Raw genomic sequence first — 55,186 nt, 5'->3', positions numbered from 1 at the left:
GGCGCATGGCCCGCTTTTTTCATCTGGCTGCCGCCGTTTGGCAGACGCCTACGCGAGCGCGCCCAGCTCGCGCAAACGCGCCTCGGTCGTGGCCGCGCTCGTGTGATGGATGCCGTGCCAGCCGAGCGCCGTCGCGGCCGCGGCATTCTTCGCGTTGTCGTCGATGAACACGAGCTCATCCGGCGCAATGCCCGGCAGATGCGGATCGATCCGCGCATGCATTTCGCGGTAGATCGCCGGATCGGGTTTCACGAGCTTCACGCGGCCGGACACGACGATGTCCTTGAAGCGCCGCAGCACCGGGAAGTTGTCCCACGCATACGGAAAGGTCTGCGCGGACCAGTTGGTCAGCCCGAAGAGCGGCATTCCCTGCGCATCGAGCCGGTCGACGAGCGCGGCGCCTTCGTCGAGCACGCCGCCGATCATCTCGTGCCAGCGCGCGTAGAACGCGCGGATCAGCGCCTCGTGCGCCGGAAACTTCGCGACGAGCTCGCTCGTGCCCTCGTCGATCGTCTGCCCGCCGTCCTGGCGGATCACCCAGTCCATCGCGCACACGTGCGTGAGGAACCAGCGGCGCTCGGCTTCGTCCGGAATCAGCTGCCGGTACAGGTACTCGGGGCTCCAGTCGATCAGCACGCCGCCGAAATCGAACACCACTGCCTTGATCGTCATGCGAACTCCGTCGCGAGCACGTCGGCGAGCGGACGCGGTGTCACCGCATTGCCCGACAGCGTATTGTTTTCCCACACGAAGTGATGATGTGCGACGATCTGCGCGGCCGACAGGTGCGTGCGCGCGTTCGTCGTGTGCAGGTCGGAGACGACGGTCGTCCGGTAGCCGAGCAGTGCCGCGCGGCGTGCGGCCGAATCGACGCAGAACTCGGTCGCATAGCCGCAGATCAGCACCGCACGGATGCCGTGGCCGTCAAGCTGCGCGGCGAGCGGCGTGCCGTGGAACGAATCGCTCATCTGCTTGCGGATGCGCCAGTCGGTGCGACCGACGATCAGTTCCTCGTGCAGTTCCCAACCGGGCGTGCCGGGCACGATGTCGTCGTCCGCATCGCCGTCGTGCTGCACGAAGCACACCGGCGCGTTCGCCGCACGGGCCGCCGCGGTCAGCCGGTTGATGCCCGACACGACGTCGTCGAGCCGGTACGCGGGCAGCGCCCGCTGCACCAGCCCGCGCTGCATGTCGATCACGATCACTGCGGTGTCTGCCATCGGTTGCCCTTTCGGTCATGATCCAGCCGTCGTGCGGCCGGTATCGCGCGTTGCGTCAGATCGGCTGCGTGCGTGCGTCGAGCCACGCCTTCGCGTCGCCGCTCACGTGCCGGCCGACGCGCTCGCGCACGGTCGCGTGATACGCGTTCAGCCACGCGCGCTCTTCTTCATGCAGCATCTCGACCAGCACGCAGCGCGTGTCGATCGGGCACAGCGTCAGCGTCTCGAACGCGAGGAAGTCACCGAACTCCGTCTGCCCGCCCGCGCGGTTCACAACCAGGTTCTCGATCCGGATACCCCACTTGCCGGGCCGGTACACGCCCGGCTCGATCGACGTGATCATCCCCTCTTCCATCGCCGTGTACGGCTCGGCCGGCGCGTAGTGCGAGATGACCTGCGGGCCCTCGTGCACGTTCAGGAAGTAGCCGACGCCGTGGCCGGTGCCGTGGCCGTAGTCGAGCCCGGCCGCCCACATCGGTGCGCGCGCGATCGCGTCGAGCATCGGCGAGCGGATGCCGCGCGGGAAGCGTGCGCGCGACAGCGCCATCATCGACTTCAGCACGATCGTGAAATCGCGGCGCTGCAGGTCGCTGACCGTGCCGACCGGCACGACGCGCGTGATGTCGGTGGTGCCGGTCGTGTACTGGCCGCCCGAATCGACGAGCAGCAGGCCGTCGCCGGCGATCGTCGCGTGCGACTCGGGCGTCGCGCGATAGTGCGGCATCGCGCCGTTCGCGTTGAAGCCGGCGATCGTCGCGAAGCTCGGCGACACGTAGCCGGGGCGCCGTGCGCGCGCGGCCGTGAGTCGCTCGTCGATCGTCAGCTCGGTGATCGTCTCGCGGTTCACCGCCTGCTCGAACCACGCGAAGAATTCGGCGAGCGCGGCGCCGTCGTGCTCCATCGTCACGCGCACGTGCTCGATCTCGGCGGACGTCTTGCGCGACTTCGCGAACGTCGACGGGTTCACGGCCTCGATCAGCTTCACGCCGGCCGGCACGGCCTCGAGCGTACCGAACGTCACGCGGCGCGGATCGATCAGCAGCGTCGCGCCGTCGGGCAGCGTCGCGAGCGACGCGCGCGCGGCGTCGTACGCGCGGACCTCGACGCCGTCCTGCGCGAGCGACGCGGCCAGCGCCGGCGACACCTTGCCGTCGGCGACGAACAGCGTCGCGCGATCGGCGCCGATCATCGCGTGCGCGACGAACACGGGGTTGAAGTTGACGTCGGCGCCGCGCAGGTTGAACAGCCACGCGAGATCGTCGAGCGTCGACACGAAATGCCATTGCGCGCCCTGCGCGTGCATCGCGCGGCGCACTTCGGCGAGCTTGCTTGCGCGCGCCGTGTCGGCCTGCGGCGCCACGTGCTCGAACACCGCGTCGTCCGGCAGCCCCGGGCGCTCCGGCCAGATCGCGTCGAGCAGGTCGAGATCCGTGCGCAGCGCGATGCCGCGCGCGCTCAGCGCAGCCGTCAGCGCGCGTGCCGCCGCGACGCCGAGCACGGCGCCGTCGACGCCGACCGTCGTACCGGCCGGCACGTTCTGCGCGAGCCAGTCGACGTGCGGCGCGCTCTGCTGCCCGCCCGTCATCTTCATCAGCTGGACGCCCGTGCCGGCGAGTTCCGCGTCGGCCTGCACCCAGTAACGGCTGTCGACCCACAAGCCCGCGAAATCCGCGGTTACGACCAGCGTGCCGACCGAGCCCGTGAAACCGGACAGCCAGCGGCGCGCCTGCCAGCGTTCGGGCAGGTACTCGGACAGGTGAGGATCGGCGGACGGCACCAGATAGGCGGCAAGATCCTCGCGGACCATCGCGCCGCGCAGCAGCGCGAGGCGGGCCGGCACCGACGAGACTTCGGGGAGACGGGCATTCATGATTTCACCTGAGGGCTTTCAGCGACGGGCCGACACGGCGACCGTCACGGCTACGGCGAGGAACGCGACGCCGGTGCACACCGGCCATTCGAGCGTTTCGCCATCGTAAAACAGTCCGGAGAGGTTGCCGGCCATGCGCGCGGCGGCGGCGCCTGCGATGCCGACCAGCACCACGATCCACCATGCCGGCCGGCCCGAGCGCCGCATCGGATGCAGCCACCGGCCGAACAGCCCGACGGCCGCTCCCAGGACAAGGATTCCAAACCAGTTCATTCGACGCCTTCTATAAATTCAGATTCGTCCCATAGGCGTGAACGTTGCCAGCGGCTAGCATCGATTCATCCATCGAACCCGAGACCAGCCGGGCGCCGCGAACATTCGAGTGTAGGGGCCGACCCGACGTTATGGCAAGCGCGCACTGGCAGCCGTATTGAAGAAATCCTCATGCGAATCGCCCTGATCGATCCGGAGGCACGTCATGCTGCGCTCCTGAACCGCCTGCTCTTCGCCGGCGGTCATGTGTGCCACGCGTTTCCGTCCAGCGCGGCGTTCTTCGAGTGGCTCGCCACCGATACCTGCGACATGCTGATCACCGGCAACTGGGCCGGCGACCAGCCGGCCGAGGAAGTCATTCCGCGGGCGCAGGCGATCCTGCCCGGGCTGCCGGCCATCGCCGTGATGCAGCTGCCGCGCGAAAGCGAAGTCGTGTCGTGCCTGCACGCCGGCGCCGACGACTGCCTCGTGCGCCCGGTGAGCGGGCCCGAGCTGCTCGCACGGGTCAATGCACTGAGCCGGCGCGCCGGTGTCCGGCGGCCGCCGAATCGCTCGCGCGAAATGTATGGAGAATACGCATTCGATGCGACCCACAGCCTCGTGCGCTTCGGCGACGCCGTCGTCGCACTCACGCCGAAGGAGTTCCGCTTCGCGCAGCTGCTGTTCGCGAACCTGTCCCGCCCCGTGTCGCGCGCCCATATCCTCGAAACGGTCTGGGCCCGCCGCCGCGACATGAAGTCGCGCACGCTCGACACCCATGCGTCCCGGCTGCGCAGCAAGCTGCAACTGCTTCCGGAGCACGGCTACCGGCTTCTGCCGCTCTACGGCTACGGCTATCAGCTCGACCGCGTGCCGATCGAGCCCCCAAATTCCAGGCCACGCCACGCCGATGCCCGGTATGCCGCGAGTGAGGAAATCGCTGAAACGCTATAATATGGGGCTAAACGATAGCCCTCGATATGCAACTCCTCACGATCGGAATCAATCACCACACTGCGCCTGTCGCCCTGCGCGAACGCGTGGCGTTTCCGCTCGAGCAAATCAAGCCGGCTCTCGTCACGTTCAAGAACGTGTTCCTCGGCCCCCAGGCGCCCAATGCGCCCGAAGCGGCGATCCTCTCCACCTGCAACCGCACCGAACTCTACTGCGCGACCGACGATCGGGCCGCACGCGAGGGAGCGATTCGCTGGCTGTCGGAGTACCACCAGATTTCGGTCGACGAACTCGCGCCGCACGTCTATGCGCTGCCGCAGTCGGAAGCAGTCCGGCACGCCTTCCGCGTCGCGTCGGGTCTCGACTCGATGGTGCTCGGTGAAACGCAGATCCTGGGCCAGATGAAGGACGCGGTGCGCACCGCGACGGAAGCCGGCGCGCTCGGCACCTATCTGAACCAGTTGTTCCAGCGCACGTTCGCCGTCGCGAAGGAAGTGCGCGGCACGACCGAGATCGGCGCGCAGTCGGTGTCGATGGCCGCCGCCGCGGTCCGCCTTGCGCAGCGCATCTTCGAAAAGGTGTCGGATCAGCGCGTGCTGTTCATCGGCGCCGGCGAGATGATCGAGCTGTGCGCGACGCACTTTGCCGCGCAAAGCCCGCGCGAACTCGTCGTCGCGAACCGCACGGCCGAACGCGGCCAGCGGCTCGCCGAACGCTTCAACGGCCGCGCGATGCCGCTGTCGGACCTGCCGGCCCGCATGCACGAATTCGACATCATCGTGTCGTGCACGGCGTCGACGCTGCCGATCATCGGCCTCGGCGCGGTCGAACGCGCGGTGAAGGCACGCCGCCACCGGCCGATCTTCATGGTCGACCTCGCGGTGCCGCGCGACATCGAGCCGGAAGTCGGCAAGCTGAAGGACGTATTCCTCTACACCGTCGACGATCTCGGCGCGATCGTGCGCGAAGGCAACGCATCGCGCCAGGCCGCGGTTGCGCAAGCCGAGACGATCATCGAGACGCGCGTGCAGAATTTCATGCAATGGCTCGACACGCGCAGCGTCGTGCCGGTGATCCGTCACATGCATACGCAGGCCGACGCGCTGCGCCGCGCGGAAGTCGAGAAGGCGCAGAAGCTGCTCGCGCGCGGCGACGATCCGGCCGCCGTCCTCGAAGCGCTGTCGCAGGCGCTCACCAACAAGCTGATCCACGGCCCGACGAGCGCGCTCAACCGCGTGAACGGCACCGACCGCGATTCGCTGATCGACCTGATGCGCAGCTTCTACCAGCACGCACCACGCTCGAACGACCAGTCCGGCCACTAGCGCCGGCCGGTTGCCCTGCCGCCGGCCAGTTATTGCCCTGCCGCCGGCCTATCCTTTCCGAATACCCTTGCCCGGGAGCGTCGCTCCACACCATGAAGACGAGCATGCAACGCAAGCTCGACCAGCTGTCTACCCGGCTGGCCGAACTGAACGACCTGCTGAGCCGCGAAAATGTCACGGCCGACCTCGACCAGTACCGCAAGCTGACGCGTGAACACGCGGAACTCGGCCCGGTCGTCGAGCAGTATGCGCTGTGGCGCCAGTCGCGCAGCGACGAGACGGCCGCGCAGGAATTGCTCGCCGATGCATCGATGCGCGATTTCGCCGAAGACGAGATTCGCGGCGCACGTGAGCGCATGGTCCGTCTCGAAGGCGAGTTGCAGAAGATGCTGCTGCCGAAGGACCCGAACGACGACCGCAACATCTTCCTCGAAATCCGCGCGGGCACCGGCGGCGACGAATCGGCGCTGTTCGCGGGCGACCTGCTGCGCATGTACCTGCGCTTCGCGGAACGCCAGCGCTGGCAGGTCGAGATGATGTCCGAGAGCGCGTCGGATCTCGGCGGCTACAAGGAAGTGATCGTGCGGATCGCCGGCCAGGGCGCGTACTCGCGGCTGAAGTTCGAATCGGGCGGCCATCGCGTGCAGCGCGTGCCGGCGACCGAGACGCAGGGGCGCATCCACACGTCCGCCTGCACGGTCGCGGTGATGCCGGAAGCCGACGAGATCGGCGAGGTCGAGATCAATCCGGCCGACCTGCGGATCGACACATTCCGCGCGTCGGGCGCGGGCGGCCAGCACATCAACAAGACCGATTCGGCGGTGCGCGTCACGCACATCCCGACCGGGATCGTCGTCGAGTGCCAGGACGACCGTTCGCAGCACAAGAACAAGGATCGCGCGCTGAAGGTGCTCGCCGCGCGGATCAAGGACAAGCAGTATCACGAGCAGCATGCGAAGGAAGCGGCGACGCGCAAGAGCCTGATCGGCTCCGGCGACCGCTCGGAACGGATCCGCACGTACAACTTCCCGCAAGGCCGGATGACCGACCACCGGATCAACCTGACGCTGTACCGGCTCGAGGCGCTGATGGACGGCGATCTCGACGAACTGATCGGCGCGCTCGTCACCGAACACCAGGCCGAACTGCTCGCGTCGCTCGGCGATACCGACTGAGGCCGCGATGCCCGACACCACCGCCGACGAACTGCTGCGCGCGTCGCCGCTCGACCCGGTCGATGCGCGCGTGCTGCTCGCGTACGCGCTCGGCTGGACCCGCACGCAGCTGATCACGCGCGGCGACGCCCCGCTCGAGCCCGCCGCGATCGCACGCTACCGCGCGCTCGAAGCGCGCCGCGTGGCGGGCGAGCCGGTCGCACAACTCGTCGGGATGCGCGAATTCTTCGGCCGGCCGTTCGACGTGACGCCCGACGTGCTGATCCCGCGCCCCGAAACCGAACTGCTCGTCGAAGCCGCACTCGACGCGATCGACGGACGGCCGCATCCGGCGGTGCTCGATCTGGGCACCGGCAGCGGCGCGATCGCCGTGTCGATCGCCGCCGAACGGCCCGACGCACGCGTATGGGCGCTCGACCGTTCATCGGCCGCGCTCGACGTCGCGCAGCGCAACGCGAACAAGCTGCTCGACGCGCGCCGCCCCGGCGGCCCGCTGCACTGGCTGCAGAGCGACTGGTACGCCGCGCTCGATCCGGCGCTCGCGTTCGACACGATCGTCAGCAACCCGCCGTACATCGCGCAGCACGATCCGCACCTCGCGCAAGGCGACCTGCGGTTCGAGCCGCGCGGCGCGCTCACCGACGATGCCGACGGCCTCAGCGCGATCCGGACGATCGTCGCAGGCGCCGGCGCCTATCTGAAACCGGGCGGCACGCTCTGGATCGAGCACGGCTACGACCAGGCCGAAGCCGTGCGCGCCTTGCTGGTGTCACGCGGCTTCGTCGCGGTCGAATCGCTCGCCGACCTGGCTGCGATCGAACGCACGACAGGCGGCCGCCGGCCCGGCTGATGGCCGGCCCGCCCGGTTGAAATCCGCTATCATTTCGTTCTAACGCCCCGAAAACGCAAGGTCAGTCATGGACACCCAACAACGTATCAAGCAAATCGTCGACGAAAACCAGGTCGTGCTCTTCATGAAGGGCAACGCGCAATTCCCGATGTGCGGCTTCTCGGGCCGCGCCGTGCAGGTGCTGAAGGCCTGCGGCGTCGACCAGTTCAAGACGGTCAACGTGCTCGAGGACGACGAGATCCGCCAGGGCATCAAGGCATTCTCGAACTGGCCGACCATCCCGCAGCTGTACGTGAAGGGCGAGTTCATCGGCGGCTCGGACATCATGATGGAGATGTACCAGTCGGGCGAACTGCAGCAACTGTTCGCCGCCGCGTAACCCCCCCTTCCCGATGGCCTCTCCCAGCGCGCCGCCACGCCGGCTGATCGTCGCGATCACCGGCGCCACCGGCGCGGTCTACGGCGTGCGGCTGCTCGAATTGCTGCGCGCCGCCGGCGGCGTCGAAACGCATCTGCTGGTTTCGAACGCCGGCTGGCTCAATATCCAGCATGAACTGAAGCTGTCGAAGGCCGAGGTCGAAAGCCGGGCGGATGTCGTGCATTCGGTGCGCGATGTCGGCGCGACGATCGCGTCGGGCTCGTTCGCGACCGACGGGATGGTGATCGCCCCGTGCTCGATGAAGACGCTCGCGAGCGTCGCGCACGGCCTGTCGGACAACCTGATCACGCGCGCGGCCGACGTCACGCTGAAGGAACGCCGCCGTCTCGTGCTGATGGTGCGCGAAACGCCGTTCAACCTCGCGCATCTGCGCAACATGACCGCCGTGACCGAAATGGGCGGCATCGTGTTCCCCCCGCTGCCCGCCTTCTATGCGATGCCGAAGACGATCGAGGAACTCGTGGACCAGACCGTCACGCGCGTGCTCGACCTGTTCGCGCTCAGCGCACCGATGACGACGCCGTGGGCCGGCATCCGGCCCGCGCAATAAGCCGCTCGACGCGGCGCTCAGGCGCCGTTCTTCACGCATCTTCGCCGATTCAGCCGCCTTCCGGCTCGATCCGACGGCACATCACGCCCCCGCCTGCCACCGCGCCCCTGAAGTCGGCTCGATTATCAACTGGTGAGATTCAATCAAATTCCACCAAGCCGATTTATCAATGCCCGGTGCGCGCCTATAGTCACAGGCAAACCCTTTTGCAGGCTCCCCACCATGAACCGCTTGCCCTCGCTTTATCTGTCCCACGGCGCCCCGACGCTGCCGATCGACCCGACGCTGCCGTCCGGCGCGTTCACGCATCTTGGTGCCGAATTGCCGCGCCCGCGCGCGGTGCTGATGCTGTCCGCGCATTGGGGCACGCAGCAGCCGGTCGCGAGCGTGGACGCGCATCCGGAAACCATCCACGACTTCTACGGCTTCCCGCGCGCACTGTACGAGATCCGCTACCCGGCGCCCGGCGCGCCCGACGTTGCCGAGCGGGCGGCCGCGCTGCTGAACGCGGCCGGCATCGCGACCGCGACGACCGAGCGCGGACTCGACCACGGTGCATGGGTGCCGATGCTGCTGATGTTCCCGGAGGCCGACGTGCCCGTCGCGCAGTTGTCGATCCAGCCACGTGCGGACGCGGCCCATCACTTCGCGCTCGGCCGCGCGCTGCGGCCGCTGCGCGACGAAGGCGTGATGGTGATCGGCTCGGGCCAGATCACGCACAACCTGCGCGCGGCCGATTTCAGCGCGGCGCCCGAGGACGCCGACCCGCGCGTCGCGGAATTCACCGACTGGTTCGAGGCGAGGCTCGCCGCGCGCGATGTCGACGCGCTGCTCGACTATCGCCGGCAGGCGCCGCATGCGGCGCTGATGCATCCGACCGACGAACACCTGCTGCCGGTGTTCACCGCGCTCGGCGCGGCCGACGACGACTACCAGCTCGGCATCCAGTCGCTCGGCACGTATCAACGCGTGCTTGCGATGACGAACTACGTATTCGCGAGCGCGACCGCCTGAATCTGGCGACACAACCGGCGACCGTAAACAAAAAGCCTGCCCGAGCATCGCTCGGGCAGGCTTTTTTTGCGCTTTCCGCCACCGCCGATTCCGGTGGCAGGTCAGGCGTCAGGCACCGACCCCTTCAAGGATCTCGTCGTGCGACTCGCGCTCGTCGAGATACTGGGTCCGGTAACCCGTGTTCACGCCCCAGAAGTAGAACACCAGCGAGATTGCCGCGACGATCAGCATGTCCCAGCCGTACGGCAGCACGCCGTGACCGCCGAATTCCTTGCTGCCGATCAGCGACAGCACGGCCATCGTCGGCAGGTACGCGACCAGCCACCATGCGGCCTTCAGGTCGGCGCCCCAGCCGGTCCAGCCCGACTTCGCCTGGAAGTAGAAATACACCGGCAGCGCGACGATCATCAGCAGGATGATCTCGCCCGTCAGCGGCCACCTCGCCCAGTACAGGATCAGCGACGCGCAGACGAACGCGAACGGTGCGATCAGCTTCATCAGCGGAATCGACAGCGGACGCTCGATGTCGGTCGCCGCACGGCGCAGTGCCATCAGGCTGATCGGGCCGGTCAGGTACGAGATCACCGTCGCGACCGAGATCACCGCCGCGAGCGAGCTCCAGCCGCGGAAGAAGAACAGGAAGATGAACGACACGAGCAGGTTGAACCACATCGCCTGGCGCGGCACGCCGTAGATCGGGTGCACGTTGCCGAACATCTTCGGCATCGTGTTGTTGCGCTCCATCGCGTAGATCATGCGGGTGGTCGTCGCCATGTAGGTCGTACCGGTGCCGCTCGGGCTGATGAACGCGTCGACATACAGCAGGATCGCGAGCCAGTTCAGGTTCAGCGCGAGCGCGAGTTCCGCGAACGGCGACGAGAAGTTGAAGTGTGCCCAGCCCTTCGCGACGTCGACCGGATTCACCGAACCGATGTACGCCATCTGCAGCAGCACGTAGATCACGAGTGCGAGCAGGATCGACGTGATCACTGCGAACGGCACGCTGCGCGACGGATTGCGCGCTTCGCCGGCCAGGTTCACCGGGCTCTGGAAACCGTTGAACGCGAACACGATGCCGCTCGTCGCAACCGCGGTCAGCACGGCCGACCAGCCATACGGCGCGAAGCTCGCGTTCGATGCGGTGCCGAGGTTTTCGGAGTGGAAGCTCGTCAGCATCAGGCCGAGGATCGTGAGGCCGGGGATCAGGAACTTGAAGATCGTGATCGCGGTGTTCGCACGCGCGAAGGCCTTCACGCCCCAATAGTTCAGCAAGAAGTAGATGACCACGAGCACGGCCGACAGCAGCAGGCCTGGCGTGGTCAACTCGCCGTTCACGAACAACGCATGCGCCCATGGATACTGCCACGTGCTCATGTACTGGATCGACGCTTCGGCCTCGATCGGGATCACGGATACGATCGCGATCCAGTTCGCCCACGCGCTGATGAAGCCCACCAGCGAACCGTGCGAGTAGCGCGCGTAGCGCACCATGCCGCCCGATTCGGGGAACATCGCACCCAGTTCGGCGTACGTCAGCGCAATCGCGAGAATCACGACCGCACCGATGATCCACGCACAAATCGCCGCCGGACCGGCGATCTTCGCGGCCTTCCAGGCACCGAACAGCCAGCCCGAGCCGATAATCGAACCCAGGCCCGTCAGCATCAGTGCAAACGGGCCGATGTTCCGTTGAATAGAACTCTTCACATCCTCTCCTGTGTCTCAAAAAGCATGGTCGGCCTGCAGTCCGGGATCGGCTCGGACAGCACCGCGCATGCAATTTTGGGGGGAAGGGTTACCCGATCGGGGCAACCCTTCCGCGCGGCGCGTAGTTTAACGGTTGCACCTTCAAGATGGCGCCAAAATCGTTCGACCCCTACAAAAAATTCGCATCGTTTGCAAGGTTTGTAAACGTGAACTCCGCAATAACCCTGAGTCCATGGAAATCCGGTTGACCGCGCGCCCGATTAGCCGTATAAACAACGTTGCAGGATTTCAAGCGGCGAGTGAATTGGTTCTTTCGTAGTTCGCCCATCAACGGTACTCCGGTTGGTCCTATTACCCCCTTCCTTGATTTTCCGCACCCATGGGCCTCGGCCCCGTTTTATCTTTTTAGGAACAAGTAACATGGCAACCGGTACCGTCAAGTGGTTCAATGACGCAAAGGGCTTCGGCTTCATCACCCCGGAAGGCGGCGGCGACGATCTGTTCGCGCACTTCTCGGAAATCCGCGTCGAAGGCTTCAAGACGCTGCAAGAAAACCAGAAGGTTGAATTCGAAGTGAAGACGGGCCCGAAGGGTCTGCAAGCTGCGAACATCCGTCCGGTCTAAGTTCGGCGCGATATTTCGTGTTAAAAAGCCCCGCTTCGGCGGGGCTTTTTGTTTTCCGGGGCGGGCGGCCAGGCGGCCGCCGCCGATCCGAATGGCCTTCGGTCAGCCGAACAGCCGCTGAGCGTGAATGCCGAGCCCGGTCGCGACACTCGCGAGACGGTCGCCGAACACCGGCTGCGCGTCCGGGAATGCGCCGGCGAGCGCCCCCGACAGGAACGCGAGCCCGGTCGAGCCGCCGGTGAAATACAGCGCGCCGACGTCGCGCGGCGCGACGCCCGCCAGCCGCACCGTTTCGCGCGCCGCCTCGACGATGCGCGCGGTGTCGTCGACGCTCGCATCGACGAGGCGTTCGGCGTCGAACGCGATCTGCAGATCCTCTTCCACGTCGTTCAGGTCGATCATCGTCTCCCCGCCCGCCGCCACGCCGATCTTCGCTTCTTCCGCGCGTGCCATCAGCGCATGCCCGAGCCGCTGCTCGACCACGCGCGTGAGCCGGTCGTACTGCCGGACGTCCTGGTACAGGTGCTTCATCAGCTTCAGCTCGCCCAGCCGCTTCGGGGTGTAGACCGTGTTGATCAGGTGCCAGGTCGCCAGGTCGAAGTAGATCCGGTTCGGCAACTCGCGCCCCTCCGGATCGAGCGAGCGGTAGCCGAACGCCGGCAGGATCGCCGCCAGCTCGACGCGCCGGTCGTAATCGGTGCCCGCGACGTGCACGCCGTGGTGCGCGAGCACGTCGTCCTTGCGCTCGAGGCGCGCCATCCGCTCCGGCCCGACCCGCACCAGCGAGAAGTCCGACGTACCGCCGCCGATGTCGGCGACCAGCACGAGCCGCTCGGCCTGCTGGCGCGACTCGTAGTCGAACGCGGCCGCGATCGGTTCGTACTGGAAATGGACGTCCGCGAACCCGACCGACTGCGCGGCCGCTTCGAGCTGGTCCTGCGCGAGGCGGTCGGCGCGCGGATCGTCGTCGACGAAGAACACCGGCCGGCCGAGCACCGCGCGGCCGATCGGCGCGCCGGCGCGCGCCTCGGCCTTGCGCTTCAGGTGCGTCAGGAAGCGCGCGATGATCTCCGTGTACGCCATCGCGCTGCCGTCACCGAGATCGGTCGTGGTTTCCGCGAGCGGCGAGCCGAGGATGCTCTTCATCGAGCGCATCAGGCGGCCGTCGAAACCGTCGATATAGGACGCGAGCGCCGCGCGGCCGTATTCGACCGTCTGCTCGTCGTTGTTGAAGAAGATCGCGGTGGGCAGCGTCAGGTGGTCGCCTTCGACGGGCGCGAGGCGCATGCCGTCGCCGTCGGGCAATGCCACGGCGGAATTGGAGGTGCCGAAATCGATCGCGCAGTAAGTCATGGGAAGGTGCCGCAGCATGGCCGGCGCGAAAACGGAAAGGACGGGCTTTTTAACATGAAGCCCGCCGGATCACAACCGGGGCGGCCACCGGTGCCGCGCAACCGGCCCGGGGCGGCGATCAGGCGCACCCGCGGCGTGCCGGCGACAGGTGCGAACAGCGGTGCCCGACACCTCCCCGCCGCCCGCCCGCGGCACGCCGGCAACAGATGCGACAGAGGCATGCCTGCCCGCTTGCGGAATCAGGCTGCGGCGTCGAAGCCCTTCTTCCACGCGCCCGCATACACGACTTCGCCGATCGCATGGCGCGTGCGCGGCGCCTTTTCGCGGTCGCGCAGCACCGGGTCGAGCTTGTCGACGCTGCCGTAGTGACCGAGCGAGATGATCGCCGGAATCGCGACGTCGGCCGGAATCGCGAACGCATCGCGGAACGCCTTCGCGTCGAAGCCGCTCATCTGGTGCGCGGCGAGACCCAGCGCGTGCGCCTGCAGCACCAGCGACATCGCGGCCGCGCCCGCATCGTACAGCGCGGTCGGCGCCGGCTCGCCCTTCGGCGTGAGCGTGTGCGCGGTCACGGCGATCAGCACCGGCGACGGCGCATTCCAGCCCTGGTTGAACGGCACCAGCGTCGCGAATGCGCGCTTGAACGCCGCTTCGTCCTGCGTGCGATCGAACACGATGAAGCGCCACGGTTGCGCGTTGTATGCGGACGGCGCCCAGCGCGCGGCCTCGAGCACCGTGTGCAGATCGGCGGCGCTGATCGACTCGTCCGAATACGCGCGCGGGCTCCAGCGGCCGGCGATCAGATCGTGAATCGAAACAGTGGTGGGAGCAGGTTTGACGGACATGCGGTTCCTCGCTGACATCGATGAAGGGGCGCGAACGCCCGGCGAACCGCAAGCATAACCGCTTGAGCAGTCACGCGCCCGGTCATCCCGCGCAATGCAAATCATCGATCCTGCATTGACCGGCCGCACCCGCGCACGGGCCGGCCGGCGCACCGCGCTCAGGCGGCCTGCGCGGCCGCGCGGGACGGGCCGCGGTTGATCCGCAGCACGATCAGCGCGCCGACGATGCAAAGCCCGCCCGAGATCATCGACGCGATCGTATAGGTGCCGAGGCTTGCACGCAGCAGCCCCGCGCCGAGCGCCGCGAACGCCGCGCCGAGCTGGTGACCGGCGACGATCCAGCCGAACACGACCGGCGCCGCGGCCTTGCCGAACACGTCGGTGGCGAGCCGCACGGTCGGCGGCACGGTCGCGATCCAGTCGAGCCCGTAGAACATCGCAAACAGCGGCAGCCCGAAGAAATCGATGCCGAACGCATGCGGCAGGTAGATCAGCGACAGCCCGCGCAGCCCGTAGTACCAGAACAGCAGCACGCGGTTGTCGTAGCGGTCGGACAGCCAGCCGGACAGCGTCGTGCCGAACAGGTCGAACACGCCCATCGCGGCGAGCAGCGAGGCGCCCTGCACTTCGGTCATCCCGTAGTCGCTGCACATCGCGATCAGGTGCGTGCCGACATAGCCGTTGGTGCTCGCGCCGCAGATGAAGAAGCTGAAGAACAGCAGCCAGAAGTCGCGCGAGCGGCTCGCCATCAGCAGCGTGCGGAACGCGACCGCGAGCGGGTTCTCCTTCGTCGCGGCGGGCGCGGCCGGCGCATCGGCCGGCTCGCCGTAAGGGCGCAGCTGCACGTCGGCCGGCTGCTCGGGCAGCAGGAACGCGACCAGCGGAATCACGATCGCGGCCGCGACCGCGACGACCAGCACGACCGGCCGCCAGCCGTGGCGCTGCGCGATCGCCGCGAGCATCGGCAGGAACACGAGCTGGCCGGTGGCCGTGCTCGCGGTCAGGATGCCCATCACGAAGCCGCGCCGTGCATGGAACCAGCGCGTGACGAAGGTTGCGGACAGCGTCAGCGCGACGACCCCGGTCGAGCAACCGACCATCAGCCCCCAGATCACGACCATCTGCCAGCTCTGCGTCATCATCGACGACAGCGCGACGCCCGCGCTCATCGTCACCAGCGCGGTCAGGATCGTCGGCCGCAGCCCGAAGCGCTGCATCGCCGCGGCCGCGAACGGGCCCGTCAGGCCGTACAGCGCGATGTTCACCGAAATCGCCAACGAAATCGCCGCGCGGCTCCAGCCGAGTTCGCGCTCGAGCGGCACCATCAGCACGCTCGGTGTCGCGCGCGTGCCGGCCGCCGCCAGCAGGATCAGGAAAACCACCGCCGCCGCGAGCCATCCGTAGTGGAAGCGCCCGCCGATTCGTGTCACTGCCCAGTTCATGTTGTCGCTCTCCAGTTGGCGGCCCGGCACCCGCGCGCCAGCCCCGCCTCACCACCAGGCCACCTCCGCCGCACGCTGCATCGGCTGACCCGGGCCGATACCTGGCATTTATCTGTCGATCCGACCGGTATTGTTACCGCTCGGTCACAAGTGTGTTGCGATCGTAGTGACCAGTCGGTAACATGTCAAGCAATTCCATCACGCAGTCGAGGGTCATCATGTCGGGCATCGAGGCCGCCAACAAGCCGCCGGCACGCCGCACGCGCCGGCCGATCGCCGCGGCCGCCGCGCAGGAACACCTGCTGCGCGCCGCGGAGGAGCTGTTTTACAAGGAAGGGGTGCGCGCGGTCGGCGTCGAGGCGGTCGTCGAGCTCGCGGGCGTCAACAAGATGAGCCTGTACCGTCAGTTCTCGTCGAAGGACGAGCTGATCCTCGCGTATCTGGAACGGATGGATGCGTGCTTCTTCGAGCGCCTCGATTCGAGCGTCGCGAAGCATCCGGGCCAGCCGAAAGCGCAGTTGATCCAGTATTTCGTCGATCTCGCGGAGCGCGCGACGCAGAAGGACTATCGCGGCTGCCCGTTCGTCAACGTCGCGGCCGAATTCCCGGATGCGTCGCATCCGGCGCGCGAGCGCGTCGCGCAGAACAAGGAGCAGCTGATGAAGCGCCTCCTCGCGTTGTGCGAAGGCGCCGGCGCCCGGCAGCCGAAAGCGCTCGCCGATGCGCTCGCGCTCATCGTCGAAGGCATCTACGCGGCCAGCCAGACCTACCGGCACAGCGAAACGCCGATCGGCACCGCGCCCGCGCTGGCCACGCAGCTGATCGAAGCCGCCTGCGCGTGACGGGCGGCGCACGCCCGAACCCGGCGTGCCCGCTCCAGCTACAATGCGGCCCTCGCTGCCGCTTTGCCCGACCGCCTTCGCCATGACCGATACCCGCCCCGACTCGCACGACGCCATCCTCGCCGCCACGCGGCACTGGCTCGCGCGCGCGGTGATCGGGCTCAATCTGTGCCCGTTCGCGAAGAGCGTCTATGTGAAGGAACAGGTGCGCTATGCGATCAGCGAAGCGGCGACGCTCGAGGACGCGCTCGCCGACCTCGAAACCGAGCTGCGCGCGCTCGAAGCGGCGGATCCGCGGCAAGTCGACACGACGCTCGTGATCTATCCGCGCGCGTTCGCGGATTTCGTCGACTACAACGACGCGCTGTTCTTCGCCGACCGGCTCGTGCGGCAACTGCGGCTCGACGGCGTGCTGCAGATCGCGAGCTTCCATCCCGCGTACCGGTTCGAAGGCAGCGAAGCCGACGACATCGAGAACTACACGAACCGCGCGCCGTATCCGATCCTGCACCTGCTGCGCGAGGACAGCATCGCGCGCGCGGTCGACGCGTTCCCGGATGCGTCCGCGATCTACGAGAAAAACCAGGAAACGCTGCGCCGCCTCGGCCACGACGGCTGGCGTGAATGGATGGGCCGGCCGGGCGACGACGTCTGACGCGTCGCGCGACGGCCGGCTAACGCGCGGCAGCCGGGCCGCGCGTCGGTCCGCCTCAGTCCGCGGCCGGCTCGACGGCCTCGCCGGCCGCCGCCGCGGGCGCGAAGAAGCGCTCGTTCAGTTCGGCGAGCCCGAACATGCCGAGGATCTCGTTCAGCCGCTCGCCAGGCTTCCGGCGCGGCAGGTTCTTGTACTGCGCGATGATCAGCTCGTTCTTCATCGAATGCTCCCAGCCGACCAGCTCGGTCACGCTCACCTGGTAGCCGTGCGCCTCGAGCTGCAGGCAGCGCAGCACGTTGGTGATCTGGCTGCCGAATTCGCGCGTATGCAGCGGATGCCGCCACACTTCCGTCAGCGCGCTCGCGAGCGACTTGCCCTTGTTCTTGCGCAGCACGCCCGCGACTTCCGCCTGGCAGCACGGCACCAGCACGATGTGCTGCGCGCGCTTCGCGAGCGCGAAACGGATCGCGTCGTCGGTCGCCGTGTCGCACGCATGCAGCGCGGTGACGACATCGACCGTTTCGGGCAGCTTCGGCGACGTGATCGACTCGGCGACCGACAGGTTCAGGAACGACATGCCGCCGAACCCGAGCCGCGCGGCGAGCTCGGTGGAGCGCGTGACGAGCTCCTCGCGCGTCTCGATCCCGTACACGTGCGACGCGAACGCCGGCGTGCCGTGCCCCGGCTGCTGCTTGAAGAACAGGTCGTACAGGATGAAGCCGAGATACGACTTGCCGGCGCCGTGATCGACGAGCGTCACGCCGCCCTTGTCGGCCTGCACGCTCGCGAGCAGCGGCTCGATGAACTGGAACAGGTGATACACCTGCTTCAGCTTGCGGCGGCTGTCCTGGTTCAGCTTGCCGTCGCGGGTCAGGATATGCAGTTCCTTCAGCAGCTCGACGGACTGCTCCGGACGGATTTCGTAGGTCTTGTTCGACATCGTGAAACGGCGCCGGGCCACGGTCGGTCGACCACGGCCCGGCGGCGGGAATTCGTGAGGAATGGCGACAGTTTACCGAAAATACGCGATCAGGCTCGCGCGCCGAGCCGCCAGAGCGACGTGACCTCGGCGCTACGTGCCGCGTGCAGCGGATCGTCCGCGTCGGCGGACTTCGGGTGCGCGGGGCGGATGTCCTCGCGGCCGAGCACGACGAGACCGGCTTCTTCGATCCATTGCAGCAGCGTGTCGCGCGGCCGCAGGCCCAGATGCTCGGCAAAATCGGACAGGATCAGCCAGCCTTCGCCGCCCGGTTCGAGATGGTCGGCAAGCCCCGAGAGGAAACCACGCAGCATGCGGCTGTCGGGATCGTAGACCGCGTATTCGATCGGTGCGCTCGGACGGGCCGGCACCCACGGCGGATTGCAGACGACGAGCGGCGCACGGCCGGCCGGAAACAGGTCGGCTTCGACGACGTCGACGCGCCCCGCATGACCGAGCCGCGCGACGTTCTCGCGGGCGCACGCGAGCGCGCGCGGATCCTGGTCGGTCGCGACGATGCGCTCGACGCCGCGCGACGCAAGCACGGCCGCGAGCACGCCGGTGCCCGTGCCGATGTCGAACGCGAGCGATGTCGCCGGCAGCGGCGTGCGCGCGACGAGTTCGACGTATTCGCCGCGCACCGGCGAGAACACGCCGTAATGCGGATGGATCGGCGCGCCGCCGAGCGCCGGAATCGGCACACCCTTCTTGCGCCATTCATGCGCGCCGACGAGGCCGAGCAGTTCGCGCAACGACACGACCGACGGCGCGCCGCCCGGGCCGTACGCTTCCTCGCATGCGGCGCGCACGTCGGGCGCGCGGCGCAGCGGGATCGTGTAGTCGGCGTCGAGCGGGATCAGCAGCATCCCGAGCGTGCGGGCGCGCTGCGATTGCGCGAGCCGATGCAGGTTGAAGGCATCGACGCCGGCCGCGGCCTTCGCCTTCTTCGGCTTGCGTTCGACGCGGCGCGCCATCGCCTGCACGAGCTGGCGCGCATTCTGGAAGTCGCCCTGCCAGACGAGCGCGGTGCCCTCGCACGCGAGGCGGTACGCCGCGTCGGCGGTGAGGCGATCGTCGGCGGGCACGGCGCGCTTCGGCGGCTGCACGCCGGCTTCGGAGCGCCAGCGCACGGCATGTTCGGCGCCGTCGGCGTCGGTCCAGTGGAAAACGGGGAAATCGGTCACGCGAGCTCGGCTACGGTTGGCTTCAGACAGGCGGCGCTCCAGGAGTGCGCCGCGCGGACCACACCATACCGCGCTTTGCCCGCGGGGCAAAGCGCGGGCGACCGCCCTGGCCGCCACCCGCGCGCTGCGCGCGGCGTGTCAGCTCTGGTCGTCGAGCGCCGCGTCCGGCGCGTTCTGCTTCACCGACGCGATGCCGTTCTCGCGACCGGCTTCGGCCTTGTACAGCTCGCTCGTGCCGATGACCTCGTGATTGCCGGCCTTCAGGTTGAACATGAACTGGCCGTTGCTCGCGGTCTTGCGCTCGTAGCGCGCGTCGTCCGGCGCGTTCTTGCGCACCGACGCGACGCCGTTTTCCGCCGACGCCTTGGTCTTGTACAGCTCGCTGCGCAGAATGATCTCGCCGTTGGCGGCCTTCAGGTGGAACAGGAACTGCCCGTCGCTCGCTTTCTTGATGACGAATTTCGCTGCCATGATGACCCTCTCGGAAAAGTCGTCCGGCCCTCCGGACTGAGGCAGTCTAAACGCGATTGCAACGCAAAACGTAAGACACGCGAAACTCGATCGTCAGAAATCGTCAGACGGCGCTGCGATTGCGCCGCTTCGTCCGGCCCGGCATCCCTCGCGTCGCGCAGGCATCGTCTAGCCGCCCCACCCCGGCGTCGCCGGCATGCGCAAGGTGCCCGCGTCGCTGAAATGCACGGTGCCGAGCACGCCGCCCGCGAGCCGGCCGCGCAGCGCGTACGGCAACTCGCCGCTGGCCGCCGCGCCGGGCAGGTTCCAGGCCTGCCGCGCGGCGGCGAACGCCGATACCGACACGGGCACCTCGATCACGGCCTCGCCAAAGCGCGGCACGACGCCCGAGCGATCGCTGACGCCGCTCGCGAACGGCGTGCCGTTCAGGTCGAGCGCGACCGAAATGCCGTCGTATTCGATCGGCGTGTCATTCGGGTTCTGTACGCGCAGCTTCAGGCTGAAGCGCATCTCGAGGCCCTGTCCCGCCAGCGGGTCGAGCCCGGCGACGGTCACGCTCACGGGCTCGCGCGTCAGGCCCGCGCAACCGCCGAGCACGACGACGGCAGCGAACAGCAGCAGCATGGCGCGCAGCGGCGCGATACGGAACAGGGCTCGTGGCATGGGCTGGCCTCCTTGCGGCAATCGATCGACGGGTCGTCGCTGCATTGTACCGAGCGCGTCACGCCGCACCCTGATTCGTAGTTTTCGCGCACCGCCGAGATAGTTAATAGATTAAAACTACGGAAACAAGTGGCGAAACGTAAAGCGAATTAATGCCGCTCAGAATTCAATTGCACGCGGAAAAATCAATCGAAGCACTTTCTAATTTTTTCGTTTCCTTTACCCAAAACCATCAAGTATATTTACGCATCCTTCGAGCAGGCCGACAAACCTTCAAGCCGCATGACGGCGATTTTACGGAACGGCGACACGCCGTCCTTCCGTCCTGCGGCCTGGTACGGCCAGCCCCGTGGGTCGTCGGTTCAAGGGGAATGCACGCCCGCGCAGGGCGGGCAGCCCCGTGTCGTGCGCGCGAAATCAATTCAGTACAACACGCGCCCGGCCATTTTGAACCGGCAAGTTAACCGATATCCGGAAACACAGAGGGGGCAGTAAACCATGATTACCTTCACGTAGTCGGCCGGCCGTCTTTTCGAATAATCCGTCATTGGCATTTCTCGTCGCTGTTGATTAACGGCGAGGGATTTCTTTTGCCGGCGTTTTCGCAGCACTGAACGATTCTTTCAACAATCGAGGTTTCAGTCATGTCGATCAACATTCACAAGATGCGTTATCTGCCGCTGGTTGCCGCACTCGCGCTCGCCGGGTGCGGCGGCGACGACAGCGGCGTCGGCTCGGCTTCCGCACTCAGTTCCGCCGGCGCGCCGCAGTCGAGCTCGTCGCCCGCCGCCAACACGCCGCCGAGCGCGTCCAACGTCGACAAGAGCGTGTCGCCTGTCGAGCTGCCGGACACCGTGGTACCGGTCAACTACCGCCTGTGGTTCCGCCCGAACGACGCGCTGAACGCGTTCGACGGGCGCGCCGACGTCGAGATCAAGGTGCTGAAGCCGGTCAACAACATCGTGATCGCCGGTCACCGGATCAAGTTCACGAACGGCCGCATCACGCTGCAGCCGGGCAACATCCAGCTGATCGCGACGCCGCAGGACAAGGGCGACTTCTACCAGTTGCGCCCCGTGAGCGGCACGATCTCGCCGGGCAACTATTCGCTGCACATGGAGTGGTCGGGCATCATCAACTTCAAGTCGTACGACGATCCGGCCACGCAGACGGGCGGCAGCTGCGGCGACGATCCGTATCCGGGCTGCTCGGCCGCCGAAGGCGTGTTCCGTGTCGACCTGAAGAGCACCGACGGCACGACGAGCGGCGCAATCCTCACGCAGGGCGAAACCAACCTGTCGCGCCAGTGGTTCCCGGGCTGGGACGAGCCCGCATTCCGGCCGACCTATGAAGTGACGGCCGAAGTGCCGCAGAACTGGCGTGTCGTGTCGAATGCGGCCGAGATACCGTCGACCAACGTCGGCGGTGGCTACAAGCTCGTGCAGTTCGAGAAGACCCCGCCGATGCCGTCGTACCTGCTGTTCTTCGGCGGCGGCATGTTCGACACCTACGAGGACGACTTCTCGAGCCCGCTGCCGGGCGGCAAGGGCGGCCTGCACCTGCGCGTGTTCACGCCGCCGGGCATGAGCGACTGGGCGAAGCCGGCGATGGACCGCACCAAGCAGGCGCTCGACTACTACTACCGCTACACCGGCATCCCGCTGCCGCTGACGAAGTTCGACACGGTGGCCGCGAACGACGCGTTCAAGGAGCAGAAGGACCTGAACTTCGGCGGGATGGAGAACTGGGGGTCGATCCTCGAGTTCGCCGACGACATCCTGCCGCAACCGGGCCAGCCGATGTCGCGCTACGGTAACGAGGTGCTGACGCACGAAGTCGCGCACCAGTGGTTCGGCGACCTCGTCACGGCCGACTGGTGGGACAACGTGTGGCTCAACGAGTCGTTCGCGACGTTCTTCGAGACGAAGACGACGATCCAGTTCTTCCCCGACGAGTTCAGCTGGCTCGACCAGGTAAAGAACAAGTATCGCGTGATCAATCGCGACATCGGCCCGAACGCGTTCCCGGTCGCGCCGAACTTCAACGACTGGGCGTCGAACGACTTCGTGCTGAGCGCGAGCGCGTTCACGTACGACAAGGGCGGCCACGTGCTGAAGACGCTCGAGAACTATCTAGGCGAGCAGACATTGCGCCACGGCCTGCAGCAGTACCTGGTCGACTACTCGTTCGGCAACGGCACGCCGAAGCGCCTGTGGGATGCGCTGTCGAAGGCGAGCGGCCAGCCGGTCGGCCCGATCGGCGACAGCTACGTGCGCCAGACGGGCGTGCCGCTGATCTCGCTCGACACGCAGTGCGACATGACGAAGAACCAGACGGTCGTCACGCTGAAACAGCAGCCGTTCCCGAACAAGAACGCGTATCCGGGCCTGCAGTGGACGGTACCGGTCACGCTCGCGTACGGCCAGGGTCTCGCGAAACACACGACGCTCGCGCTGAAGGATACGCAGACGCAGACGCGGATCGACGGCTGCACGGGCGTGGTCGCGGATCCGAGCGGTCTCGACTACTACGTCGTGAACTACAGCGACGCCGCGTGGAGCGGCCTGCTCACGCAGGTCAACAACTCGACCGATCCGGTGCTGCTCGCGAACCTGAAGAGCGAGGCCGCGCTGCTCGTCTCGAACAACCTCGCGCCGGCTTCGCGTTCGACGTCGATCGGCTCGGTCGCTTCGCCGGCCGCGATGAAGCTGCGCCAGACGCCGAGCTTCGGCGGTATCGCGCCGACGGTGAAGGAACGTCCGTCGCTGCGCTACCAGGGCATGTTCAAGCCGCGCAAGACGCTGGTGCAGTAACGTGGTTCGGCCGGCCGGTGCCGCGCGGTACTCGGCGCCGGCCGGCGTTCAAACCTTCATGTTGTTCGACAGGCCTCGCATGCGGGGCCTGTTTTTTTGTCGCTGCCGCTCACGCGGCACCGGCCGATGCCCGCTAGCGATCGCCGCGCCGGCGAAACGCCCACCACGCGGCCAGCGCGGTAAAGCCCGCGACCAGCAGCACCATCAGCCAGAAACCGTGCTTGTTCTCCGAGAACGGCACGCCGCCGACGTTCATCCCGAAGAAGCCCGCGACGATGTTGATCGGCAGCGCGATCACGGTCACCAGCGTCAGCGTGAACAGCGTCCGGTTGTTCTGTTCGTCGAGCCGCGAGCCGATCTCTTCCTGCAACAGCTTGATCCGCTCGTTGAGCCCCGACAGATCGGCGAGCACCAGCGAGAATTCTTCGGTCGACTCGCGCAGCTCCTGCACGTCTTCGGCATGCAGCCACGCGGGCGGTTTCGCGAGCAGCCGGAAGATCGAGCCGGGCTCGGGCGCCAGCATGCGCTGCAGCCGCGTCAGCGTGCGGCGCATCGCGCCGAGCTCGATGCGATTCGACGTGAGCCGTTGCGACAGGAAGCGATCCTCGATGCGGTCCACGTCGACGCTCGTGCGTCGCATGATCTGGATCAGCAGGTCGGCCTGGTCGTGCAGCAGGTGCACGAGCAGTTCGGCCGGCGACCGGAACCGCTCGCCGTCGCGCACGCAGGCGCGCAGCGTATCGACCGAGCGCAGCGGCTTGAGCCGCGCGGTGACCATGATGCGCCGCTCGACGTGGACGAACAGCGTCGCGATTTCCGACGGCGTCAGCTCGAGGTTGAACATCACGTCGTTGACGATCGCGCGCAGCGCGCCGTCCTCCTGCTCGATGCGCGTCGAGCGCGATCCTTCGTGAAGGAATTCGAAGAAGCTGTCGGGCAATCCGAGGTGCGTGCGCATCCAGCGCTCGCTCGCGCCGTGCGCGAGATTGAAGTGCAGCCAGACGAAATCGTCCGATGGGGACGCCTCGCGCTCGCGGCACGTGCGCAACCATGCGGCGGCCGCGTCGGCGTCGAGCATCGCGCCCGATCCGCCCGGGACGAAGCGGAATCCGCACACCATGCCGGACGTATCGGCGCCGTAAGTCTGTACGATCAGGTCCATCGTGTCGAAGGTCGTGCGGCGCGCGCCGCGCCGCGCATCGCGCATTGCGGCGCCACGCCGGGAAATGAAAGGAAATGTATGCCCGACGCATGCGGCATTTTGGTGACATTGTCACATACGGTCGTCCGGCATTAGCCGGCCCCAAAAACAACGCGCCGCCCGTTGGGCGGCGCATGTGCGATGAGCTGGCCGGCGTGACGCCGGTTACTGCCGCGTCTCCGACTGCGCGGCGGTCGGGCATGCCGGATCCTTGCCCCAGTGGCCGTCGCAGACGCGCCAGCGGCACAGCTGATCTTCGAAGAAGCCGCGCTCCGCGCAATCCTTCACGCGCGATGCGAGCGAACCGCCCGTCGCGGCGGCCGTCTTGGTCGGCACGACCTGCCCCTTCTGCGCGGCGGCCTTCTTGTCGGCCGGCTTCGTGCGAGCGACGAGCGCGGCGAGCAGATCCGCATCCGGGTCGTCCTTCCCGGACGCCTTCGCGCTCGCGGTACGGGGCGTCGCGTCGCGACGCTTCTTCGCCTGCGCGAGTTCCGCCTGCTGTTCCTTGTGATGCTTGCGGGCCTCCGCCTTTGCGTCGGCCTTTGCGGCGGCCTTCGCATCGGTCTTGCTACGCGCGGCGACCTTGTCGCTCTTCGCGACATCGGCCTTCGCTGATTTCGTCGTCTCCGCTGCGGCGGCGGCCGTCGCGGCGACGGCGCCGGCCGTGGCCGCGCCCGATGCATCGTCGGCACCGTTCGCGAGCGCGCGCGACAAGCGGCTGTTGTCCGCACCCGACGCGCCCGATGCGGACGCAACGGTCTGGGAAGCGGCATCTTCGTTGACGATCGTCGCCGGTTGCGCGGCGGGTACAGCCGACGCGGCATTCTGCGCGACCTGCACGGCGGCACCGCTGGCCGGCTCGGCCTTCGCCGCTGCCTGCACGGGCGCGGCGGCCACGACGGCCGGCTCGCCGGATTGCTGCTGCCAGCGCCATGCGCCCCAGCCGCCGACGGCGACCACGAGCGCGACGACGGCCGCGATCGGCCCCTTCAGCGAACGGCGCGGCGGTTCGGCCGGCGGCGTGACACGTCCTTCCAGATTCGCGAGAATGCGCGACTGCTGCGGTCCGCCCCCGCCTGCCGGTTTGGTATCGGACAGCAGGCTGGGCGGGGTTTTCGAATTTGAATTTTCCGGCGCACTCATTCAGCGTCTCATTGAATCCTGGTTTAATTCACCGCGATAATATAGCCCGGCCTCTCAAAGCAGCCTGATTCTAAGAGCAAGCATTGCAAAACACAATCAATTCCAATTTCCGGGGATTTCGTTGATTGCCGTCGCACTCGTCGCCTATTTCGCCCTTGCCGTCGCGGTTGCGGCACTGTTGCTTTTACCGGGTATCCGCGCGACCGTTTTCGAATCCGTCGCCCAGTTTCGCGGCCGCCTGACGCGCCGTGCGAACGATCGCGCCACACGCACGCGAAGTCAAATTGTTAAATCGGCAACCGTTACGCGCGGCGCATTAAGTGATGTGCAAAATTTACTGATTCGGCGGCGCTTGATGATTATGGTGTCGGCAGGTATTCTTGCGACGCCGCCATTGGTGGCCATTGCGTTACGCGGTCGGCAATTGTTTCAGTACGACGACACGGCGCGCGTGCCGGACGAGAAGATCGCCGCGCTGCTGCAGGGCGAACAACTCGTGCCGCCCCCGCCGTTGCCGCCGGAAGTCTTTGCCACGAAGGAAGTCGAACAGGTGCGGCCGGCGCTGAGAGATGCAAGCCGCGACTGGAACCTGCTGGATCCCGATTTCCGTACGCGTTTGCTGCTGGTCTACAAGATCATGCACGAACAATATGGTTACGAGATGGCGCTGCTGGAAGGTTATCGGAGTCCGGAACGACAGAACCGGCTCGCGCAGATGGGCACCAACGTGACCAATGCGGCGGCCTTCCAGAGTTATCACCAGTTCGGGCTCGCGGCCGACAACGCGTTTCTGCGCGACGGCAAGCTGGTCATTTCCGAGAAAGATCCCTGGGCGATGCGCGGCTACCAGTTGTACGGACAGGTTGCCGAGCAGGTCGGCCTGACCTGGGGAGGCCGATGGAAAATGATGGATCTCGGGCACGTGGAATACCATAAACCCGGTTTTAAACTGGGACGCGGCAGCTAGTCAGGGTTGCCGAACAAGAAATAATGAGGGCGGCATGGGGCTTTTTAATCACCCGGCAGGAAACGATTTGGGCGGTGCAATCGATCGGGCATTCCGTTGCACGATTTTTTCCGAGCGCCGCTTCCGTTTTAATTCTCACAGCGTCCTTTCATTATTGCGCGCGCCTTCTCCGATGCCGCGGGCGCATTGATGCCAGCCCCCTTCATCCCGTTTGACAGCATGGCGATACATCGCGGCGCCACGCTTGCCGCTCGGCGCGCCTGCGTCGCCTCACCGAATCGCACCGGAACCTGAACGTCCTATGCAACGCATCCTCAACGTGCTGACTCATCCGCGTACGCTCTCGATTGTCGGGATCGTCGCGCTAGCGGCGATTCTCTTCATCGTTACCGACATGCTGCAGCTGCCGCTTCTGTGGGCGGCGATCGCCTTCGCGGCGATCCTCGTGCTGTTGCTCGGCGTCGCGTTGTGGCGCCGCTGGCGCGTGAAGCGCGCGAACCAGCAGCTCGGCCAGGTGCTGGAAGAACAGGCGGAAACCGGCAAGATCGCCGCGCCGGCCGCGGCCGCGCTCGCGACCGACACGAAGACCGCCGACCTCGACGTGCTGCGCACGCGCCTGTCCGACGCCGTGAAGACGATCAAGACGTCGAAGATCGGCCAGGTGTCCGGCGGCTCCGCGCTGTACGAACTGCCGTGGTACATCGTGATCGGCAACCCCGCTGCCGGCAAAAGCAGCGCCGTGCTGAACTCCGGCCTCCAGTTTCCGTTCGCGGACAAGAACAGCGCCGTGATCCACGGCATCGGCGGCACGCGTAACTGCGACTGGTTCTTCACGACCGAAGGGATCCTGCTCGACACGGCCGGCCGCTACTCGGTGCACGAGGAAGACCGCAGCGAATGGCTCGGCTTTCTCGGCCTGCTGAAGCGCTACCGTCCGAAGGCGCCGATCAACGGCATCATCGTCACCGCCAGCATCGCCGAACTCACCGGCAACCGCCCCGAATTCGCGATCAACCTCGCGAAAAACCTTCGTCAGCGCGTTCAGGAACTGACGGAAAAGCTCGAGGTGTTCGCGCCGGTCTACGTGATGTTCACGAAGGCCGACCTGATCACCGGCTTCACCGAATTCTTCAGCAGCAGCGACAAGCACGAATACGACCGCGTGTGGGGCGCCACCCTGCCCTACGAGCCGGACGACAAGCGTGACGTCGTCGCGCAGTTCGACACGCACTTCGAGGAACTCTATGAAGGGCTGAAGGAGATCAGCGTCGCGCAGCTGTCGCTGTCGCGCGGCAACCAGCTGTCGCCGGGCCAGCTGAGCTTCCCGCTCGAATTCTCGACGATCAAGCCGTCGCTGCGCGCGTTCCTCGCGACGCTGTTTGAGAACAACCCGTTCCAGTACAAGCCGATCTTCCGCGGCTTCTACTTCACCAGCGCGCTGCAGGAAGGCGAAACCAACAGCGCCGCGGCGCAACGCATCGCGCACCGCTTCGGCCTCGACGCGAGCGCGCTGCCCAAGCCGCACAGTGCCTTCTCGAAGAACGGCTTCTTCCTGCGCGACCTGTTCTCGAAGGTGATCTTCGCCGACCGCCAGACCGTGCGCCAGTTCGCGAGCCCGACCAAGACCCGGCTGCGCTACGCGACCTTCTTCGGCTTCGTCGCGGCGCTCGCGCTCGCGCTCGGCGGCTGGACCTGGTCGACGATCGGCAACCAGCAGCTCGTCGCGAACGTGCAGGCCGACCTCGACAACGTCACGCGCCTGCAGCAGGGCCGCAACGACCTGCAGTCGCGCCTGCAGGCGATGGACATTCTGGAAGACCGGATCGAACAGCTCGAACAGTTCCGCCGCGACAAGCCGGTGTCGGTATCGCTCGGCCTGTACCAGGGCGACCGTCTCGAGCAGCACCTGCTGACCGAGTACTACAACGGCGTGCGCCAGATCCTGCTGGCGCCGGTCTCGCAGAACCTCGCGTCGTTCATGAAGGACGTGAACGCGCACCCCGAACAGCTCGTGCCGATGACCCGCCCGCCCGAATCGGGCGCCGTGCAGGGCGGCACGCTGCCGGTCTCGACGAACCCGCCGGGCGCCGCACCGCCGGCCGGCGCCGCGCAAGGCGCATCCGCCGCGACGGCCGCCGCGCCGCAACCGGCGGCGGCACCGCAGGGCGGGCTGTACAGCGACGCGTCGCCGACCAACGTGCAGGACGCGTACAACGCGCTGAAGACCTACCTGATGCTGTCCGACAAGCGTCACGTCGAACAGGCGCACCTGACCGACCAGCTCGCCCGCTTCTGGCGCGGCTGGCTCGAGACGAATCGCGGCAACATGCCGCGCGACGAGATGATCAAGAGCGCCGAGCGCATGATCTCGTTCTATCTCGCCCGCGTGAACGACGACGACTGGCCGATGATCGACGCGAACCTCGCGCTCGTCGACCAGACCCGCGAGAACCTGCGCCGCGTCGTGCGCGGCATGCCGGCCCGCCAGCGCGTCTATGAGGAAATCAAGGCGCGCGCGTCGACCCGCTTCGCGCCGATGACCATCGCGCGCATCGTCGGCGACGGCAACCAGTCGCTCGTGGCGGGCAGCTACGCGATTCCGGGCACGTTCACGCGCGAAGCGTGGTTCGACTACGTGCAGCCGGCGATCCGCGACGCGGCGACCAAGGAACTGCAGGCGAAGGACTGGGTGCTGAACACGTCGACGCAGGACGACCTGACGCTGGAAGGCAGCCCCGAGCAGATCCAGAAGACGCTCGTCGGGATGTACAAGACCGAGTACGCGCAGCACTGGCAGAAATTCATGCAGGGCATCGCGGTGCAAGGCTTCAGCAGCTTCGGCCAGGCCGTCGACGGGATGAACCGCCTCGGCGACCCGCAGGATTCGCCGATCCGCAAGATCCTCGAGACCGCGTACGACCAGACGTCGTGGGACAACCCGTCGCTGGCGAACGTCGCGATCAAGAAGGCGCAGACCGGCGTCGTGAACTGGGTCAAGCAACTGTTCACGCGCTCGCAGGCCGGCCAGGTGGCGGCCGCGAACATCGACATCAACGGCAATCCGGCCGAAGTGCCGATGGGTCCGATCGGCCAGGAGTTCATCGGGCTCGCGCGGATCGTCGCGACGCACGACGGCACGTCGATGCTCAAGGGCTACATGGACTCGCTGTCGAAGGTCCGTACGCGCTTCAACGTGATCAAGAACCAGGGCGACCCCGGCCCCGGCGCGCGCCAGCTGATGCAGCAGACGCTCGACGGCAACGGCTCGGAACTCGCCGATTCGCTGAAGTTCGTCGACGAGCAGATGCTGACCGGCCTCACCGATTCGCAACGCAAGTCGCTGCGTCCGCTGCTGGTGCGGCCGCTGATGCAGGCGTTCTCGGTGGTGATCCAGCCGGCCAGCGCGGAAGTCAACAAGGTATGGAACGCACAGGTCTACCAGCCGTTCCAGAGCTCGCTCGCGACCAAGTACCCGTTCGCGGCGAGCGCGAAGGTCGAGGCCGGCGCCGGTGAAATCGCGCAGGTGTTCGGTCCGGACGGTGCGATCGCGAAGTTCGTCGGCACGACGCTGGGCCCGCTCGCGGTGCGCCGCGGCGACACGCTCGCGGCCCGCACGTGGGGCGACATGGGCATCGGCCTCACGCCCGACTTCACGAACGGCTTCGCGCGCTGGGTCGCCCCGCTCGCCGGCGGCGCCGCGGGCGGCGCGGCCGCGGCGGCCGAACCGCAGACCGTGTTCCAGATCCTGCCGCAGCCGAGCACCGGCACGACGGAATACACGATCGCGATCGACGGCCAGCAACTGCGCTACCGCAACACGCCGCCGCAGTGGACCAACTTCGTGTGGCCGAACCCGCAGGGTTCGCCGGGCGCGACGCTGTCCGCGACGACCTTCGACGGCCGCACGGTGCAGCTCGTCAACGAGCCGGGCCGCTACGGTCTCGAGAAGCTGATCAACTCGGCGCAGCGCAAGCGTCGTCCGGACGGCACCTTCGACCTCACGTGGGTCCAGGGCAGCGTGAACGTGTCGGTGACGATGCGCATCATCAGCACGTCGCAGCCGACGAGCGGCGGCGGCGACCAGCCGCAGCAGCAGAGCCTGCGCGGCCTGCAGCTGCCGTCGTCGGTCGCCGACGCGAGCGCGGGCGCCGCGCAGAACGCGACGCAGGCCGGCACGGGCGCGCCGGCCGCGGCACCGGCCGTCGCGGCCGCCACCGCAACGAACGCACAGGGGGCGCAATGACGCAAACCGTTCAGGCGCAGATCGCCTACTTCGGCAAGATTCCGTCGCGCGGCGACTTCGTGAAGAGCCCGCACAATCCGCAGTTGCTGCAGACGCTCGATCGCTGGATCGCGCAGGCACTCGAACTGCTCGCGGAGGATCCGCGCTGGAAGATCGTCTACGAGGATGCGAAGCCGATGCATTTCGCGTTCCTCGGCTCGCGCAGCAAGCTCGCGATCGCCGGCCACATGGTCGCGAGCCACGACGTGTCGATGCGCCGCTTCCCGTTCCTCGGCGCGACCGCGCTCGAGGTCGACCGGCCGCTCGCGTTCCTCGCGCGCAGCCCGCTCGCGTTCGCGCGGCTGTGGTCGCGCGTCGCCGCGCAGATGCCGCCGCTGCTCGCCAAGGAGGAGCCGCCCGGCGCGCTGCAGGCGCTCGGCGACACGCAGGTGCCGATCGACGTCGGCGGCCCCGGCACGTCGCATGACGGCACCTTCAACGACTTCATCGAACACCAGTCGCTGTACGGCCTGCAGCAGATGCTGCTCGAAAGCGGCCATCCGGTCCGGCTGCGCGGCGCGATGCTCGCGCTCGGCTCGCTGTTGCGGCCCGTGATGCAGAGCGGCTCGTCGCACATCGAGCGCGGCCTCACGCTGCCGCTGCCGGTCGATCCGTTCTATCGCAGCCTCGTCGCCGCGTTCTGGCTCGAACTGATCGCACCGTTCGTCGCGCAGGCCGACTTCGAGCTCGCGATCTTCATCGGCACCATCGCCGAGCGCGAACGGCTGATCATCGGCTTCAACGGCGCGTCGTCGAAGACGCTGCTGAGCGTCGTCGATCCGCAGACCTACGCCGCCCACAACATCGACATCGACGATCCCGAGTGGATCGACGCCCATGCGCAAAACGATCACCAGATCAGCAAGCTCGTCAGCTATCTCGACCAACCGCAACTCTCGCTGCGCGTCGCCATCGATGCCTTCCGCGAAGCGTTCATCGGAGGCTGACGGGATGCAACGCACGATTCACGTCCAGCGCACGCGCCTGTCGCCCTTCGTTGCCGGCCTCGTCGCCGCCGGCCTCATCGCCAGCGGCGCGGCCTACGCGCAGAACACGGGCGGCGCGACCGTCACGCCGGTCGGCAACGGCACTGTCGCGGCCGCCGCCCTGCCCGCGAACCCCAACCCCGGCGCCGCGCCGGCCACGGCGTCCGGCACGGTGGTGCACGGCACGGCCGGCACGATCGCGCCGCCGCCCGCGAACGCGACGCCCGGCCAGGTGGTGGTCGGCGGCAAGGTGCCCGACGAGGCGACCAAGGCCGCGGTGCTGCAGAAGCTGCGCGACACCTACGGCGCGGCGAACGTGGTCGACCAGATCGAGGTCGGCGACGTCGCGACGCCGCCGAACTGGAGCGCGAACGTGCAGAAGCTGCTCGGCGCGCAGTTGAAGCAGATCAGCAAGGGCCAGTTGAAGATCAACGGCACGCAGATCGAGATGAAGGGCGAGGTGCACAACGAGGCGCAGCGCCAGCAGCTCGCGAGCGACATGGCGAATACGCTGAACCCGACGTATACGATCAAGAACGGGCTGCGCGTGTCGGCGTCCGAGCAAGGGGTGCTCGACCAGACGCTCGCCAATCGCACGATCGAGTTCGAGACGGGCAGCGCGACGCTCACGCCGCAAGGCAAGCAGATTCTCGATCAGATGGCGGCCGCGCTGTCGAAGATGCAGAACCGCACGGTCGACATCATCGGCCACACCGACAACTCGGGGAACCGGACGTCGAACATCGCGCTGAGCCAGGCGCGTGCCGATGCGGTGAAGGGGTATCTGATCACGAAGAGCATTCAGCCGCAGCAGATGACGACGACGGGCGTCGGGCCGGATCAGCCGATCGCGCCGAACGATACGGCGGAGGGGCGGGCGAGGAATCGGCGGATCGAGTTCCGGGTGGGGCAGTAAACGCGGTTTATGCGGGCCTGCCGAATCCGGCCATTCCCGTGAAATTCGCACTGCGCTGCTTGCGATCGGCCATTCTTCTGCTTGTCGGTGCGTTCTTCGTGCTGGTGGGTGTCGCTGGCGCGATCAATTCGGCCATCCTCGTTCGTGCTGGCGCGTGGCCTCATGTCCCCGCCTTCGTCGAGCGGTGCGAGTTGTCTCTGCGATACGGCAAATCCGACGTGACATGGGAGGCACGCACCGTCTTCCGCCATGGTGCCGGGCAGGGACAGCACTACGATGCGACGTGGCAGCCTGCCGGGTCGCCTGTTTATTCGCGCTCCGCCGCATCGAACATCGATCGCGAACAGTTCGCCGCGTTCACGAAGACGTATTGCCGCGAGGCCGCGAACGATGGCCTGCGCGTTTCGCCGATGTTTCCGGGCATTGCACGCCGCAATGAAGCGGTCGTGGGCGGGGAATGGGTACGAGAAATCGGATTCGGGCTGTTCGCCCTGGTCGGCGGGTTAATACTGTGTGCGGCGGGCATTTCGCTGCTGCCATGGATCGAGGATCGCAAAAGGCACGCGGCGAGGCGGAAAGCGCGGCGGGCGGAGAGTCGCGTCAGCGGTTCGTGATGCGGACGTGCAGGCTGGTTTCGTCGAGTTGCGTGTGGACCAGGCGCTATGCTGAATCTGCCGTGAGTCGATTTCCGGCGATTCAGCATTCGAATATGACCGTTATCTCCCTGAACGCTCTTCTCTGACAGACAGTGAGGCAAGCGCTCCGTCATCCCGTGACGCCGCTCAACGATTGGGGGGTGTTGCGCCACCCTTGTATCCCCTCGCCCACTCCTGGCTCTGCTTGGCGGCCTGGTCGATACGTGCCGCGGCGAGATCGTCCTTCTTGCGCTGCTTCGCTTCCTTTGCGAGATCGCTTGATCCGAACGTATCCTTGTCGCGAGTCCGAAAGTAGAGTGACGGCGCCAGCACATGGTCCTGCCAGCTCGTCAGCAACGTATCGTGGACGAGCATGTCGAACAGCGCCATGACGTCCGACGGAAGTGGATGCTTGCCTTCGATCCCTTCCTTCCAGGCCGACACGAGCTCCATCTCGGCTTCAGGCAGCATGGTCGCCTCGACCGCGTCCGCGCTCGCCTTGTTATTGGAATCCCACGAATCCGGCATGTTGCGGATACGCTCAGCGGATTGCTTCAGGCCGTCCTGATACGACGCGCGGCGCAGCTTCTTTGCCGCCTCCTTCTCGAGACGCTCCCAGACCGTCGAATAGTCCTGCGGCGCTTCCGCGATCAACTTCTCATAGCGCTTTTGCGCCGCGTCGCTCGCTGCCTTCATTCCCCGCAGCTTCGCCTGGTCCTCAGGGCTTCGACTGGCCAGCATGCTCATGTTGGTGCCTTGTCGCTGCAGTTCCCAGTCGAGTTGCGACTTCGCCGTCTTTCGCTGCAGGTCAGCATCGCTCGTGTTGCGTTTCCAGTCGGCAACCGGGTCAGAGATCGTGCGGCGGAAATCGGGATCCATGTAGCGGGCCGAGATCCAGCGCATGAAGACTTTCGAATGCTCCATAAAATCGGCGCCGGGCTTGCGCGGGACGAGCGTGCGGTAGGCGTTGACCAGCGCCTTGATTCGATACTCCTTACCACCGTACTTAATCGGATCCGAGAGCTTGAAACGCTTGAACACCGGGGCGTTGTACAGGTACAGATCCTCCATGGTGTCCATAACCGCGCCCGCCTTTATCGCTTCCAGCAGCATGTCTTGCAGCGGGACTCTCATCAATTCGGCGTTGAGCCCCATGGACCCGCTTGGCGCGCCGCCGACGACATCACAGCTCGTGCCCGGATAGAGAAACTGTTCGCCACGGGTTTTCTCGAGACTGTCGAGACGCTGATAGAAGCGCATCTCATGCGCAGCCGCGAAATGAACGCAGCGCTGCACACTGGCCGGGATGGCGAGAGGACGATCCTTGAAGCTGGTTTTGAGCATACCCAGATAAGGCACCATTCCGATCAGCTCACCGGCTTCCTCCGACATGACGGACGAAACTGCATCGAGCAATCCGACGAACTTGATCTGGATCGGCACGCCTTCAATCGCGAGATCCGTGTCGTCCCTGCGCTTGTATTTCTCCGCGAGATCGTTGATGAACGCACGTGCGAGCACGCACCCTCGATCCGCGCCGAACACCGACACCTCGATCGCCCGAACTTTCGGCATCTGCTTCTTGACGGCCTCGTACGCGGCCTTGAACTGGTCCTTGGCTGCGATCAACCGGGTATCGACGCCTGTGCCGAAAGCCTTGGCCATGACGGAATTGTCACGTACGATCGGCACGTTCTCCATCGCTATACCGACAAAAAGGCTGCGCGCGACCGCCCAGCCCGCCTTCATCGGAGCGCCTTTGACGTTGTTCTTGAAGTCGTTCTTCGCGTTGCGCCACAGCAGCGTTCCGGTCGCCTTGGTTCGTTCCCAGTATCGCTCCGGCGATGCATTCAACACGTTCATGACACGCCGCGCCTGAGCGGGAATGCGTTCGATATCCTTCCGAAGATCCTGGAATGCCTTGTCGATTGGTCGAAGGGAGAAATCCCCCTCGAGAAATCCATCGATGAGCTGCTTCTTTACGTCGTCGACACGTTTTTTTACGCTGGCCTGCTTAATCGGCGTATTGACGCGCGTGAACGACTTGGCGACCGACTGCGCTCCGCTCAACGCCTTCTTGCCCGCCATCTTGCCCGCGGCTACGCCCGCATTGATCCATTCATTGGCCTTGGCTGATTCGTTGAGCGGCGTGCCCAATCCCGAATAATAGAAGCGAAACCAGAACTGGTTCGCGGGTCGCCTCGGATCCTCGATGTCGCGATGCGCCTCCCAAAGCCGGGCGATATTGGAGTACTGCGAACTCGATTGATCGTCGATATCGCGATGGCGTCCAAACGCATCGAAGAAAAAGCCCATCCGAAGCGTCGCGCCGCACGGCATGCAATCGCCCTTCGGGTACATCGTCGCATTCTGGTTCGCGATCTGGGCGTATACGGATGTCGGCGTTGCGTCATCCGGATCGAGTTTAACTCTTTCAGCCATGCTTTTTCTCCTCGACACGCGGCGGCGGAACCAGTCCGTCGGATAGGGGTGGTACCGCGACCGGTTCGAACTTGTCGCTCGTCAATTCAGACAGGACATTTTTCGGCAACGATTGCATGGACTTCGCAAAAGCGCCCGGCTTGCCGGCATCCGCTTGCAACATGCGCTGGATCTCCGGATGCGAGTCAAAGCGACGATTCACGAGCAGGTCGTAGTAAGCGTACTGCTTCAAATCGTCGAGATCGGTGAGGCGGTACTTCAACCATGCCATCGCGACAACTCGAGCAACACGACGAAACTGCTGGTCTTCGCGCTCGTCGTACCGCTTGCTCAATTGCGCCTGATACCTGCTCGCCATCCAGCGCGACACATCGATCATCGGAATACGCGATTCGTCCATCAACGCGCCAGGAAACTGAAGCTCGACGTGACGATCCGGATAGAAGTGAACTTCGAGGATTCGATCGCCTACCGTCTCCGGAACCTGTGATGGGGGCAACGTCGCCTTTGCCTCGGCGTGGAGCGTTTCCTCGTTGCCTTTATGCCACTGGTCGACGTCGACGTAATTCCATTTGACCGTGAACTCGGTTCCCTGGAGCTTGTAGCAACACGTCACCCCGCCTCCACCACCCGGCAAGCTGTTCCCCCCACCTGCCTTGTTTCCGTGGACATCGGTGATCGTGAATCCGTCCAGGTTGTACGGCAGATAGTTGTGAGCGATAACCGAAACGCCGCTATATGTCGGCTCCGACTTGCCGCATGCCGCCATGGCCGTCACAAGCACACACCCTGCCACAACACGGCTCGCCAGCCCCGAAAATCCCGTCGCGCTATTCACTGATAATTTCCTTCCGAATATTGTCCAGCATGCGTTGCAGGCGTACCCCATGCATCGGTATCGCTCCGCCCGTCACGTAAGGCGCCCGTCGCTCAATGCCCGACCCGCCCTCCACGCAATCAACCAAGCCGCGCCTCTTCCGCATGCGGTGACGGCAGCAAGCCGTCGGGAACCGCCGGGACGACCACGGGTTCGAAGCTGCCGCTCGCCAAAGCCGACAGCACATTCTTCGGCAAGGTCTGCATCGACTTCGCGAATGTACCGGGTTGACCGGCGTCAGTCTGCAAGATGCGCTGGACTGTCGGGTGCGAATCGAATCGACTGTTCACGAGCAGGTCGAAGTACACGTATTGCTCGAGATCACGCCGGTCGGTCAGCCGATATTTCAGCCACGCAGCAGCCACTGCACGCGCGATGCGACGATGCGACTGCCCGTCCGTATCTGCAAATTTCCTGTCCAGCTGCGCCTGATAACGAGTCGCCATCCATCGGGAAACATCGACGATCGGAATACGCGACTTGTCGAGAAGTTCGCCAGGAAATTGAAGCTCGACGTGACGATCCGGATAGAAATGAACTTCGAGAATGCGGGTGCCGACCTGCTCGGGAATGGCCGACGGTGGCATCACAACCTTTGTCTCGACCTGCCGCGCGTGCGAATCGTCCATCGTCCATCGGTCTGCATCGTAATACTTCCACTCGACCGTGAACTCGGCGCCCTTGAGTTGGTAGCAACACGTCACGCTCCCCCCACCCGCACCCGGCGGGTCGTCCCCGCCCCCACTTGCCTTGTTTCCAAACGCGTCCTTCACGGTGAAGCCGCTCATGTTGTACGGCAGATAATTCCGGCCCATTACCGAAATCCCGCTATACACCGGCTCCGATTTCCCGCACGCGCTCAATGCCGCCGCGAGCAAACACATTCCCGGCACGGACCTACGCCACACCACGAAGCGCCTCCATCGATTCCCGCTCGTGCGCATCGCGAATCGCATCCCATGTCGCGTCGTCGATCGTCGCCAGAGCGTCATTGAGCGTCGTCTCTCCGTGAGCCACGGCCCCAAGGCACACCCGCACTGCCGGATGCTCGTCGAACCGGGGCGCAACCAGCACGCCCGTCATCACGTAGCACTGCAATTCCGCTTCGTCGGCAATCCCGTGCTCGGCTGCGCGTTCGAGTTGCTCGATAACCTGGTCATGCAGGTCCGCATCGGACAGATGATCGACCACCGCCGCCATCGTCTCGCGAAACTTCAGCACGAGCTTGTCCGGATACCCGAGCTCGATCAGTTGCGCATGTTGCCGCTCGCTGAGGTTCGGCGCGTCACCCACGGGCATCGCGCCTTCGATCGCCGGCACGTCGTTGCGCCACACGACTTCGTCGAGCCGCCGGTCGCGATACCGAATCTCGTCGAACGGCGCGACGAACTGCTGCGCCTGCGGGTCGCTCCACACGCGTCGAAGCCGCCCGAATACATGGTTGTCGAAAAAAAACAGGTAGTACGCGCGACCGTTCGGCAGCGCGTACTTCACGTACTGGCGCAGATGCGCATCGAGCGCGTCGAACGACCACGCCGAGCACAACCATGTCACCGCATGCAAATCGACCGCGTCCAGCCATAGCTGACGCAGCACACGATGCTGCTCGGCAGCCTCGTCGTCGAGCGCGTGACGGTCGAACGCAATCAGGTACGGCGCGATATCCGTGTAGGCGTCCAGCCCGGTATCGGTCCAGAGCGACGCGTGACGCAGGCCGCGCACGGCTGCAAGCTGCGTGTCCAGCTCCTGATAGCCGCGCGTGTCGACGAGCGCGTACAGTCGCATCGGTCTGCCGACGCCGGCCTTGCGCTCCAGCGATGCCTTCAGCGTCTCCAGGAATGCCGGCCATTCGGACTCGCGCGGATTGGGCCCATCCGCAGCCGTCTCGATGGCGTCGCCCGTCTCGTTGAGTTCGTCCATCAATCCGCCTCGACCATCGATTCACGACCGCTATGTGCATTCAGCACGCATTGCTTGCACGTGCCGCCCGGCATCGCGGGCAGCGGATACTGCATGCTCGTCGGACCGCTGAACTGGTGCTGGGCCCCCTTGAAATCGATCTTCCCCGGCGCATGAATCTCGATGTTGCCGCCCTTGATCCGGATATAGGCACCGCCCGACGTGAGCAGGATCTCCTGTTTCGCGGCCACGTCGACGGCCTCGGTCGCCGCCACCATCTTCACGGTCTTCTGCGCGGTGAGTTCGATGTTGTCCGCGTGCGCCTGGACCTCGACGTTGCCCTTCGCGGCGAACAGCTTCATCCCGGCGTTCTGCGCGAACAGGCTGATGCGATCCCGAATGCCGGCGATCAGCGACTTCCCGCTGGTGATGAACATGCTTTCGCCGCTGACGATATTGGTCTGCCGGTCGCTCGCCAGATGCACCGACTGTTGCGACGCCACCCCGATCCCCGCCGGACTCGCGAACAACATCACCGGCTCCTTGAACGCATTCGCATTCCCCGTCCCGCCACCAGCCGTCCTGCCGCCGCCCGCCGTCGCGCCCGCCACGCTGTTCTGCGTCGCATCGGTGAACTGCTTCAACGCATCGCGACCGGTGCCGAGACTCTCCGCCTGATGCATCTCGCTGACCTGCGACATCGCATCGACCAGCCCCTCCGCATTGACGAGCTGCTGCTTCGCTTCGCTCACGTCGAGCGGCTGGCTGCTCGCCTGCTTCGAATGCGTCGTCACGTACAAGCCCTGCCCGGCGCGCATCGCACCGTACGCATCCGTGCGCAGGTCGAAACCGGCGCCGAGATACGCACCGCGCGTGTTGCCGCTCTGCTCGATCAGATAGCCGAGGTGAAGCAGCGAATTCGCGCTGCTGCTGAACAGGCGCGCGCGGTTCTGCCCGGTCGCGTCGTCGAGCACCATCTCGTTGTACCCCGATCCCGCATACTCCTTCGACCGGAAGCCCGACAGGATCCCGTCGCTATGCCACTGCGGCTTGGCGGCACCGTTGTAGACGCGATGCATGACGATCGGCCGGTCGCAGTCGCCGCCGATGTAGCCGATCAGCACTTCCTCGCCAACGCGCGGAATATGCACGCCGCCGTAACCGCCGCCGGTATCGGACTGCACGACCCGCATCCAGCACGACGCGTTCTCGCGGCCTTCGCTCTGCCGGTCCCACACGAACATGACCTTGATCCGGTTCAGCGCGTCGGTATACACCTCCTCGCCCTTCGGCCCGACGACGACGGCCGTCTCGAGTTGCATCGCCGGCTTGCGGTGCTCGAACGGGCTGCGATACGGCACGCTCGCGCGCTGCGCCTCGACCTCGACGAGATAAAACCCGGCGGAGCCGTCGTCATGCCCGACCTCGAATGCCGCCGCTTCGCCGTGACCGGCCTTCACCTGCGCCAGTTGGTCCTGCAGGCTATGCGGGAAGTTCGCTTCGTGGTCCGAGACCGGCAGATTGTTCTCGATGTAACGCGTGACGCCGATGGCCGCGAACTCGCGGTCGCCCGCCGCATCGCGGTCGTGCTCGGGATGTCCGGTCAGCGTGAAGCGCCGGCCGGCATCGATCGCGCGCACACCGCCCACGCCGAAGAAACGCTTCGCGCGCGACTCCCATTCCTCGAGACGGATCTTCGACAGATGTTCGCCACGGTCCTGGCCCGGATACGTGTACGCGCCGGTGTATTCGTAGATTTCCGCCTGGCCCGGCAGGTCGCCCTGGCCGGCCTTGGTCGGCAACGTCGTGCCGTTCGGACTGCCCGCCGACGACGGCGATTTGTAGTCGAACGTGCGCGTGGTGTGCTGCGTGCTCTGCAACGTCCGCGACGCGGCCCATTGCGTGAAACCGGCGGTTTCGGTGCCACTGCCCGAGCGGTCGAACGTGACGGCATTCGGCGACAGTGCATCGACCGCATGCAGGTCGTCGGTGATGACGAACGTGTGCGCCTTCCCGTCTTGGCTGTGCCGCCAGAAACCGAACAGCCCCTCGTCCTCCATCAGCCGATGCACGAAGTTCCAGTCCGTTTCGCTCTGGCGACAGTACGATCGCGACGGCAACGGTTTCGACAGCGCGAACTGGTATCGGCCCTTGGCCTGCGGATGCATATCGAACACGTCGGAGAGAATCGCGTCGACCGGCTGGTCCTGCCAGTACCGCATGTCGCTGCGGAACTTGAGGAAGTGCATCCATGATGCGAAGCGCAGCTGGTAACTCGACAGGCTGCCGTCCGCGCCGAGCCGCCGCGCCGTATGGATATAGCCGTTGATCGGCAGATAGGACTTGTCCGCCTGCTGGATCCACAGCGTGATCGGCTGCGCGATCAACGTCTTGAGCTCAACGTCGCTCGCGGTGGACACCAGATCGAGCGCCACGCTGAAATCGCGCCCCAGCCCGGAGCGGGTCACGGCGCGGCGCGGCACGAGCGCGTTGTTCGGCAGCGACGGGATGTCGGTCTTCAGCAGGCGGTCCTGCTGAATCAGGCCACCGCGAATCGCCTGTGCCAGTTCGGTCGCGTTCATGCGTTATGCCTCTTCTCGTTCATCGCGAACCCGTCGGGCCCGCGCTCTCAGGTCTCAAAGCCGTCGCTCACGACTGCTCGTCGGGCCTCACGCCGAGCAGCTCGCGGATATGCGACAGCGACCCGTCGTCCTTCACGACACTCTCGAGCCACTTGTGCAGCGGCATGTCGGCCCATTCGGCGGCCTTGTCCGCGAGATACGCGACCGGGCTGTGCGGCTCGGTCTGGCGGAAGTAACGCGCGACCGCACGCAGCTGGTCGACGGCCTGCGCACGGTTCTGGATGCCGGCGATCATTTGCGTCACCGGCGGACGCGGAGCGGTCTGCGACTGCACATGGGTCTCCTCGGTATGGAACACGTCGCCGAAGCTCGGCTCGATACGCTCGGGCTGCGCCTGCGGCGCCGACGGCGCATGCGGCGCGCTGCCCGTATAACCCTGCTCGCGCGCGAAGCGCTCGACGAGCCGGTACACGGTCTCGAACGCATCGCGCGTCTGCCGGAAGCTCGGCGCCGAATCGCCCGCGCGTTCGACGAGCCGCTCCTCGAACGCGTCGAGCGAGAACTCGAACGCCTTCAGGTTCGCGAGCAGCGTCGTGTAGAACGCGATCGGCGTCACCCGCCGCGACGCATCGACCTGCTCGACCGACGGCTTGCCGCGCGCGATGTCGTCCGCGTGTTCGGGGTCGCGCTTCACGGCCTGCGCCACATGCTGCGCGACTTCCCAGTCGAGCGTGGTGAACGCGTTCGACGCGCCGTCCGTCACGGGAATGCCGCGCAGCAGCCCGGCCGTGCGGCCGGACAGCCACGCGACGTTGCCGAGCCGGTATTCGACGTCGTCGCCTTCGGGCAGCGGATGCACGGTGTCCCAGTAGTCGCGGCACAGACCTTCCAGCAGCGCATAGCCTTCGGTGAGGCCGGTGATGCCGTCCTCCAGCGCGAGCGCCTCGGTCAGCCACACGGCGAGCCGCAGGTCCTTGGTGCGCGTGCGCAGCAGCTCGCCCGCGTGATCGACGACGAAGCCCCAGTCGGCTTCCTTGATCTCGGTCACCCACTCGCCCTGGTCGAGCGTCGGATCGTCATAGCGCCGCGCGTCCTGGATCGCGTCGAATTCGTTCGAGAACAGCAGGTCGTCGCCGCTGGGCGACGCATCGCTGATCGGCGTCAGCAGCTCGGGGAGATTGATCGGCATGGTTCGGTCAGTTCATCAATGCTTGGCTTGGCTCGGCGCGGCGGCGCTCATTCGACGGTGTACGCGAATTCGCCGGCCTCGTCCGCGCGCACCGCGATGCGCGCGATGGCCGCGCCGTCGGCGATCCGCCCGAGCACGTGGCCCGCGATCTCCGGCAGCAGCGTGCCGTTCAGGATATGGTCGACGTTGCGGGCGCCCGAATCGACCTCGGTGCAGCGCGCGAGCACCGCATCGACAAGCGATTCGTCCCACTCGAACGCGGCCTTGTGGTTCGCTTCGATGCGGCGGCGGATCCGTTCGAGCTTCAGCTCGATGATCTCGGCCAGCACGTCGTCGGAAATCGGGTAGTACGGCACGACCTTCATCCGGCCGAGGAACGCCGGCTTGAACGTCTTGTACAGCTGCGGGCGCAGCGCCTCGGCGAGCGCGTCCGGATCGGGCAGTTCCTCGGCCGGCTTGTTCAGGCACGCCTGCATCACCGCGGCCGATCCGACGTTCGACGTCAGGATGATCAGCGTGTTGCGGAAATCGATCTCGCGCCCTTCGGCGTCGTCCATCGTGCCCTTGTCGAACACCTGGAAGAACATCTCGAGCACGTCCGGGTGCGCCTTCTCGACCTCGTCGAGCAGCACGACGGAATACGGGTTGCGGCGCACGGCCTCGGTCAGCACGCCGCCCTCGCCGTAGCCGACGTAGCCCGGCGGCGAACCCTTCAGGCCCGACACGCTGTGCGCTTCCTGGTACTCGCTCATGTTGATCGTGACCATCTTGCGCTCGCCGCCGTACAGGATGTCGGCCAGCGCGAGCGCGGTCTCGGTCTTGCCGACGCCCGACGGCCCGACGAACATGAACACGCCGCGCGGCTTGTTCGGATCCTCGAGGTTCGCGGTCGCCGTGCGCACGCGCTGCGCGATCGCGTCGAGCGCATGGTCCTGGCCGATCACCCGCGCGGTCAGCAGCGGCTGCAGGTTCAGCACGGTGTCGATCTCGTCCTTCACCATCCGGCCGAGCGGAATGCCGGTCCACGCGGCGACGATCTCGGCGACGACGTGGCCGTCGACCTGCAGCGGCACCATCGGCTCGCCGCCCTGCAGCGCGTGCAGCGCCGCGACGCGTTCGGCCAGCTTCTCGCGCGTGGCCGGCACGTCGACCGGCTCGCCGTCTTCCGACGGCCCGCGCGCCTTGTCGAGCGTGTCGCGCAATTCGGTGATCTCGGCGACGATCGCGCGCTCGGCTTCATAGCGCGCCTCGTCCTCGGTCACTTGCGCGAGCGCCGTGTCGCGTGCGCCGCGCAGCTCGCCGAGCCGCTCGTCGTGCGCCGCGCCGCCCGCCACTTCGCGCTCGAGCGATGCGATCTCCGCGTCGATGCGTTCGATGCGCTTCTTCGTGTCGTCGATCGCCGCCGGCGTCGCGCTGTGCGCGAGCGCGACCTTCGCACACGCGGTGTCGAGCACGCTGATCGCCTTGTCCGGCAGCTGGCGGCCGCTGATGTAGCGATGCGACAGGCGCACGGCCTCGGTGATCGCGTCGTCGAGGATCCGCACATTGAAGTGCTTCTCCATCAGCCCGGACATCCCGCGCAGCATCGCGGCCGCGAGCGGCTCGCTCGGCTCCTCGACCTTCACGACCTGGAAGCGCCGCGCGAGCGCCGCATCCTTCTCGAAGTACTTCTTGTATTCGCTCCAGGTCGTCGCGGCGATCGTGCGCAGCTCGCCGCGCGCGAGCGCCGGCTTCAGCAGGTTCGCCGCGTCGTTCTGGCCGGCCTGGCCGCCCGCGCCGATGATCGTGTGCGCCTCGTCGATGAACAGGATGATCGGGTGCGCACTCTTCTTCACCTCGTCGATCACGCTCTTCAGGCGGTTCTCGAACTCGCCCTTCACGCTCGCGCCGGCCTGCAGCAGCCCCATGTCGAGCACGTGCAGCGCGACGCCGGAAAGCGGCGGCGGCACGTCGTCGGCCGCGATCCGCAGCGCGAGGCCCTCGACGACCGCCGTTTTGCCGACGCCGGCCTCGCCGGTCATGATCGGGTTGTTCTGGCGGCGGCGCATCAGGATGTCGATCGCCTGGCGGATCTCGGCTTCGCGGCCGATCACCGGGTCGATCTTGCCGTCGCGCGCGCGCTGCGTGAGGTTGGTCGTGTACGTGTCGAGCGCGGGCGTCTTCGACGGGCCGGCCGCGGGCGCGGCACCGTCGGCGGCCGGCGCGACGTCGCTGCCCTCCTCATCCGGCTGGCGCGGCTCGGCCTCGCTCGAACCGGCCATGATCTCGTCGAACTTGTGCTTCAGGTCCGTCACGTTCATTTCCGCGAACTGCGACGACATGCGCTGCGCGAACTGCGCGAGATCGGGCGCGGTCAGCAGCGCGAGCAGCAGGTGCCCCGAACGAATGCGGCCGAGCTGCGAATCGAGCGACGCGATCAGCCAGGCCTGCTCGAACAGCGCGATCAGGTGCACGGAGAACACCGGCGTGCGCGTGTTGCCCGTCTTCAGGCGCGTGAGTTCGCGCTCGAGATCGGCACGCAGCGCATGCGGATCGACGCGGCTCGCACGAAGCGCGAGCGGCAGGTCGCCCGTCGCCTGGTCGAGCAGCGCGAGAAACAGATGCTCCAGATCGACCTCGTAATGGCCGCGCGCCAGGCACGCGCTCGCCGCGCGCTCGGTCGCGTGCCGGCACAGCGGATTCAGTTTCGTGATCAGGGTCTTCAGAGGCGTGCTCATGGCGTCGATCTCAGGTTCGATTGCGTGTTTGTTGTCGTTCGGAATCAGTGAATCACGTGCAGTTCGTAGCGGGCGTCCGAGCGGTCCTCGGCCGCGTCGCGCGTGCAGAGGAACGCGTCCCAGCCGAGCCGCGAGCCCGCACCGAGCACGCTCGCGCCAACCTCGGTGCGTTTCAGCACGAGCTTCACCTCGTATTCGAGCGTGACGCCGGCGAGCAGCGTCAGCATCCGCTCGAGCGCGACGGCCTGCGCGCCGCCGGGCAGGAACGCCTCGTAGTCGCGCTTGGACAGCGGGCCGACGACGATCCGCGCGCGCATGTCGCGCTGCCACACCCGTTCGCCGACGAGCGCCGTCGCGCCGAGCACCGCGTTGACCTCGCCGAGCACGCTCAGCTGGTCGGGCGGCACGTCGTACCACTTGCCGACGAACTGGTCGATCTTCACCGGCACGCGGAAGTAATCGGACAGCGTGCGCTGCAGATAGGCGGCCGACATCGGCCGGTGCCGCGCGGCGAGCGCGTAGCCGGCGACGGCCTCGTCGAGCACGCCGCCCGCGCCGGCCGCGAGGCTGTCGCGCACCTCGTCGCTCGGCACGCCGGCGATCGCGAGCAGGAGCGGCAGGTAGCGCTCGTCGCGGTCGAGTTCGTAATGGAACGGCAGCCGGTATTTCTTCCACGCCGCATAGAACAGCGCGGTCGCGCGGTTCGAGAACACGTCGAAGAACGCGCGCGCCGCGTGGTCGCGCTTCAGATGCTCGCGCGCGACGATCTGCTCCGTGTAGTGCAGCGGCAGCGCGCCCTGCCCGCCGAGCAGCCCGAAGAACGCGGGCGTCAGCTCGACGTGACCGAGCTCGCCGGCCGCGAGCGCGGCGCCGCGCTGCTCGCCCGAGTCGAGCAGCGTGCCGTCGTCGTCGAACGAGCGGGCGCCTTCGATCTCGCTCGGCGGGAAGCCGAGCGACAGCGTGTTGCGGAATTCGATGCGCTGCGCGACGACGTCGCCCTGTCGCCACGCGCCGGGCGCGTCGGACGCCTGCCGCGCGAACAGCCCTTCGAGCACGCGCACCGCCTGGAAGAACTCGAAGCGGTGCGGCTCGTCGAGCAGCGCGTCGACTACGCCAGGATCGATTCGCCGGTGCGGGGCTTGCATCGGATGATCTCCTCGCCGGTGCGCTTCGACACCACGACTAGTTGAACGAAACTGTTGAGATGGACATACAGCCCGAAGAAGCTGTCGAGCACGCGCACGAACGACGCGAGGCTCGCGCCGACGAAGTGTTCCTCGTCGATCGTCAGGCGGATCTCGATGCCGCGCACGAAGGTCGCGAACGGCTTGCCGGGCAGCCACTGCACGGCGCCGCGCTGCTCGACGCCGGCCAGGCCGTCGATCTGGCGCATCGACACGGCGGTTCGCCGCAGGTCGTACAGCGTCAGCATTTCCTTGAGCGGCGCGAGCCCGTGCGCGACCAGCGACACATGGTTCAGCGCGAGGTGCGACACGAGCCGCCAGTGCGCGGCGCGGCCGCGCTCGAAGCGCACGCTCTGCGTCGGGCGCCGCAACAGCGAGATGCCGCTCGTCTGCGCGCCGCCTTCCTGGAACAGGTCGCCGCCTTCGAGGCCGAACGCGAGCATCGCGGGCAGGTCGCGGTTCGTGCAGGTGAGGTCGAGGCTCAGCGTGTCGGTCTGCGGCGAGGTCGGCTCGAAGTCGATGTCGACGATCGAGATCTCGGTTTCGTAGCCGGGGCTTTTCTGCGCGACCCAGTCGTTGCGGCGCGCGAACCAGTAATGACCGATCCGCGCCGCTTCGCCGTGATGCAGCGAATAGAACGGCCGGAACTCGATCACCGATTCTTCATGCGCCTGCTGCCGGACGAGCTTCACCGAATCGATCGAGTACACCTCGTACGCGAACGCGCGGCGCGCTTCGGCGATCACCGGGTACGACACCGCGCGGTGCGTGATGCGGATCGGCTCGCCGTGCTGGCGGAACAGGTTGACGATCGGCGTGCAGAACAGCCGGAAATGGCTGGCCGTCAGCAACTCGAGCAGCCGCGCGACGTGCGAATCGCTGCGCACGTCCTGCAGCACCAGATGCAGCGTCGCGCGCTGGCAGCGGCCCGACGCGCGCGCGATCGCCGCGAGGTCGAAATCGACGAAATCGAACTTGTCGGGGAACGCGAAGTATTCGGTGAGCAGGCGATATGCGGGGTGCGACTTCGCCGGGTAGTCGATCAGCGCGTCGTCCTCGTCGAAGCCGGCATGCGCGATCGGCAGCTTGCGCAGCGCGGTCCAGCGGCCGTTGCGCTCGGGCTCGACATACGCGCCGAGCACGTTCACGAACAGGCAGTCGGTCAGCGCGGCGACGAACGACTGCTCGCCGTGCAGGTGCGCGCGCAGCGTCGCAAGCTTCAGCGCGCCGAGATCGAGCTGCGCGGCGAGCGATTCGAACGTGATCGAGATCACGCCCGTCGCATTGGACGGCAGCACCGTCGCGCTCGGCGCGAGCGCGACCGGCATGTAGCGCGCCTCCGAGATGCGGATCGGCGCGAGCGTCACGTCGTACGCGGTGCGGAACCGGCACTGCACGCCGCGGATCGGACGGCTCTTCAGCTCGGTGCCGCGGTCAATCACGACCGGTTCGGTCTGCTGGCCGGGCGAAGCCGGTGTGAACTGCGCGATCGAGCACGACGGGAACGGCCGCAGGTAGTGCGGATACAGCACTTCCAGCAGCGCTTCGGTGAATTCCGGGTAGTCGTCGTCGAGCTTCTTGTTGATGCGCGCGCCGAGCAGCGCGAACGACTCGATCATCCGCTCGACGTGCGGATCCTCGCAGTGCTCGCCGGACAACGCGAGCCGCGCGGCGATCTTCGGATAACGTTCGGCGAAATCTCGCGAATAGCGCCGCAAAAACGATAATTCGCGCTCGTAATACGGCAGCAATTCTTCCATCGACGACCCCGAACCTCAATATTTCCTGCCGGACCCTGATCCGTCACCGGGCGGTCCGGCCCGCTCGGCGGCTTGATTCACAGCATTCTGGCCGCGCGCGTGCGCGTGACCGAATACTGCAGCGTCGACGGCTGCAGCATCGCGTCGAAACTCACCGGCTCCTCGGCCGGATGCACGACGAGCAGCGCCTGGATCGCGAAGTAAAGCGCGTTGGTCGACTGCTCGTTCAGCTCGAACGTCACCTGCACCTGCTGCAGTCGCGGCTCGTGGCGCGCGATGGCCTGCTGGATCGACTTGCAGATGAACGCGCGGTCGTAATGACTCGCGAGGCTCAGCCCCGCGAAATCGTTCAGCCCGTAGGTCAGCACCGACTTCTGGCATTCCGGCAGCGCGGCCAGCTCGATTTCGGTGTGCGCGATACGGGTGTTGAGGATCGCCTCGACGTCGCGGGCGACCGTGTTCTTGAGCTCGTCCAGCGACAATTGCCGCATCGCGGCCGAGGCCGGCAGGTGCGGTTCGTCGTCGAACAGCTTGTCGAGAAAACTGGGTTCGAATCGTTTCATCGGCCGGCATGCACAGCGAAAACGGCAACGGGACGCCGAGCGCCCCGTTGCCGCAACCGACCTTAGACCGCGTAGGTCTTGTCGTTCTTCGTCAGGCTCCAGGCGCCTTGCGTGTTGCCGCCCTGGTTGCCGCCGATCTTCTGCTGGGTCTGCTTCCACTGCACGGCCGCGTACTTCAGCGAGAACGTCTCGAGCGGCAGACCTTCTTCGCGAACGCTCGGCGCGATGCTCGAGATGATCACGTACTTGAGCTTCACTTCCAGATACTGCACGCGCTTGCCCTCACCGTCCGCGCGCGAGAAATGGACCGTCACTTCATCGAACGTGGTGCCGCCCGATGCGTGCTGGTACAGCAGCGGGCTCGACGAATCGATTTCCTTCGTGAAAATCATGTCGCCGTGCTCGCAGCGCGTCATCGTGTGACCGCCCGCGGTCGATGCCGTTGCCGAACGCGGCTGAACGATCGAGTGATCCCATGATTTCAGTTCGATCCAGCCCTGATGGTCTTTGTCCGCGGACTCGCCCTTCACCGCCGGACTACCAAACTGCAAGTGCATATGTAACATGGCCCTTCGACTCCCCAAAGAGGTGGTTTTAACGTCCTACCCAGGCGGCCCGCCCGGGCGATCTACTCGCTTATGAATTTGCCGGTTTGGGCAGATCAGCGACAAGTCGCAGAGAAATCGAGAGTTCGTCGAGCTGAAAGTGCGGGCGCAGGAACGCGACCGAACGATACGAGCCCGGCTTGCCCGGAATCTCCGACACTTGTATGGATGCCTCGCGCAGCGGGAATTGCGCCTTCTGTTCCTGTGACGCGTTGTCGTCGAGCAGGACGTACTGCGAAATCCACCGGTTGAGGAAAGTCTCCACGTTCTGCGCCGATGCGAAGCTGCCGATCTTGTCCCGCATCATCGCCTTCAGGTAGTGCGCGACGCGCGATACCGAAAAGATGTACTGAAGCTGGGCGGACAGGACGGCGTTCGCATTCGCGCTGTCGGTGCTGTATTTTTTCGGTTTCTGCACCGATTGCGCGGCGAAAAACGCAGCGTAATCCGAGTTCTTGCAATGCACGAGCGGGATGAAGCCGAGGTCGCTCAGTTCCTTCTCGCGGCGATCGGTGATCGCGATTTCGGTCGGGCACTTCAGCGCGACTTCACCGTCGTCGGTCTTGAACGTGTGGGTCGGGAGGTCCTCGACGAGACCGCCGCCTTCGACGCCGCGGATCGCCGCGCACCAGCCGAAATCGTCGAACGCGGCCGTCAGGCGTGCCGCGAAGGCCCACGCTGCGTTGCACCACAGGTACTTGTCGTGCTCGGTGCCGTCGACGTCCTCGACGAAGTTGAAGTTTTCCGCGGTCTGGCCGTCCTTCGGATTGAACGGCAGGCGACCGAGGAAGCGCGGCAGCGTGAGGCCGACGTAGCGCGAATCCTCGGCATCGCGGAACGACTTCCACTTCGCGTATTCGACCGTGTCGAACACCTTGCCGAGATCGCGCGGCTTGCCGAGGTCGGAGAACGACTCGAGGCCGAGCAGCTCCGGCGACGCCGACGCGATGAACGGCGCGTGCGCCGCCGCCGCGACGTGCGACATCTGCTCGATGAAATACATGTCTTCCGGCTGGCGCGAGATCTCGTAATCGCCGATCAGCGCACCGAACGGCGAGCCGCCGAACGTGCCGAACTCTTCTTCGTAGACCTTCTTGAACAGCGCGCTCTGGTCGAACTCGCTCGCACCCTTGAAGTCGCGCACGAGGTCGCGCTTCGGTGCGTGCAGCGCCTTGATCTTGATCGTCTGGCCGGTGTTGCTTTCCTTGACCAGGTAGTCCATCCCGCGCCACGTGCTTTCGAGGCGCTGGAATTCCGGCGCGTGCATCACCGCGGAGAGCTGCGTGGAGATCAGGCGGTCGAGTTCCGCGACGCGCGCGTCGATCGTCGCCGACAGGTTGTCCGACACGATCACCGTGCCGTCGAGCACCTGGTGCACGAGTTCGCCGATCAGGTCCTTCGCGCGCGCATGCTCGGAATCGGATTTCGCGACCTTGCTCTTCTCGACGATGTCGTCGAGCAACGAAGTCCCGGCGGCGTATTCCGCGCCGCTCGCTTGGGCCGCAGCCGTTTGCTGGTTCATCTCAACACTCCGTCGTCATTCGCCGTCTTTGTCGCCGCCCGTGCCCTTCGCGAGCGCCTGCAGCTGCTGCGTGTTCTTCAGCACTTCGGACAGCAGATCCTCGAGCTTGTCGTTGCCGGCGAGCTTGTTGCGCAGGTCGGCGAGCTTCGAGCGCGCCTCGAGCAGGCGGCGCAGCGGCTCGACCTGTTCGACGACTTCGTCCGGGCTGAAATCCGACAGCGAACGGAACTTCAGGTCGACCGCGAACTTGCCGCCTTCCGGGCTCAGGCGGTTTTCCACCTGGAACGCGGCGCGCGGCTCGATCGCCTTCATCACGTCGTCGAAGTTGTCACGGTCGATGTTGACGAACTTCCGGTCGCGCAGCTTCGGCTGCTCGACTTCCGACTGGCCCGCCAGATCGCCGACGACCCCGACGACGAACGGCAGTTCCTTCACCTCGATCGCATCGCCCTTCTCGACCTCGTAGGTCAGCTGGACGCGCGGCGGCCGTATTTTCTGCAAGCTTTTCTGAATGCTTTCTTTCTTGGCCATCTCGACGGCTCCCAGGTTAGTTGTGGTTATCGCGTCAGTTGCGGTCAGTTGCGCAGCGCGCTGAACGGATCGGCGCCGCCCTTCTGCGCCGCAGCGGCCTGCGGCGGGGCAGACGGTGTCGGCGCGGTCGTTGCTGCCTCGGCAGCCGGTGCCGCGCCGGCCTTCGGACGATGAACGATGCGGCGCGGCGGACGCGCCTTCGCGGCCCGTTGCTCCGGCGGGAACAGCGCCGATTCGCCAAGCGTGTCGCGCAGCTGCTTCGCGAGCGCCTGCGCGTCCGACTTCGCGTCGCCCGCGAGCGACGCATCCTGGCGCAGCTCGCCGAGCGACTGCGTCGCGATCCGCAGCCCCGCGACCGCGAGCACGCTCTTCGCCTGACGATCGGTCGCGTCACGCTGCAGGGCTTCCTGCGCGGCGACGATCGCCTGGCCATAGTGGTTCTGGGCAAACTGGATCTGCGCGATGCGCGACCACGGCTCCTCGCGCGTCGGATCCGACTTCGCGAGCTGCTGGTACAGGCCGAGCGCCTTGTCCTGGTCACCCGACTTCGCAACGGCGTCCGCATCGGCCAGCGACTTGTTGAACACCTCGGCAGTCGGCGGCACCGGCGGCTGGCTCGCACAACCGGCGATCACGCCGCAAGCCAGCACTACCCCAGACAATTTTGCGAAAAGACGGTCTTTCATCGTTATATCCACCGGCGCGTGAGTATTAAAATCGTTCAGAATCTGGTTCTTTTGCTTTGCAAGAAGCGCGCGGGTATAGTACCGATCAATTTTTCATAATTCAATCGCCGCGTGCAGAGTAATTCCTTTTAAAACCGTGCGCTACCCCCTCGAAACGCCTCTGGCAGCGGCCCGCCGGCGGCTTTCGCATCGACCGGAATGCGCAAGTTTTACTGGATCGGCAACATCTCGCACGGATGACGGAAAAAATTTCCGAGGACGCGCGGCCGAGTGCGTGTGCTTAATAGTTGAACGGCCGATAGGCCGGGCATTCGCGACGAACGCGGAAATACCCGGCAGTTTTGACAGGGGAGTTAAAGGCGGCACGCCGAAAACATGATGAGATCGTCCATGATTCGCTTTGCGCTGCCGCTGATTGCCTGCGCGCTCCTGGCCGGATGCGCGGCCGCCCCGCTGATCGGCTCCGCCGCGAGCGCCGTGATGCAGGCGGCCGGTGTCGGCAAGCCCGAACTGCCGGATTCCCAGAAGCCGCCGCGCAACATCGGGCTCACGCTCGCCGCCGCGCCCAACCTCAATGCCGCGAACGATCACAAGCCGCTCGCGCTGGTGGTCAGGCTCTACGCGCTGAAGGATCCGACTTCGTTCCAGCAGGCGCCGTTCGACGCATTCACCGATCCGACCAAGGAAAAGGCCGCGCTGGGTGCCGATCTGCTGAACGTGCGTGAAATCACGCTGATTCCGGGCCAGCGCTATACGGCAACCGAAAAGGTATCGCGCGAAGCGCAGGCATTCGGCATCGTCGCGCTGTTCCGCGATCCCGCAATCCAGCGATGGAAACTGACGTTCGACCCGGCGAAGTCGGAGAAATCCGGCATAATCATCGGCCTGCATAATTGCGCGATGACGGTCACCGACGGCTCTGTCATCGCACCGCAACAGGGTGCGCCTTCGCAACCGCTGAATATGCTTTCGTCGGTCACCTGCGGTTAAACATGACGCACGAATGTCAATTAACAAGAGTTAACAAATTGGCGATTAATTCGGGCACGAACAAATCGATTACATCGCAACGCGACATTAACCGGATTTGACATGAGTTATTCGGCCAAGGTGCTGTGGGGGGAAGGGCTGTTCCTCCGGCCTCAACACTTTCAGCGGCAGGACGCCTACCACGAGGCGCGCCTGTTCGAATCCATCCAGGCGATCCAGCCGTACAACTGGGGCGTGCGCTCGGTGCGCATCGACCGCGATGCGCTCGGCAGCAACGTGCTGCGCGTGGCCGAGCTTGCGCTCGTGTTCCCGGACGGCGCGCTGTATGCCGCGCCGCAGGCCGACGACCTGCCGCCGCCGATCGCGCTCGACACGCTGCCCGACGGCATCAACGAATTCGTGTTCTACCTTGCGCTGCACCCGCTGCGCGAGAGCGGCACCAACTACAGCGACGATCCGGCCGCCGGCTTCATGACGCGTTTCGTCAGCGAGCAGACGAGCGTCGCCGACAACTTCACCGACGCCGCCGAAGCCGACATCACGTTCCTCAAGACGCAGGTCAAGCTGATCGCGCACAGCGAGCCGCGCGACCAGTTGCTGTCGGTGCCGCTCGTGCGCGTGCGCCGCACCGCGACGTCCGGTTTCGAGATCGACGACAGCTTCGTGCCGCCGTGCCTCGCGATCGAGGCGTCGCCGATCCTGCACCAGCGGCTGCGCCAGCTCGTCGACGCGCTGCAGGCGAAGGTCAACGCGCTGTACGGTTTTCACCGCGAGCCGTCGAAGAACATCATCGAGTTCCGCTCGGGCGACATCGCATCGTTCTGGCTGCTGCACACCGCGAACGCCGCGTTCGCGACGCTCGCGCACCTGCACCAGCATGCGGCGCTGCATCCGGAGCGGCTGTTCCAGGAACTGCTGCGCCTCGCCGGCCAGCTGATGACGTTCTCGAAGGGCTATACGCTCGCCGACCTGCCCGTGTATCGCCATGACGACCCGGGCCCGAGCTTCGCGCGTCTCGACCTGATGCTGCGCGAGCTGCTCGACACCGTGATCTCGACGCGCTACTTCGCGATCACCCTCGACGAGGTGCGTCCGTCGTTCCACCTCGGCCGCCTCGATTCGGGCAAGATCGACGACAAGACCGAGTTCTACCTGGCCGTGTCCGCGGACATGCCGAGCGTCGAGCTCGTCGATGCGGTGCCTGCCCGCTTCAAGGTCGGCGCACCCGACGACGTCGACAAGCTCGTGCTGTCGGCGATGCCCGGCGTGCGGCTGTCGTACACGCCGCAGGTGCCGCCCGCGATCCCCGTGCGGCCGGGCGCGTGCTATTTCTCGCTCGATTCGCGCGGCGCGCTGTACGAGCGCATGCTGCAGGCCCAGTCCGCGATGATCTATGCGCCGACTGGCATCAATGACCTGAAATTCGAACTGATCGCGGTCACATCATGAGCTACGCGCCTTCCCTGTTCGGCGACAACGCGCCGGCCCCGCTGCATACCCCGGCGTCGACCGACGCCGCGTTCCAGGCCCGTTCGCTGCTCGACCTGCTGTACGACGGGTTCTTCATGTTGTTCCTGCTCAAGAACGGCCGCGAGCCGGACAGCGCGAGCGAGTTCAGCACGAAGATCCAGGAATTCCTGTCGGATTTCGAGCGCGGGGCGAAGAAGCTGAACATCCCGGCCGAGGACGTGTATGGCGCGAAGTTCGCGTACTGCGCGGCCGTCGACGAGATGGTGCTGTCGTCGCAGTTCAAGATCCGGACCGACTGGGAACGCCGGCCGCTGCAGCTCGTGCTGTTCGGCGAGCAGCTCGCGGGGGAGAAGTTCTTCCAGTATCTCGAGGAATGTCGCGCGCAGGGCGCGGCGCGGCTGCAGTCGCTCGAGGTGTTTCATATGTGCCTGCTGCTCGGGTTCCAGGGCAAGTATCTGCTCGAAGGGCCGGAGAAGCTCGCGTACCTCACCGCGCGGCTGGGGGATGAGATCGCGCATATGAAGGGCAAGCGCGCTGCGTTTGCGCCGCATTGGCCGCTGCCGGATCAGATCGCGCATCGGTTGAAGCGCGAGGTGCCGGTTTGGGCGATCGGGGCGGTGTTTGCGCTGGTGGCACTGCTTGGGTATCTCGGGCTCAATGCTTATCTGAAAGACAAGACGCTGCAGGCGTTGGCGCCTTATTCGCAGGTGATCAAGGTGGGCCCGGAGTCGGCGAATCTGACGATTTCGCTGCCTTGAGGGGCGGGCTTCGTTTAGACGCTGATGCTTGATGAAGAAAGGACCGCTCGGCGG

The 55,186-nt window shown here is 66.1% G+C and carries 47 protein-coding genes; 19 read left to right on the top strand and 28 right to left on the bottom strand.

Annotation, left to right across the window (positions count from 1 at the left end; genetic code table 11):
* Positions 1-48: 48 nt before the first annotated feature.
* Genes U5771_RS29625 through U5771_RS29610 form a run of 4 tightly spaced genes read right to left on the bottom strand, consistent with a single transcriptional unit; the run spans position 49 to position 3,363 of the window.
* Complete coding sequence (locus tag U5771_RS29625; RefSeq protein ID WP_322027262.1) at positions 49-672, bottom strand: HAD-IA family hydrolase; 624 nt, start codon at positions 670-672, stop codon at positions 49-51.
* The gene (locus U5771_RS29620) at positions 669-1,220 is read right to left on the bottom strand and encodes a cysteine hydrolase family protein (protein WP_322027261.1); all 552 of its coding nucleotides are present in this window, start codon (positions 1,218-1,220) and stop codon (positions 669-671) included. The genes U5771_RS29625 and U5771_RS29620 overlap by 4 nt, the downstream gene beginning before the upstream one ends.
* Before the next feature lie 55 nt (positions 1,221-1,275).
* Positions 1,276-3,090, bottom strand: a complete 1,815-nt coding sequence (locus U5771_RS29615; protein WP_322027260.1) for an aminopeptidase P family protein — start codon at positions 3,088-3,090, stop codon at positions 1,276-1,278.
* An 18-nt stretch (positions 3,091-3,108) separates the two neighbouring features.
* Entirely contained in the window at positions 3,109-3,363 is a 255-nt protein-coding gene (locus U5771_RS29610) for a hypothetical protein (protein WP_322027259.1), read from the bottom strand.
* 171 nt (positions 3,364-3,534) lie between these two features.
* On the opposite strand from U5771_RS29610, the gene U5771_RS29605 reads away from it, so the two are divergent.
* The 7 genes from U5771_RS29605 (at position 3,535) to U5771_RS29575 (ending at position 9,649) form a co-directional block, all read left to right on the top strand.
* Positions 3,535-4,296, top strand: coding sequence for a response regulator transcription factor (locus U5771_RS29605; RefSeq protein WP_322027258.1), 762 nt, complete (start codon positions 3,535-3,537; stop codon positions 4,294-4,296).
* A 26-nt stretch (positions 4,297-4,322) separates the two neighbouring features.
* Positions 4,323-5,621: a glutamyl-tRNA reductase gene (gene hemA, locus U5771_RS29600; protein WP_322027257.1), complete on the top strand. Its 1,299-nt coding sequence runs from the start codon at positions 4,323-4,325 to the stop codon at positions 5,619-5,621.
* A gap of 92 nt (positions 5,622-5,713) precedes the next feature.
* The gene (gene prfA / locus U5771_RS29595) at positions 5,714-6,796 is read left to right on the top strand and encodes a peptide chain release factor 1 (protein ID WP_322027256.1); all 1,083 of its coding nucleotides are present in this window, start codon (positions 5,714-5,716) and stop codon (positions 6,794-6,796) included.
* Between the two features lie 7 nt (positions 6,797-6,803).
* Positions 6,804-7,646 carry a peptide chain release factor N(5)-glutamine methyltransferase gene (prmC, locus tag U5771_RS29590; protein ID WP_322027255.1) on the top strand — a complete coding sequence of 281 codons (843 nt, stop codon included), beginning with the start codon at positions 6,804-6,806 and terminating at the stop codon, positions 7,644-7,646.
* Between the two features lie 67 nt (positions 7,647-7,713).
* Entirely contained in the window at positions 7,714-8,025 is a 312-nt protein-coding gene (grxD, locus tag U5771_RS29585; RefSeq protein ID WP_006477066.1) for a Grx4 family monothiol glutaredoxin, read from the top strand.
* Positions 8,026-8,038: 13 nt separating this feature from the next.
* Positions 8,039-8,635 carry a UbiX family flavin prenyltransferase gene (locus tag U5771_RS29580; RefSeq protein ID WP_006759426.1) on the top strand — a complete coding sequence of 199 codons (597 nt, stop codon included), beginning with the start codon at positions 8,039-8,041 and terminating at the stop codon, positions 8,633-8,635.
* A gap of 222 nt (positions 8,636-8,857) precedes the next feature.
* Positions 8,858-9,649 carry a class III extradiol ring-cleavage dioxygenase gene (locus U5771_RS29575; protein WP_322027254.1) on the top strand — a complete coding sequence of 264 codons (792 nt, stop codon included), beginning with the start codon at positions 8,858-8,860 and terminating at the stop codon, positions 9,647-9,649.
* Positions 9,650-9,757: 108 nt separating this feature from the next.
* On the opposite strand, the gene U5771_RS29570 is transcribed toward U5771_RS29575, so the two are convergent.
* Positions 9,758-11,356, bottom strand: a complete 1,599-nt coding sequence (locus tag U5771_RS29570) for an APC family permease (protein ID WP_322027253.1) — start codon at positions 11,354-11,356, stop codon at positions 9,758-9,760.
* Between the two features lie 420 nt (positions 11,357-11,776).
* Here U5771_RS29570 and U5771_RS29565 point away from each other — a divergent pair, with 420 nt between their 5' ends.
* Entirely contained in the window at positions 11,777-11,980 is a 204-nt protein-coding gene (locus U5771_RS29565) for a cold-shock protein (protein WP_006477070.1), read from the top strand.
* Positions 11,981-12,082: 102 nt separating this feature from the next.
* Here U5771_RS29565 and U5771_RS29560 read toward each other — a convergent pair whose 3' ends face one another.
* The 3 genes from U5771_RS29560 to U5771_RS29550 form a co-directional block, all read right to left on the bottom strand.
* Positions 12,083-13,333: an Hsp70 family protein gene (locus U5771_RS29560; protein WP_322027252.1), complete on the bottom strand. Its 1,251-nt coding sequence runs from the start codon at positions 13,331-13,333 to the stop codon at positions 12,083-12,085.
* A 239-nt stretch (positions 13,334-13,572) separates the two neighbouring features.
* Complete coding sequence (locus tag U5771_RS29555; RefSeq protein ID WP_322027251.1) at positions 13,573-14,178, bottom strand: nitroreductase family protein; 606 nt, start codon at positions 14,176-14,178, stop codon at positions 13,573-13,575.
* Positions 14,179-14,336: 158 nt separating this feature from the next.
* Positions 14,337-15,620 (bottom strand): MFS transporter, encoded by a 1,284-nt coding sequence (locus U5771_RS29550; protein ID WP_322027250.1) that lies wholly within the window; start codon positions 15,618-15,620, stop codon positions 14,337-14,339.
* Between the two features lie 218 nt (positions 15,621-15,838).
* Between U5771_RS29550 and U5771_RS29545 the strand changes: the two genes are divergently transcribed.
* Positions 15,839-16,462 carry a TetR/AcrR family transcriptional regulator gene (locus U5771_RS29545; RefSeq protein WP_322027265.1) on the top strand — a complete coding sequence of 208 codons (624 nt, stop codon included), beginning with the start codon at positions 15,839-15,841 and terminating at the stop codon, positions 16,460-16,462.
* A gap of 82 nt (positions 16,463-16,544) precedes the next feature.
* Complete coding sequence (locus U5771_RS29540) at positions 16,545-17,117, top strand: DUF1415 domain-containing protein (protein WP_322027249.1); 573 nt, start codon at positions 16,545-16,547, stop codon at positions 17,115-17,117.
* 55 nt (positions 17,118-17,172) lie between these two features.
* Here the strand turns inward: U5771_RS29540 and U5771_RS29535 are convergent, their stop codons facing one another.
* From U5771_RS29535 to U5771_RS29520, 4 genes are all read right to left on the bottom strand, one after another.
* Positions 17,173-18,057 (bottom strand): SAM-dependent methyltransferase, encoded by an 885-nt coding sequence (locus tag U5771_RS29535; RefSeq protein ID WP_322027248.1) that lies wholly within the window; start codon positions 18,055-18,057, stop codon positions 17,173-17,175.
* An 89-nt stretch (positions 18,058-18,146) separates the two neighbouring features.
* Positions 18,147-19,280, bottom strand: a complete 1,134-nt coding sequence (locus U5771_RS29530) for a class I SAM-dependent methyltransferase (RefSeq protein ID WP_322027247.1) — start codon at positions 19,278-19,280, stop codon at positions 18,147-18,149.
* 138 nt (positions 19,281-19,418) lie between these two features.
* Positions 19,419-19,751 carry a YegP family protein gene (locus U5771_RS29525; protein ID WP_322027246.1) on the bottom strand — a complete coding sequence of 111 codons (333 nt, stop codon included), beginning with the start codon at positions 19,749-19,751 and terminating at the stop codon, positions 19,419-19,421.
* A gap of 168 nt (positions 19,752-19,919) precedes the next feature.
* A complete protein-coding gene (locus U5771_RS29520; RefSeq protein WP_322027245.1) occupies positions 19,920-20,414 on the bottom strand; it encodes an LEA type 2 family protein in 495 nt (164 codons plus the stop codon).
* A gap of 644 nt (positions 20,415-21,058) precedes the next feature.
* Between U5771_RS29520 and U5771_RS29515 the strand changes: the two genes are divergently transcribed.
* A complete protein-coding gene (locus tag U5771_RS29515) occupies positions 21,059-23,227 on the top strand; it encodes a M1 family metallopeptidase (protein ID WP_322027244.1) in 2,169 nt (722 codons plus the stop codon).
* A 133-nt stretch (positions 23,228-23,360) separates the two neighbouring features.
* On the opposite strand, the gene U5771_RS29510 is transcribed toward U5771_RS29515, so the two are convergent.
* Complete coding sequence (locus U5771_RS29510) at positions 23,361-24,389, bottom strand: transporter (protein WP_322027264.1); 1,029 nt, start codon at positions 24,387-24,389, stop codon at positions 23,361-23,363.
* 204 nt (positions 24,390-24,593) lie between these two features.
* The gene (locus tag U5771_RS29505) at positions 24,594-25,571 is read right to left on the bottom strand and encodes a phage tail protein (protein WP_322027243.1); all 978 of its coding nucleotides are present in this window, start codon (positions 25,569-25,571) and stop codon (positions 24,594-24,596) included.
* 121 nt (positions 25,572-25,692) lie between these two features.
* On the opposite strand from U5771_RS29505, the gene U5771_RS29500 reads away from it, so the two are divergent.
* From U5771_RS29500 to U5771_RS29480, 5 genes are all read left to right on the top strand, one after another.
* On the top strand, positions 25,693-26,538 hold the full coding sequence (locus U5771_RS29500) for a M15 family metallopeptidase (protein ID WP_322027242.1): 846 nt from the start codon (positions 25,693-25,695) through the stop codon (positions 26,536-26,538).
* Positions 26,539-26,839: 301 nt separating this feature from the next.
* The gene (gene tssM / locus U5771_RS29495) at positions 26,840-30,781 is read left to right on the top strand and encodes a type VI secretion system membrane subunit TssM (RefSeq protein WP_322027241.1); all 3,942 of its coding nucleotides are present in this window, start codon (positions 26,840-26,842) and stop codon (positions 30,779-30,781) included.
* Positions 30,778-31,767, top strand: coding sequence for a type VI secretion system-associated protein TagF (gene tagF / locus U5771_RS29490; protein ID WP_057924723.1), 990 nt, complete (start codon positions 30,778-30,780; stop codon positions 31,765-31,767). Before tssM ends, tagF begins: the two co-directional genes overlap by 4 nt.
* A gap of 4 nt (positions 31,768-31,771) precedes the next feature.
* Positions 31,772-32,722 (top strand): OmpA family protein, encoded by a 951-nt coding sequence (locus tag U5771_RS29485; protein ID WP_322027240.1) that lies wholly within the window; start codon positions 31,772-31,774, stop codon positions 32,720-32,722.
* 38 nt (positions 32,723-32,760) lie between these two features.
* Positions 32,761-33,336: a DUF3592 domain-containing protein gene (locus U5771_RS29480; RefSeq protein ID WP_322027239.1), complete on the top strand. Its 576-nt coding sequence runs from the start codon at positions 32,761-32,763 to the stop codon at positions 33,334-33,336.
* Between the two features lie 168 nt (positions 33,337-33,504).
* On the opposite strand, the gene U5771_RS29475 is transcribed toward U5771_RS29480, so the two are convergent.
* From U5771_RS29475 to U5771_RS29410, 14 genes are all read right to left on the bottom strand, one after another.
* Positions 33,505-35,799, bottom strand: coding sequence for a DUF2235 domain-containing protein (locus U5771_RS29475; RefSeq protein ID WP_322027238.1), 2,295 nt, complete (start codon positions 35,797-35,799; stop codon positions 33,505-33,507).
* Positions 35,792-36,568: a hypothetical protein gene (locus tag U5771_RS29470; RefSeq protein ID WP_322027263.1), complete on the bottom strand. Its 777-nt coding sequence runs from the start codon at positions 36,566-36,568 to the stop codon at positions 35,792-35,794. The genes U5771_RS29475 and U5771_RS29470 overlap by 8 nt, the downstream gene beginning before the upstream one ends.
* Before the next feature lie 188 nt (positions 36,569-36,756).
* Positions 36,757-37,560: a hypothetical protein gene (locus tag U5771_RS29465; protein ID WP_322027237.1), complete on the bottom strand. Its 804-nt coding sequence runs from the start codon at positions 37,558-37,560 to the stop codon at positions 36,757-36,759.
* 13 nt (positions 37,561-37,573) lie between these two features.
* Entirely contained in the window at positions 37,574-38,596 is a 1,023-nt protein-coding gene (locus U5771_RS29460) for a DUF4123 domain-containing protein (protein WP_322027236.1), read from the bottom strand.
* Complete coding sequence (locus tag U5771_RS29455) at positions 38,596-41,157, bottom strand: type VI secretion system Vgr family protein (RefSeq protein ID WP_322027235.1); 2,562 nt, start codon at positions 41,155-41,157, stop codon at positions 38,596-38,598. The genes U5771_RS29460 and U5771_RS29455 overlap by 1 nt, the downstream gene beginning before the upstream one ends.
* A 67-nt stretch (positions 41,158-41,224) precedes the next feature.
* On the bottom strand, positions 41,225-42,346 hold the full coding sequence (gene tssA / locus U5771_RS29450) for a type VI secretion system protein TssA (protein WP_322027234.1): 1,122 nt from the start codon (positions 42,344-42,346) through the stop codon (positions 41,225-41,227).
* Positions 42,347-42,393: 47 nt separating this feature from the next.
* On the bottom strand, positions 42,394-45,063 hold the full coding sequence (tssH, locus tag U5771_RS29445; protein ID WP_322027233.1) for a type VI secretion system ATPase TssH: 2,670 nt from the start codon (positions 45,061-45,063) through the stop codon (positions 42,394-42,396).
* Positions 45,064-45,107: 44 nt separating this feature from the next.
* The gene (gene tssG / locus U5771_RS29440; protein WP_322027232.1) at positions 45,108-46,208 is read right to left on the bottom strand and encodes a type VI secretion system baseplate subunit TssG; all 1,101 of its coding nucleotides are present in this window, start codon (positions 46,206-46,208) and stop codon (positions 45,108-45,110) included.
* Complete coding sequence (gene tssF / locus U5771_RS29435) at positions 46,172-48,007, bottom strand: type VI secretion system baseplate subunit TssF (RefSeq protein ID WP_322027231.1); 1,836 nt, start codon at positions 48,005-48,007, stop codon at positions 46,172-46,174. Before tssF ends, tssG begins: the two co-directional genes overlap by 37 nt.
* 77 nt (positions 48,008-48,084) lie before the next feature.
* Positions 48,085-48,570, bottom strand: a complete 486-nt coding sequence (gene tssE / locus U5771_RS29430) for a type VI secretion system baseplate subunit TssE (RefSeq protein ID WP_059465243.1) — start codon at positions 48,568-48,570, stop codon at positions 48,085-48,087.
* Positions 48,571-48,632: 62 nt separating this feature from the next.
* Complete coding sequence (locus U5771_RS29425) at positions 48,633-49,136, bottom strand: Hcp family type VI secretion system effector (protein ID WP_006477093.1); 504 nt, start codon at positions 49,134-49,136, stop codon at positions 48,633-48,635.
* Between the two features lie 70 nt (positions 49,137-49,206).
* Positions 49,207-50,697, bottom strand: coding sequence for a type VI secretion system contractile sheath large subunit (gene tssC / locus U5771_RS29420; protein ID WP_039320274.1), 1,491 nt, complete (start codon positions 50,695-50,697; stop codon positions 49,207-49,209).
* Positions 50,698-50,712: 15 nt separating this feature from the next.
* Positions 50,713-51,228 carry a type VI secretion system contractile sheath small subunit gene (tssB, locus tag U5771_RS29415; protein WP_322027230.1) on the bottom strand — a complete coding sequence of 172 codons (516 nt, stop codon included), beginning with the start codon at positions 51,226-51,228 and terminating at the stop codon, positions 50,713-50,715.
* A 44-nt stretch (positions 51,229-51,272) separates the two neighbouring features.
* Complete coding sequence (locus U5771_RS29410) at positions 51,273-51,914, bottom strand: tetratricopeptide repeat protein (RefSeq protein ID WP_322027229.1); 642 nt, start codon at positions 51,912-51,914, stop codon at positions 51,273-51,275.
* A 378-nt stretch (positions 51,915-52,292) separates the two neighbouring features.
* Between U5771_RS29410 and tssJ the strand changes: the two genes are divergently transcribed.
* From tssJ to icmH, 3 genes are all read left to right on the top strand, one after another.
* Positions 52,293-52,904, top strand: a complete 612-nt coding sequence (gene tssJ / locus U5771_RS29405; protein ID WP_322027228.1) for a type VI secretion system lipoprotein TssJ — start codon at positions 52,293-52,295, stop codon at positions 52,902-52,904.
* Between the two features lie 102 nt (positions 52,905-53,006).
* A complete protein-coding gene (tssK, locus tag U5771_RS29400) occupies positions 53,007-54,353 on the top strand; it encodes a type VI secretion system baseplate subunit TssK (protein ID WP_322027227.1) in 1,347 nt (448 codons plus the stop codon).
* Entirely contained in the window at positions 54,350-55,132 is a 783-nt protein-coding gene (icmH, locus tag U5771_RS29395) for a type IVB secretion system protein IcmH/DotU (protein ID WP_322027226.1), read from the top strand. The genes tssK and icmH overlap by 4 nt, the downstream gene beginning before the upstream one ends.
* Positions 55,133-55,186: the final 54 nt, after the last annotated feature.

It is taken from the genome of Burkholderia sp. BCC1977 (assembly GCF_905339595.1).
Lineage (GTDB): Bacteria > Pseudomonadota > Gammaproteobacteria > Burkholderiales > Burkholderiaceae > Burkholderia.
Note: the sequence above shows the minus strand (reverse complement) of the source record. Positions and strands in the feature narration are given on the sequence as shown.

What these genes read in the sequence shown, in the direction of transcription:
- tssK (WP_322027227.1), top strand. Translation starts at nt 53,007, where the DNA reads ATGAGTTATTCGGCCAAGGTGCTGTGGGGGGAAGGGCTGTTCCTCCGG.
- U5771_RS29545 (WP_322027265.1), top strand. Translation starts at nt 15,839, where the DNA reads ATGTCGGGCATCGAGGCCGCCAACAAGCCGCCGGCACGCCGCACGCGC.
- U5771_RS29550 (WP_322027250.1), bottom strand. Translation starts at nt 15,620, where the DNA reads ATGAACTGGGCAGTGACACGAATCGGCGGGCGCTTCCACTACGGATGG.
- tagF (WP_057924723.1), top strand. Translation starts at nt 30,778, where the DNA reads ATGACGCAAACCGTTCAGGCGCAGATCGCCTACTTCGGCAAGATTCCG.
- U5771_RS29465 (WP_322027237.1), bottom strand. Translation starts at nt 37,560, where the DNA reads ATGTGTTTGCTCGCGGCGGCATTGAGCGCGTGCGGGAAATCGGAGCCG.
- tssG (WP_322027232.1), bottom strand. Translation starts at nt 46,208, where the DNA reads ATGCAAGCCCCGCACCGGCGAATCGATCCTGGCGTAGTCGACGCGCTG.
- U5771_RS29460 (WP_322027236.1), bottom strand. Translation starts at nt 38,596, where the DNA reads ATGGACGAACTCAACGAGACGGGCGACGCCATCGAGACGGCTGCGGAT.
- U5771_RS29475 (WP_322027238.1), bottom strand. Translation starts at nt 35,799, where the DNA reads ATGGCTGAAAGAGTTAAACTCGATCCGGATGACGCAACGCCGACATCC.
- tssF (WP_322027231.1), bottom strand. Translation starts at nt 48,007, where the DNA reads ATGGAAGAATTGCTGCCGTATTACGAGCGCGAATTATCGTTTTTGCGG.
- U5771_RS29455 (WP_322027235.1), bottom strand. Translation starts at nt 41,157, where the DNA reads ATGAACGCGACCGAACTGGCACAGGCGATTCGCGGTGGCCTGATTCAG.
- U5771_RS29580 (WP_006759426.1), top strand. Translation starts at nt 8,039, where the DNA reads ATGGCCTCTCCCAGCGCGCCGCCACGCCGGCTGATCGTCGCGATCACC.
- U5771_RS29605 (WP_322027258.1), top strand. Translation starts at nt 3,535, where the DNA reads ATGCGAATCGCCCTGATCGATCCGGAGGCACGTCATGCTGCGCTCCTG.
- U5771_RS29540 (WP_322027249.1), top strand. Translation starts at nt 16,545, where the DNA reads ATGACCGATACCCGCCCCGACTCGCACGACGCCATCCTCGCCGCCACG.
- U5771_RS29515 (WP_322027244.1), top strand. Translation starts at nt 21,059, where the DNA reads ATGTCGATCAACATTCACAAGATGCGTTATCTGCCGCTGGTTGCCGCA.
- U5771_RS29555 (WP_322027251.1), bottom strand. Translation starts at nt 14,178, where the DNA reads ATGTCCGTCAAACCTGCTCCCACCACTGTTTCGATTCACGATCTGATC.
- U5771_RS29520 (WP_322027245.1), bottom strand. Translation starts at nt 20,414, where the DNA reads ATGCCACGAGCCCTGTTCCGTATCGCGCCGCTGCGCGCCATGCTGCTG.
- U5771_RS29525 (WP_322027246.1), bottom strand. Translation starts at nt 19,751, where the DNA reads ATGGCAGCGAAATTCGTCATCAAGAAAGCGAGCGACGGGCAGTTCCTG.
- U5771_RS29505 (WP_322027243.1), bottom strand. Translation starts at nt 25,571, where the DNA reads ATGAGTGCGCCGGAAAATTCAAATTCGAAAACCCCGCCCAGCCTGCTG.
- tssJ (WP_322027228.1), top strand. Translation starts at nt 52,293, where the DNA reads ATGAGATCGTCCATGATTCGCTTTGCGCTGCCGCTGATTGCCTGCGCG.
- U5771_RS29620 (WP_322027261.1), bottom strand. Translation starts at nt 1,220, where the DNA reads ATGGCAGACACCGCAGTGATCGTGATCGACATGCAGCGCGGGCTGGTG.
- tssM (WP_322027241.1), top strand. Translation starts at nt 26,840, where the DNA reads ATGCAACGCATCCTCAACGTGCTGACTCATCCGCGTACGCTCTCGATT.
- U5771_RS29425 (WP_006477093.1), bottom strand. Translation starts at nt 49,136, where the DNA reads ATGTTACATATGCACTTGCAGTTTGGTAGTCCGGCGGTGAAGGGCGAG.
- U5771_RS29410 (WP_322027229.1), bottom strand. Translation starts at nt 51,914, where the DNA reads ATGAAAGACCGTCTTTTCGCAAAATTGTCTGGGGTAGTGCTGGCTTGC.
- U5771_RS29510 (WP_322027264.1), bottom strand. Translation starts at nt 24,389, where the DNA reads ATGGACCTGATCGTACAGACTTACGGCGCCGATACGTCCGGCATGGTG.
- U5771_RS29470 (WP_322027263.1), bottom strand. Translation starts at nt 36,568, where the DNA reads ATGGCGGCATGCGGCAAGTCGGAGCCGACATATAGCGGCGTTTCGGTT.
- U5771_RS29615 (WP_322027260.1), bottom strand. Translation starts at nt 3,090, where the DNA reads ATGAATGCCCGTCTCCCCGAAGTCTCGTCGGTGCCGGCCCGCCTCGCG.
- U5771_RS29560 (WP_322027252.1), bottom strand. Translation starts at nt 13,333, where the DNA reads ATGACTTACTGCGCGATCGATTTCGGCACCTCCAATTCCGCCGTGGCA.
- tssA (WP_322027234.1), bottom strand. Translation starts at nt 42,346, where the DNA reads ATGCCGATCAATCTCCCCGAGCTGCTGACGCCGATCAGCGATGCGTCG.
- prmC (WP_322027255.1), top strand. Translation starts at nt 6,804, where the DNA reads ATGCCCGACACCACCGCCGACGAACTGCTGCGCGCGTCGCCGCTCGAC.
- tssE (WP_059465243.1), bottom strand. Translation starts at nt 48,570, where the DNA reads ATGAAACGATTCGAACCCAGTTTTCTCGACAAGCTGTTCGACGACGAA.
- hemA (WP_322027257.1), top strand. Translation starts at nt 4,323, where the DNA reads ATGCAACTCCTCACGATCGGAATCAATCACCACACTGCGCCTGTCGCC.
- U5771_RS29575 (WP_322027254.1), top strand. Translation starts at nt 8,858, where the DNA reads ATGAACCGCTTGCCCTCGCTTTATCTGTCCCACGGCGCCCCGACGCTG.
- tssB (WP_322027230.1), bottom strand. Translation starts at nt 51,228, where the DNA reads ATGGCCAAGAAAGAAAGCATTCAGAAAAGCTTGCAGAAAATACGGCCG.
- U5771_RS29610 (WP_322027259.1), bottom strand. Translation starts at nt 3,363, where the DNA reads ATGAACTGGTTTGGAATCCTTGTCCTGGGAGCGGCCGTCGGGCTGTTC.
- U5771_RS29625 (WP_322027262.1), bottom strand. Translation starts at nt 672, where the DNA reads ATGACGATCAAGGCAGTGGTGTTCGATTTCGGCGGCGTGCTGATCGAC.
- U5771_RS29535 (WP_322027248.1), bottom strand. Translation starts at nt 18,057, where the DNA reads ATGTCGAACAAGACCTACGAAATCCGTCCGGAGCAGTCCGTCGAGCTG.
- icmH (WP_322027226.1), top strand. Translation starts at nt 54,350, where the DNA reads ATGAGCTACGCGCCTTCCCTGTTCGGCGACAACGCGCCGGCCCCGCTG.
- prfA (WP_322027256.1), top strand. Translation starts at nt 5,714, where the DNA reads ATGAAGACGAGCATGCAACGCAAGCTCGACCAGCTGTCTACCCGGCTG.
- U5771_RS29485 (WP_322027240.1), top strand. Translation starts at nt 31,772, where the DNA reads ATGCAACGCACGATTCACGTCCAGCGCACGCGCCTGTCGCCCTTCGTT.
- U5771_RS29565 (WP_006477070.1), top strand. Translation starts at nt 11,777, where the DNA reads ATGGCAACCGGTACCGTCAAGTGGTTCAATGACGCAAAGGGCTTCGGC.
- tssH (WP_322027233.1), bottom strand. Translation starts at nt 45,063, where the DNA reads ATGAGCACGCCTCTGAAGACCCTGATCACGAAACTGAATCCGCTGTGC.
- grxD (WP_006477066.1), top strand. Translation starts at nt 7,714, where the DNA reads ATGGACACCCAACAACGTATCAAGCAAATCGTCGACGAAAACCAGGTC.
- tssC (WP_039320274.1), bottom strand. Translation starts at nt 50,697, where the DNA reads ATGAACCAGCAAACGGCTGCGGCCCAAGCGAGCGGCGCGGAATACGCC.